Consider the following 55226-nt stretch of genomic DNA (forward strand, 5'->3'; position numbering starts at 1 on the left):
GGACGGGCCGGGGGGCGGCGGGCGGGGGCGGAACGGCGGTGATCTTCTCCGACGCTCCCGGGAGCGAGCCGCCGACGACGGCGACGGCACGGCCTGGTGCCTCCGGTGCTTCCGGTCCCTCAGGTGCCTCGGGCGCCTCCGGTTCCTCGGGCGCCTCAGGCGCTTCGGATGCCTCAGGCGTTTCGGATGCCTCAGGTGCGGGGCAGTCTGCGTCCGTCCCGCGCGCTCGGCCCGCCCCGCGTCCCCGGCCGGGCGGTGTCCCTGCCCGGGCACCCGGTGGGAGGCGGTGGGCGAAGGTGGCGCAGCGGATCGTGCCGGACGACCTCCAGCCGGACGTGCTGCGCCTGGAGCTGACGGAACTCGGGGACGCGTTCCGCGCCTACCAGCGGCGGCCCGAGCCGGATCTCGCGGTCCTCGCCGAACTCCACGACCGAAAGGCCCGCGCCTTCGCCCTGTGGGCCAACGTCACCGGCGACGCGTCCCTGCGGGAGGAGGCGGACCGGGCCGCGGCGGCCGCGCACACCACCCGTGAGATGAACGCCAACCGGCTGGGCGTCCCGTTGGACGGCGAGGGGCCGGTGATCGAGCGGCTGCTGACCCGGAGTCAGGGCGTCCATGCCCGCAACGTGCTGGCGCATCTCGGGGACGGCTCCCCGCTCCCCGAGGCCGAGGCGCGGCTCGCGGTACTCATGCTCACCCTGCGGGCCGCGCGCACCGGTATCGGGAACGTCACCGGGCAGGACCTCGGCGGCTGGCTGCAGGGCGACGCCGAGCGGGTGCTCCAGCGACTGGTCGACGTGGGCTGGCTGCGGCTGCCGGAGGACGTCACCGCGGAGGACGCGCTGATGTCCCGGCCCGAGGAGCCCACCCAGGTCACCGTGCCCACGCTGCTGCCCGGCGCGCCCCGCCCGTTCTCCTTCGGCAAGGTCACCCGTGCGCGGCTGTCGGGGTGGGCGCAGAGGGTGGTGGGCGACCGGAAGCTCCGGAAGAAGAAGGCCGGTGCCGGCGCGCGACTCCTCGCCGTGTACACCGCAGCTCACAGCCGTCCCGACGGGCGTCTGGGAGGCGCCGGCGAGGACGCCGGGCTCGCACTGGACGCGGTCGCCTCGTTCTGCGCCGTGCGGACGGAGGACGTCGCCGGGCAGGCCGGGCTGCTGGTCGCCGCGGGCTGGCTCGCGGAGGAGGCCGACACCGGCGGGGGGCGGCTGCGGGGGCGGCTCGCCGAGCGGGTGCTGCCGCTGAGCGGGCTGCTGTGACGGCTCCTCGGTGATGCGCTGCGGCCGCGCGGCCGCAGCGGCGGTGTCCGCCTGCCTCGCCGGGTGGCGGGCAGCGGCTGGGGGCGATGCCTCACCGACTGGAACGGACCCGCGTACCAAGAAACGGTGCCCGGCACCCCCGCAGGGGCACCGGGCACCGCTTACTCGGCTCGGTTCAGCTCAGCGCAGCGCTCAGTGGGCGTGGCCGTGGCCGTGGCCCGCGGCGGCCGGCTCTTCCTCCTCCTGCTTCTCGACGACCAGGGTCTCGGTCGTCAGCAGGAGGGAGGCGATGGAGGCGGCGTTCTCCAGGGCGGAGCGGGTGACCTTGACCGGGTCGATGACGCCGGCCTTGACCAGGTCGCCGTACTCGCCGGTGGCGGCGTTGAAGCCCTGGCCCTTGTCGAGCTCGGCGACCTTGGAGGTGATGACGTAACCCTCCAGGCCGGCGTTCTCGGCGATCCAGCGCAGCGGCTCGACGGCGGCGCGGCGGACGACCGCCACACCGGTGGCCTCGTCGCCGGACTTGCCGAGGTTGCCCTCGAGCACCTTGACGGCGTGGACCAGTGCGGAGCCACCACCGGAGACGATGCCCTCCTCGACCGCGGCGCGGGTCGCGGAGATGGCGTCCTCCAGACGGTGCTTGCGCTCCTTCAGCTCCACCTCGGTGGCGGCGCCGACCTTGATCACGCACACGCCGCCGGCCAGCTTCGCGAGGCGCTCCTGGAGCTTCTCGCGGTCCCAGTCGGAGTCCGTGGACTCGATCTCGGCCTTGATCTGGGCGATGCGGCCGTCGACCTCGTCGCGCTTGCCGGCACCGTCGACGATCGTGGTGTCGTCCTTGGTGACGGTGACGCGGCGGGCGGTGCCGAGCACCTCGAGACCGACCTGGTCGAGCTTGAGGCCGACCTCCTCGGAGATGACCGTGGCGCCGGTGAGGACCGCCATGTCCTGCAGCATCGCCTTGCGGCGGTCGCCGAAGCCGGGGGCCTTGACGGCCACGGCGTTGAAGGTGCCGCGGATCTTGTTGACGACGAGGGTGGAGAGCGCCTCGCCCTCCAGGTCCTCGGCGATGATCAGCAGCGGCTTGGAGGCGTTGGCCTGGATGACCTTCTCCAGCAGCGGCAGCAGGTCCGCGATGGAGGAGATCTTGCCCTGGTTGATCAGGATGTACGGGTCGTCCAGGACGGCTTCCATGCGCTCCTGGTCCGTCACGAAGTACGGCGACAGGTAGCCCTTGTCGAAGGCCATGCCCTCGGTGAAGTCCAGTTCGAGACCGAAGGTGTTGGACTCCTCGACGGTGATGACACCGTCCTTGCCGACCTTGTCCATCGCCTCGGCGATCAGCTCGCCGACCTGCTGGTCCTGGGCGGACAGCGCGGCCACGGCGGCGATGTCGGACTTCTCGTCGATCGGGCGCGCGGTGGCCAGGAGGTCCTCCGACACGGCGGCGACGGCCGCGTCGATGCCCTTCTTCAGCAGCGCCGGGGAAGCACCGGCGGCGACGTTCTTCAGGCCCTCGCGCACCAGCGCCTGGGCGAGCACGGTGGCGGTGGTGGTGCCGTCACCCGCGATGTCGTTGGTCTTGGTCGCCACCTCCTTCACCAGCTGGGCGCCGAGGTTCTCGTACGGGTCCTCGACCTCGACCTCGCGGGCGATGGTGACGCCGTCGTTGGTGATGGTCGGGGCGCCGAACTTCTTGTCGATGACGACGTTGCGGCCCTTGGGACCGATCGTCACCTTCACCGTGTCGGCGAGCTTGTTGACGCCGCGCTCGAGGGCGCGACGGGCGTCCTCGTCGAACTTCAGGATCTTCGCCATGGGAGCGTGAGCCCTCTTCCGGAAATCTTGGGGTTATACGGCAACTGCGCCCCGGGCGCCCGGCTTCTGTTGGTCGCGGGGGCCAGGGGCGCAGCTGAAAAGCAAGGTGCTTCGGGTGAACTACTTCTCGACGATCGCGAGCACGTCGCGGGCCGAGAGGACGAGGTACTCCTCGCCGTTGTACTTCACCTCGGTGCCGCCGTACTTGCTGTAGAGCACGACGTCGCCGACGCTGACGTCGAGCGGAAGACGGTTGCCGTCCTCGAAGCGGCCCGGGCCCACGGCCAGGACGACGCCCTCCTGGGGCTTCTCCTTGGCGGTGTCCGGAATGACCAGGCCCGAAGCCGTGGTCTGCTCGGCGTCGAGCGGCTGGACCACGATGCGGTCCTCGAGCGGCTTGATGGCAACCTTGGAGCTGGCGGTCGTCACGATCCGACCTCCCCCTTCGGAGATCTCACGGGGTTAACTGTCTGAGGTGGCGACCAGGTCGATCCGTCGTCGCGGGTGCCGGACCTGCCCGTCGCTTTGTTGGCACTCTCCGGTGGGGAGTGCCAGAGCCGAGACTATGACCGCGATTAGCACTCGGTCAAGCGGAGTGCCAATGCCGGCGGCGCGTCGGTGGGGTTTGGGGGTGAACGCCCGCCTGTCTCGCTACAAGTAGTCCTCGAGGTTGCCGACCCGCAGCCCCTGCTCCTCGATCGTGTCCAGCAGACGTTCCGTGCGGGACGTCAGGTTCGCGGCCGTCGGGTGGTCCGGGTCGACGGCCACGATGTCGCCGGGGCGGAGGCGGTGGTCGCCCCGGGTGTAGGTGAGGGTTCCGCCGGCGTCGAGGGCGGCGCGCCACAGGACCAGGGCCGTGATGCCGCAGTCCGCGGCGGCGCGCAGGGTCGTGGTGTCGTACGTGCCGTGCGGCGGGCGGAAGAGGTGGGCGCGGACGCCGAACCGGGTCCTGAGCTTGGTCTGCTGGCCGCAGATCTCGGCGCGCTGTCCCGCGTAGGGCAGGCCGCGCAGGACGCGGTGGTCGAGGGTGTGGTTCTGCAGGCTCGCGCCGACCGAGCGCAGCCGGGCGAAGTCGCCGTAGCCCGGCCCGGCGACGGTGTCGGTGAGGAAGAGGGTGACCGGGAGCCGCCGTTCGCGGATCAGGCGGGTGAAGGCGGGGTCGCGCTCCGCGCTGTCGTCGTAGGTGAGGAAGACGACCCGGTCGGTGGTGCGGACGTGGTCCACGACGGGCGGCAGGTTCTGGCCCCGGTCGCCGCCCTGGGCGGGTTCCCCGGCCGCCGCCGCATGCCGGGCGGTGGCGGCGGGCCGGTCGCAGCCGGCGAGCGGGAGCAGGAGCAGGAGCAGGAGGGCGGCCAGGGCGGCGGCGGGCGGCCGGAACCGCCCCCGCCTCACAGGTAGTCCTCCAGGCGGGCCACCGCGTACCCGTCGGCGGTGATCCGGTCCAGGAAGCGGCGGACCATGTCGGTCATCGTGCCGTCCCAGTCGTCCTTGCCCCGGAAGTGGGTGAGGACGATGTCGCCGGGGTGCAGGTCCTGGTCCCACTCGCGGTACTCCCAGTGGTCGACGTACACCTCCTCGCTCCAGATCGGCGCGTACTTGATGCCGCAGGACTTGGCGGCGCGCAGGGTGTCGCGGTTGTAGTTCCCGAAGGGCGGGCGGAAGAGGACGGGGCGCTTGCCGTAGTGCTTCTCCATCACGTCCTGCATGCCGCAGATCTCCCGCTTCTGCTCGTCGTACGAGAGCGCCGGGAGGTAGGGGTGGCTGAGGGTGTGGTTGTTGAGGGTGATGCCGCGGGCCTGCATCTTCTTGAAGTAGCCGTAGTCGTCCTTGATCTCCTCGTCGGTGAGGAAGACGGTGTACGGGATCTTCAGCTCGCTCATCATCTTCAGGAACGCCGGGTCCTTCTCGGCCCCGTCGTCGATGGTGAGGAAGACGACCTTCTCCTTGGTGGGGACCGTGGTGAAGACCGGCGGGAGGCCGTCCGTCTCCTGGCCGTCGACCTCGAAGCCCTCGCGCGCCTTGATCTGCGGCTTCTTCGCGGGGGGTGCGGGCGCCGTCAACGGGACCTTCTTGAGGTCCCAGCGCTTGGCGGCGGCGGTGAGGGCGGCGCGGGCCGCGCGCTGCTCGGCCGCGTAGCCGTCGCGGGCACGGGCCGGGGGCGCCTGCTGGCCGGAGGCGCCGCGCACCCCGGCGGTGTCGTCCTGCGCACAGCCGGCGGCGAGTGCGGCGACCGTGAGGACGGCGGTGGCGGTTGCCGCGCGTCTGCGGAGCGTTCTGCGACGCGCCCTGCGCAGTGCGGGACGGGAGGCCCGGGGCACGCGACGCGACGCCCGACTTTTGTCATTTTGTACGACTGCTCGCATGGTGCGGGATCCTCGCAGTCCCCGGCCGCCGAAGCTCCTCCGACACCGCGCCGGGGGCGCACCATCCACCGACTGGCCCACAATGACCCGGTGAACGACCTCGACTTCCTTCTCACTCCCGAAGGCCGCGCACTCCTCGACGAGGTGCGCGACACCGACCCCGCGCAGGAGTTGGCGGTCGCCACCCGGCTGCGGCGCACCCACCCCGCCCCTCTGGTGTCGGCGGCGCTCGGCCAGGCGCGGCTGCGGCAGCGGGCGGTGGCGAAGTTCGGGACCGAGGACGCCGGGCGGATGTTCTTCACCCCCAACGGGGTCGAGCAGTCGACGCGGGCCGCTGTGGCGGCGTACCGCGCCGGGCGGTTCGCGGAGCTGGGCGTGGCCTCCGTCGCCGACCTGTGCTGCGGAATCGGGGGCGACGCGATCGCGCTGGCCCGCGCCGGGATCCGGGTGCTCGCCGTCGACCGGGACCCGGTCACCGCGGCGGCGGCCCGAGCCAACGCCGTCGCGCTGGGGCTGGGCGACCTGATCGAGGTGCGCGAGGCGGATGTGGCGGAGGTGGACACGGGGGCGTACGACGCGGTGTTCGTGGATCCGGCACGGCGGGGCGGGCGAGGCCGCATCTTCGATCCCGAGGCGTACTCGCCTCCGCTGTCCTGGGCCGTCGGGGCGGCCCGTGCGGCCTCGCGTGCCGCCGCGCTGAAGGTCGCGCCCGGGATCCCGCACGAGGCGGTGCCCGAGGGCGCCGAGGCCGAGTGGATCTCCGACGGCGGGGACGTCAAGGAGGCCGTGCTGTGGTTCGGGGCGGGGGCCGCCGAAGGGGCGGTGCGGGCCACGCTGCTGCCCGGGCCCCGCTCCCTGCCCGGCACCGGCCTGCCCGACCCTCAGGTGCGCACGCCCGGCCGGTACCTGTACGAACCGGACGGCGCCGTCATCCGCGCCCACCTGGTCGCCGAGGTCGCCGAGCAGGTCGGCGGCGGGCTGCTCGACGCGACGATCGCGTATGTCACCGGGGACGATCTGCTGGCGACGCCGTACGCCACGGCGTACGAGATCACCGACCGGATGCCCTTCAACGTCAAGAAGCTCAAGGCGCTGCTGCGCGAGCGCGGCGTCGGGACGCTGACCGTGAAGAAGCGGGGCTCGGCGGTGGAGCCGGAGGAACTGCGCAGGAAGGTCAGACCGCAGGGGCCGAACGCGGCGACCGTGTTCCTGACCCGCGTCGCGGGGGCCCCGACGATGCTGATCGGGCACCCCGCGCGCTAACGAGTCGGCGTGATACCGGGTGAGGCGTGCTGGTCCGTTGAAGGACCGCTGGTTCAGGCTTGAGCGGTGCGGTCGGAGACGAGGCCGGCGATGGCGCGGTAGGTGTCGGCCAGGCGGTCGCGGCGACGGGTTCAGCGCCTCAGTTGCTTCCGGCGTTTGTTGGAGACCTGGCGGATGCGCGGTGGTCACGGCTGGAGCGACTGCTGCCCCGTGGGAAGAAGCCGGGGCAGCCGTCGATTTGGAACAGGCGGCAGCTGATCGGCGGCATACGGTGGCGTGCCCGCACCGGGGCGCCCTGGCGGGACGGGCCCGAGCGATACGGCTCGTGGGACCGGGTGTACGACCTGTTCCGGCGATGGCAGCGCAGCGGGGCAGGGAAGCGGATCCCGGAACAGCTCCAAACCGAGGCCGGCGCGAAGGCGCTGATCACCTGGGACGTCAGCGTGGACTCCACCGTTTGCCGCGCCCAACAGCATGCCGCGGGCGCCCGCAAAGCGGGGACCTCCGGAAAGAGCCTCCCGGCGGCATCGGCACCGAGCCGGACGAACACGGCCTCGAGCTGTCCCGCGGCGGGCTGACCACGAAGAGTCACTTCGCCAATAAACAGGGGCAAACCCCATGTCCCTGATCACCACGGCGGGACACCGGCACGACAGTCCGCAGTTCCCACCGGTGCTCAAGAAAATGTCGGTCCCCCGCGCCGGTCAGGGCCGGCCCCGCGCCGGGCCGGACAGGGTCCGCACCGACAAAGCCTACGGCTCCCACGCCAACCGCTCCTGCCTCCGCGCACGCAGGATCGGCTGCACCGTCCCCGAGAAGGCCGGCCAGGTCCGCAACCGCACCCAGCGCGGCCCCCACGGCGGACGGCCACCGAAGTTCGACGAGAGCGACTACAAAAGGCGCCATGCCGCGGAGTGCGGCATCAACCGGCTGAAACGCCACCGAGCGGTGGGTGAGGTCGACTCGGGGCGCCCTGCTGGTGTTTCCAACAGTGGGTTTCCCCGAGCCGCCTCCCGAACCCGGCGTGCCCGTCTCCGGGCACCGGGCTCTCCACAAATCCCGTTCCAGGATGTTCAGTTCCTCATGCCGTAGTGGGCCACGGAGCCGGGGCAAGGGTCGCGGACAGCGCCGCCGAGGCAGTCGCCGCGAACCCCCTGATCGTCGTCTGCCTGTGGGACGACGCCTCGGTCGGCGAGGTGCTGGCCGGCGCCGACCTGGCCGGCCTGGACCTGGTCAGCCTGACCACCAGCGCCCCTGTCCAGGCCCGCGCCCGCGCTGAGTGGGCCCGCTGAGCGCAGCGCCCGCTACCTGGACGGCGGGATCATGGCTCTCCCTCCGATATTCGGTGTCCCGTCAGCCGGCGGCTACGTCTTCTGCAACGGCTCGCGGGAGCTGTTCGAGCGGCACCAGGAGACCCTGGCCGTCCCGGTCGGCACCACCTACGTTGGCGAGGACGCGGGCTTCGCGGCCCTGCACGACGTGGCCCTGCCCAGCGCCATGTACGGGATGTTCGCCCGGGCGGCGCACGCTTTCGCCCTGATCCGCAAGGAGGACATCGACCCCGCGGCGCTTGCCCCGCTGCTCACCGACTGGCTCGTCGCGATGGCCCCGTCCGTCCACCAGAGTGCTGACCGGCTGCGCAGCGGCGACTACGCCAAGGGGGTCGGCTCCAGCCTCGGGATACAGGTGGCCGGCACACCGACCTTCCTGAGCACCGCCGAGCAGCAGGGTGTCAGCCCGGAACTGCTCAGGCCCTACTTCGAACTGATGCGCCGCCGCCTGGCCGAGGGTAGCGGCGAGGAGGATCTGCCGGGCGTGATCGACCTGCTGGTGCACTGACCAGCCACCTGCCGTCACAGCAGCGACCGTGCTGGTCACACCCCTCAACGAGACGCTGTCCAGCACTTTCACAACACGCCCCAGTTCGGGGAGACAGCCGTGGAGATCACTTCCGGACCTTCCCGCGAAAAGCCGGAACCCAGCGGAACCAGCCGCGACGCGGGATTCGCGGCAGCGGTGGTGTGTCGGCGGATAGAAGGGCCATGTGAGTGCGCACGGACATCTCGTCCATAGGGCCGGACTCGGGTTCATCGGGGTCCGCGGTGCCGGGGGCATACGGCGGACCGCTGCTTGGAGGCGGGCCAAAGGCCCCAAGGGACGGTGGCGCAGGCAGGATGGGCGGTGAGGGGGGCTGGGCATTGCCGTTGAGTACCACGGTGCTGCGGTCCGTCGGCTGTGACTCGTCGAGTGTCGCAGCATGGGGGGCGGAAAGGGACCTGGTCTCGTCATCGGTGGCGAAGAGGGACCTGGTGTCGTCATCGGTGGGGAGTGGCCAATCCTGCAGCACGGTCTGCGGCGACGACTGGCGCGCTCCATCCCACGCGAGGGCCCTGCCCTCGTGTTCCAAAGTCTGGCGTTGGATGTGTGCGGGCAGCCATTGCCCATGGGCCAGTAGACGGGAGATCCGGTCTGTCTCCGCAGCAGGCAGCGTTTTGATCAACGCGTCGATCGAGGGCCGGTGCTCCGGTTCCTTTCGCAGGCAGGGTTCGACCAGTGCCCCGATTTCCTCGGGGAGCCCCGGGAGGTCGGGGTCCTCGCGGAGGATCCGGAAGACTGTTTCGACCGCGTTCGCGCCCATGAAGGGGCTGACGCCGGTGGCGGCGAAGGCAAGCGTGCACCCCAGCGCGAAGACATCACTGGCGGGCCCCACTTCGGTGACCCCCCGGACCAATTCCGGTGACATGTAGCCTGGCGTTCCCACGGCCACGTTGGTCATGGTGAGCCGGGTGGTGTCGACGGCGGCCGAGATACCGAAGTCGATCACGCGGGGGCCGTCCGCGGCGAGCAGAACGTTCGAGGGTTTCAGGTCGCGGTGGATGACTCCCGCCGAATGGATCGTTTCCAGCGCGCCGAGCAGTCCGAGACACAGCGCCAACACCGTCTGCGTGTCGAACGGCCCAGACGCCTCGACTGCCTCGAGTACCGAGGGCCCCGGGACGTACTCGGTCGCCAGCCACAGATGCTGGTCACGGAGCCCGCTGGATCCCAGAACAGCGGCGCTGAACCTCCCGCTGATCCGCGAAGCCACGTCGAGCTCACGCACGAACCGGCTCCGGAAAAGCTGGTCCTCGGCGAGATGATCGTGCAGCACCTTGACCGCGGCCAGCTGCCCGGTCATCGAGCGGCCCAGATACACCCGGCCCATACCCCCGGAGCCGAGCCGTCCGAGCAGTCGGTAAGGGCCGATCTGTACGGGGTCCGAGGCCCGCAGGGTGTGGTCCGGTCCGGGGGCTGCGGTCATCGAGAACCTCCAGGGGCCCCGGCCCCGTAGAAGATCTCCTTCTTGAGCCGTCGGTCCGCCTTCTTACGCCAGTGCGCCAACAGGACGCGGTTCTCGGCGGTTTCGGGAGCGTTGGGGCCCAGCACGCGGTCCAGGTCCGGCAGGACGGCGTGGAACTGTCGGATCGCGTCACCCACCGCGCCTTGCACTGCCATCCAGTGGGCCAGCCGGGCTCGGCTCACAACCGTGACCCGGTCGTCGGGGCCGAGTACCCAGGCGAGATCGCTCACCAGCAGGGTGAACTGCGCTACCGCTGCCTCGGGTTCGCCCGTCTCGCCGGTCCAGTGGGCGAGGTGGCTGCGGGCGAGCAGGGTCTCACGGTCGTCGGGGCCGAGGACACGGCTCATGTCCGGCACCACGGCGTCGAACAGCTGCCGGGCCTGGTGCCGGCGGCCCGCTGCTCCTGACCACTGGGCCAGTCTCGAGCGGCCGATGAGGGTGTGCTGGTCCTCGGCCCCGAGGGCCCAGGACAGGTCAGGCACGAGGGTGGTGAGCAGCCGCACGGCGGGCTTCGCACTACCGGCTCGTCCCGTCCAGTGCGCCTCATTGAGCCGCCCGGTGAAGGTCTCGCGGTCCTCTGCACCCAGGACGCGAGACAGGTCGGGTACGAGTTCGCCGGTCAGCCGGGCCGCCGCCGCGGGGGCGCCTACCTCCCCGGTCCAACGGGCCAGCCGACCCCGGCCGATGAGAGTCTCGCGGTTGTCGGGGCCAAGGATTCGCGTGAGGTCAGGGACGACGGATGTGGTGAGTCGAAGTGCCTCGTGGTGCTCACCCGTTTCGCCGATCCAGTGGGCGAGTTGGCTCCGGCCAACGAGGGTCGCCTGATGGTATGGCCCCAGCACCCGCGTCATGTCTTTGACGGTGTCGGTGGACAGCCGCAGTGCTTCCGCGGCGTCGCCCTCCCTGCCCGTCCAATAGGCGAGGTTGATGCGACCGATGAGGGTTTCGGGATTGTCCGGGCCAAAGGTCCGGGTGAGATCGGGCACCGCCTCACTGAGCAGCCGGATGGCCTCGGCCGTCTGGCCCTCCTCACCGCGGCGACGGCCGAGGTCCCGGCGTGCCAGCAGCCCATCTCTGTTGCCCGAAGGGCCGGTCACGTTCGGCTCGACGACGGGGCTGCGCCTGCCGCGACGCCTGGGGCGGGTCAGGACCAGGAACTCGGCAGTGTCGGTGCCGCACTGCTGCGGTTCGGGCAGGCCCTTCGCCGGCAGGACACGCTTGAGGTGTCGGAACAGGGCGCCGAGGGTAACCTCGGTCGCCGAGGTGGCGGGGATGCCGTCGCGCAGGGCGAGCAGCAGTTCGCCAGTGAACGCGGTGTGCCGTTCGCCGTCCTGGAAGCGGGCGGGTTCGTTCGCGGCGGCAGATGTCAGGGTGTAGGTGCCGGTGATCTCCATCTGGTCGATGAGCGGCTCGTGCACGTGCGTGGAGGAAAGGCCGCCCCTGATGGCCCGCCCCGAGAAGCAGCAGTCGAGGATCAGCACCCGGTTGCGCGCCGGACTGGCCAGGAATGCTTCGCGGATGCCCTGGAAGGGAAAGGCTGTGAAGGAGGGGGCATCGGCTACGGACTTGGCAAGCCCGAGGTATAGCTCACGCCGCTCGGGGCCGACCATTCCGTGCCCCGCGTAGTAGACGAGGAAGACGTCCTCGGCCTGTCGGGCAGCTTCCAGTAGCGGCAGTCCGATATCCCGCGGGGTGGCCGGGTCTAACACGGCAAGGGTGGTCTCCGCCGAGAAGGCGCCGGGCCGCCCTTCAGTGAGGAGCCGTTGGAGGTCCCGGACGTTGTTGCGTACGGCGGCGACGTTCGGGAGGAGAGGATCTTCCGTGTACGCCGCTGTGCCCAGCAGCACGGCGCGTGAACGACCTGGGTTGGGTGGACGCAGCATGGTCAGCGGTCAGGTGAGGACGCCTCGCCGGAGGCGGAGGAGACGACGCCCCCGGCCGGGTCGGCGTTCGGATGCAGGGCCGCCCGCAGCAGGTCCTCGACCGCGATGAGGTCCTTGGTGTGCTCAACCGTCACTTCCGTGCGCCTGCCGTCGGGGGCAACCACCTTGACGCAGACTGTGCTGCGACGGGGCTGCTGCAGATATACGGAGAGCGCCCTCGCCAGCGCAGTAAGTGCGCCTCCGGCGCCGACCGCGATCACCACGATGTCGGTCCAGCCACCCAGTTCACCGGTGCCGGGCACGGGCGCGTGGGTCCGCACCCGCCCGCGTAGGAGCGTTTCGTCAGTCAGCCAATTGACCAGGTCCGCAAGGGAGTCGGGCCCTTCGGAGCCGTCCACCGCCAACAGGGATCGCATGGCAGACCGCCTCTCCACGTACGTCTGCTCGCATCGAGCCCGCGAGTGGGCCCTCGCACACCGTGCGTCATTGAAGTGTGCCATTTCGGGATCGGAGAGTGGCAGGAAATCGGGAGACCCGGAAACAGTGGTCGGCGCCCCAGTGTTCTCCCCCTGTCTCTGGCGCGCAGAACCAAGGCGTGGCCGAGCTGATTGACGGCCGGCCACCATTCACGGCGAGGACGGTTGCGGCGGAGACGGCGACAACCGCGGCCCGACCAGACACCGCTGGGGGGGGGTGGCGAGAATACGCGCCATGACAGAGCTGCAGCCGAACATCGCCAAGCAGTTCGACCTCGACGTGTGGACCTGCGCCACAAACGGCGCGGGCTACGCCGTCACCCGCCTCTGACGTCGGCGAAGGGGACAGGCAGGCCGCTGATGCGCGGGATACCGCCGATCCGCTCCCGCTTCGGCCCCCGACGCCGCCCCTCCGAACTCCGCGGCGCCAAGGGCTACGGCTAGGGCCACCTGCGCACCTGGCTGCGACGACGCCAGAACGTGGCCCGCATCGCGCGGCGCGGAGTCGAAGCCTCCGACCGACTGGGCAGGCACCGCTGGGTGGCCGAGCGAACGATGTCCTGGCTGAACGGATGCCGACGCCTACACCGCCGCTGCGAACGCAAGCCGGAACGCTTCCTCGCCATCGTCGGTATCGCCCGCACCCTCATCTGCTACCGCCACATCACCGAATGAGATGCCGACTAAAGAGCGTCCGCCTCCCGTGCCCGGTGCAGCAGGAGCGTGCGTTCGCGTGCGTTGCGGGTCAGGGACGCGGCGCGTTCGAACTCCGTGCGGGCCTCGGCCGCGCGGCCCAGGCGGAGCAGGAGGTCGCCGCGGACGCTGGGGAGCAGGTGGTAGCCGCGCAGGGCCGGTTCGGCGGCGAGGGCGTCGACGAGTTCCAGGGCGGGCGCCGGGCCCTCGGCCATCGACACGGCGACCGCGCGGTTGAGCTCGACGACCGGGGACGGGGCGCGCGCCGCGAGCAGGCCGTAGAGCGCGGCGATGCGCGGCCAGTCGGTCTCCTCGTACGCGGGGGCCGTCACGTGGCAGGCGGCGATCGCGGCCTGGAGGACGTACGGGCCCGGGGTGCCGGGGCCGGTGGCGGCGTGGGCGTGGTCGAGGGCGGTGATGCCGCGGGCGATGAGCAGGCGGTTCCAGCGGTGGCGGTTCTGGTCCCGGAGGAGGACGGGCTCGCCGTCGGGGCCGGTGCGGGCCGCGGTGCGGGAGGACTGGAACTCCAGCAGGGCGGTCAGGCCGTGCACCTCGGGTTCCTTCGGCATCAGGGCGGACAGGACGCGGGCCAGGCGCAGGGCGTCCTCGCACAGGGCCGGGCGGAGCCAGTCGTCGCCCGCGGTGGCCGCGTAACCCTCGTTGAAGATCAGGTAGATGACCTCCAGGACGGAGCCGAGGCGGGCCGCGCGGTCCGGTCCGTACGGCACCTCGAAGGCGACGTTCTTCCTGGCCAGGGTGCGTTTGGCGCGCACGATGCGCTGCCCGACCGTGGCTTCGGGTACGAGGCGGGCGCGGGCGATCTCGGGCGTGGTCAGGCCGCCGAGCAGGCGGAGGGTGAGGGCGATGCGGGACTCGGCGGACAGCACCGGGTGGCAGGCGGTGAAGACCAGCCGCAGCAGGTCGTCGTCGATGTCCTCCGGGTCGGCGGGCTCCTCGGGCGGGGGCGCCGCGGCGGGCAGGTCCCGGCCGATCTCCGCGAGCTTGCGGGCATAGGTCTCCCGGCGCCGGATCAGGTCGACGGCGCGGCGGCGGGCGGTGGCCATGAGCCAGGCGCCCGGGTTGTCGGGCACACCGTCCCGGGGCCACTGCTCCAGGGCTGCGACCAGGGCGTCCTGCGTGAGTTCCTCGGCGATGCCGACGTCCCGGACGAGCCGGGCGACGCCGGCGATGACGCGGGGCGACTCCAGCCGGAAGACGGTTTCCAGGGCTGCGGTGGGCTGTGGTTGCACAGCCCACCATGCAACACCCTCGGGCCGCCGGGGCACAGCGGGACTCAGGCCTCCGCCCCGGACATCTGCCACGCCGCCGCCCCGGACACCCGCCGCGCCGCCGCCCAGGACCCGCTCGGCGTGGCCGTCACCGCCGGCGTGGCCCTCGCCCGCGCTCTCCTCGCTCTCATCCCTCCATCAGTTCCCGCACCTCGCAGGTGACCGTCCAGTAGTCCTCGTGCACCTTCAGGAAGCGCTTGGTCCACTCGACGGCCTCGGCCATGTCCTTGGCCTGGAGGAGGGAGTAGCCCCCGACGACCTCCTTGGTCTCGGTGAAGGGCCCGTCGGTGACGGAGATCTGCCCGCCCTCGTAGTGGACGCGGGTGCCCTGGGCGGTCGGGGCCAGCCCGGCCGTGTCGAGCAGGACGCCGGCCTTGGTCATCTCCTCCATCAGCTTCTCCATCCGCTGCACCAGCTCTGGGCTGGGGCCGCCGGAGAGCTCGTCGGACTCCTCGATGCGGATCATGGACAGGTAGCGGGGCATGGTGGCTCCTCGGGACGGTTCGGCGGCCGGGTCGCTCCCGGCCTCTCACCCCTGCGTCGAACGGGCGGCCCGTGGATCGACACCCGGCGCGGAATTTTTTTCCGAGAAGTCTCAGCGCAGCGACTCCCACAGGTCACCGGCGTCCGGCTCGTCGGCGACCACCCGGTTCGGGTCGGCGGGCGCGGGCAGCACCGGCATGGTCAGGGTGCGTACGTCGTCCGCCGTGAGGCCACCGAGGCTGCGGCCGAGGTCGGTCAGCTCGCCCAGCGAGTCCAGGCCGGTGTCGGTGGTGAGGCTTCCGGTGGCCGCGTCGGCAACCTGGTACAGCCGCGCGGGGTCGGTCAGCAGGTCGGTGGTGGAGATCTGCTCCAGCAGGGCCTTGACGAGGGTGTGCTGGAGCTCTATCCGGGCGAGGTCGCTGCCGCCCTGGAGTCCGTAGCGCGTACGGGCCAGCCCGAGGGCCTCGGTGCCGTCGAGGTGGTGGGTCCCGGCGTCCAGGTGCAGGTGGCTCCGGTCGTCGTCGATGTCCACGTCCGTGGTGACCGTGACCCCGCCCAGCGCGTCGACCAGCTTCGCGAAACCGGTGAAGTCGATCTCGACGTAGTGGTCCATGCGGACGCCGGTGAGCGACTCGACGGTCTTCACCGCGCAGACCGGCCCGCCCAGTTCGTAGGCGGTGTTGAACATCGCGCCGCTCGCCTCCCGCGTCGTACCGCCGGACGGCAGCGGGCAGGAGGGCCGGTGGACGAGGGTGTCGCGCGGGATGCTGACGACGGTGGCGGCGGTGCGGCCCGCGTCGAGGTGGACGACCATCGCCGTGTCGGAGCGGGCGCCCCCGCTGTCGCCGCCGCCGAGCTCCTGGTTCTCCTCGCCGCTGCGCGAGTCGGAGCCGAGGACCAGGAGGTTCAGCGCGCCGGTGGGCACCGGGGACGCGGAGGGCGAGTTGGACGGTACGGCGACGGGACGGGCGGGGCGGTCGTCGCCGAGCGCGCCGTCGATGTCGACGCTCGTGATGTTGCCGTTGAGGTGCCAGTAGGCCCAGCCCGCCGCCGCGCACCCGAGCAGCAGGGCTCCGGCCAGGGCCAGACCGGCCGCTCTCAGGCCCTTGGAACGGCTGCTCCGTCCACTCCGCCCACCCCGCGCCGCCATGCGTCAGCCCCCGCCCGTACGTCTCGTCCGCGTCCCCACCCGGATGCCCCGCCAGGAAGAACATAAGTCCGATTTATTGAAACAGGGAACATGCAGGCCGGATTTCTGCGCAAATTCTCAGACTGGGGAGCAGGGACGCCGGGACCCGGGGCGGACGGGGCGGACGACCATGGCGGTCGGGCGGAACGCTCAGGCCGGACGGCCGGGGCGCCCGTGCGGAACGCTCAGGCCCGGACGATCAGGACGCCCCGCGCTCCCGTGGCGGCGCCGTGCTGCTGCGGACCTCCAGGCTGGTGGCCAGCTCCACCCGGGTCGCCGACCGGGAGGCGTCCTCCCGCCCGAGGTCCAGGACCAGCCGCGCCGCCGCCTCGGCCATCTCCATCAGCGGCTGCCGTACGGTCGTCAGCGGCGGCCCCACCCAGCGGGCCACCGGCAGGTCGTCGAAGCCGACCACGCTCAGGTCCTCCGGGATGCGCAGTCCCAGCTCGCGGGCGGCCTCGTACAGCCCGAGCGCCTGGAGGTCGTTGCCGGCGAAGACGGCGGTCGGCCGGTCGGGGCGGCGCAGCAGCTCCAGGCCCCGCCGGTAGCCGGCCTCGTGGTGGAAGTCGCCGGTCACGACCAGGCCGGGGTCGACGGGCAGGCCGGCCGTCTCCAGGGCGGCCCGGTAGCCGTCGACGCGGGCGCGGCTGCACATCATCCGGGTGGGGCCGCTGATCGCGCCGATGCGGGTGTGGCCGAGTTCGACGAGGTGCCGGGTGGCGGCGAGGCCGCCCTGCCAGTTGGTGGCGCCGATGGACGGCACGTCGGCGCCGGGGTCGCCGGCCGGGTCCATGACCACGAAGGGGATGGAACGGCTGGTGAGCAGGGCCCGCTGGGACTCGTCGAGGCCGGACAGGACCAGGATCACGCCGTGCGGACGACGGGCGGCGACCTGGTCGGCCCAGGTCCGGCCCGGCGTGAGGCGGCCGGCGCTCTCGGAGAGCACGACGCTGAGCCCGGTGTCGCGCGCCACGTTCTCCACGCCCCGGATGACCTCCATCGCCCAGGCGCTCTCCAGCTCGTGGAAGACGAGGTCGATCAGGGGCGAGCGGGTCGACTCGGCCCGCCTGCGCCGGTAGCCGTGGGCCCGCAGCAGGTCCTCCACGCGGGCCCGGGTGGACGGGGCGACGTCGGCACGCCCGTTGAGCACCTTCGAAACAGTCGGCGCCGACACACCGGCCTCACGCGCGATCTCGGCGAGGGTCGCGGTCTGCGAGGATCGCTTGTGTGTCCGGGTTTCAGCGGGCTGCGGGGATGTCATGGCGGCGATCGTAACCCCATGGGGCCGCGCGACGAAGGGGCCGGCCATGCGACCTCCGTCGGAACATTCGACGAGGATGCCGAATCATTCGCCCGACCGGTCGCCGCCACCAGCCGACGGACGGTCACCGCCGCCAACCGACGGACAGTCGCTGCCACCAGCCGACGGTCGGTCACCGCCGCCGTCGACCGACTCGAACCGCCACCGGTGCACCGCCCGCGCCGCCAGGTCCTCGGCCGGCTCCGGCAGTTCCGGCAGTTCGGCGTCGTAGGGCGCCTCCCACCAGGTGATGACGAGGACCCGGTCCTGCGGGGCCCGCAGGGTCTCCCGGCGGACCGGGGCGCCGGCGAGCGGCTGGGCGCGGGCCCAGGCCAGCAGCTCCTCGCCCCGGCCGGGCACGGCCCGCGCCTCCCACATCAGCGCGACGGTCACGAGTACAGGTTCTCCTTGCTGACCTCGTGGACGTGGTCGTGCGCATGCGAGTGACCGTGCCCCTGCCCCGGCACGTGCGGCTCGGTCACCGGCAGCGAGGAGTCCGCCGACAGGTCCCAGTCGGAGGCGGCCCGGTTGCGGGCCACCATCTCGGCGCCGAGCGCGGCCACCATCGCACCGTTGTCCGTGCACAGCTTGGGACGCGGCACCCGCAGCCGGATACCGGCCGCCTCGCACCGCTCCTGGGCCAGTGCCCGCAGCCGGGAGTTGGCGGCGACGCCGCCGCCGATCATGAGGTGGTCCACGCCCTCGTCCTTGCAGGCCCGTACCGCCTTGCGGGTCAGCACGTCCACGACCGCCTCCTGGAAGGACGCCGACACGTCGCGCACCGGCACCTCCTCCCCCGCCGCCCGCTTCGCCTCGATCCAGCGGGCCACGGCCGTCTTCAGCCCGGAGAAGGAGAAGTCGTACGCCGGGTCGCGCGGACCGGTGAGTCCGCGCGGGAAGGCGATCGCGTCCGGGTCGCCCTCGCGCGCGTAGCGGTCGATGACCGGGCCGCCGGGGAAGCCCAGGTTCAGCACGCGGGCGATCTTGTCGAAGGCCTCGCCGGCCGCGTCGTCGATGGTGGCGCCCATCGGGCGGACGTCGGAGGTGATGTCCGAGGACAGCAGCAGCGAGGAGTGGCCGCCGGAGACCAGCAGGGCCATCGTCGGCTCGGGCAGCGGCCCGTGCTCCAGCTGGTCGACGCAGATGTGGGAGGCCAGGTGGTTGACGCCGTACAGGGGCTTGCCGAGGGCGTAGGCGTACGCCTTCGCCGCCGAGACACCGACCAGCAGGGCACCGGCGAGGCCGGGACCGGCGGTGACGGAGATGCCGTCGAGGTCGCGGGCGCTGACGCCCGCCTCCTTCAGCGCGCGGTCGATGGTGGGGACCATCGCCTCCAGGTGGGCACGGCTCGCCACCTCGGGCACGACGCCGCCGAAGCGGGCGTGCTCGTCGACGCTGGACGCGACGGCGTCCGCCAGCAGGGTGGTGCCGCGCACGACACCGACGCCGGTCTCGTCGCAGGACGTCTCGATCCCCAGGACCAGAGGTTCGTCAGGCATGGTTGTCGGTTCCTCGTTCAATTCCCGGTACGGAGGGATCCGGTACGGAGGGGTCCGGTACGGAGGGGTCCGGTGCGGACGTGTCCGGTACGGGGGCGGAAGGGTCGGTCAGGCGCATCACCAGGGCGTCGACGTTGCCCGGCTGGTAGTAGCCGCGCCGGAAGCCGATGGGCTCGAAGCCGAAGCGCTCGTACAGGCGCTGCGCGCGCGTGTTGTCGACGCGGCACTCCAGCAGCACCTCGCTGCACTCGAAGGCGGTCGCCGCCCGCAGCAGCTCGGTCAGGAGCCGTGCGCCGAGGCCGGTGCCCCAGTGGTCGCGGGCGACGGCGATGGTCTGCACGTCGGCCTGTTCACCGGAGGCGACGAGCCCCGCGTAGCCGACGACGCGGCCGTCCTCCTCGGCGACCAGGTACCGCCGGGACGCCCCGGGCCCTCGCGCGTGCGCCAGCTCGGACCAGAACATGCCCCGCGACCAGGCGTCCTCCGGGAACAGCTCGCGCTCCATGCCCAGCACGGGGTCGATGTCCCACCAGCGCATCTCGCGCAGCACGGAAGAGGCTGACTCCGTCACTTGGGGGTGACCACCTTGTAGTTCTTGGGGACCTGGGCGTCGGGCCGGCGCAGGTACAGCGGCCGGGGCGCGGGCAGCTCCTCGCCCGCCGCCAGCCGCTCGGCGGCCAGCCGGGCCAGGGCCGCGGCGGACACGTGCTCGGGCTCGTGGGCCCGCGGGAAGGTGTCCGGGTAGAGCAGGGCTCCCGCGCCGACGGCCGGGAGCCCGGCCACCTGCCCGGCGATGTCGGCGGGCCGGTCGACCGCCGGGTCGGTGAGGCGGGTGCGCGAGTCGGCGTACCGGGCCCAGTAGACCTCCTTGCGGCGGGCGTCGGTCGCCACCACGAAGGGGCCCTCCAGGCCGGCCGCGAGGGCGAGGCCGTCCAGCGTGCACACGCCGTACACCGGCACGCCGAGGGCGAGTCCGAAGGTGTCCGCGGTCATCAGCCCGACGCGCAGTCCCGTGTACGGGCCCGGGCCGGTGCCGGCGACGATGCCGGTGACCGCGTCCAGGCGCAGACCGGCCTCGGCGAGCACCCGGTCGACGGCCGGCAGCAGCAGCTCGCCGTGCCGGCGTGCGTCCACCTGGCTCGACGAGGCGATGACGTCCGTGCCGTCGTGCAGCGCGACGGTCACGGCGGGCGTGGCGGTATCCAGAGCGAGCAAGAGCACGCGAACAGCCTACGGCGCCGCGGGGCCCCGGCCGGACGCCCGGTACGACTCCGGGCCGCGGACCCGCCGCCCCGCCGCCCGCCCACGTGTCGCTCACCGCATCCGTGCACTTGCGTACTGCTACGGTCGCCGAAGGTGTGATCGGAACCGCGGCACGACGTACGACGACTCGAGGTGGTCGCCAGTGGCAAGCAGCAGCGCCGGTTTCGTCGCCGGACTCACCACGGCGGCGCTCGTGACGATCGGTGCCCTCGCCTACCAGGCGTCGGCGCACGTCCCGCACGATCTCGGCCGGCCCCACGCCACCGGCTCGCCCGCCCCCGGCGCCCCGGGCGCCTCCAAGGCGCCGCGCGACCGCCGGCACCCGGAGGCACTGCCCACCGGGTCGGGCCGTGGCGAACGGGTGGTCTACTCGGTGGACGACGACCGGGTGTGGCTGGTCGGCGCGGGCAACGAGGTGCGGCGCACGTTCAAGGTGACGCCGAGCACCGTCGACCCGCTGCCGGGCACCTACGCCGTCACCTCCAGGGCCAACCTGGTCACCGGGTCCGACGGCGTTCCGGTCGAGCACGTGGTGCGCTTCGCGAGCAACCAGGGCGTGGTGGTCGGCTTCAGCGCCGCGGTGGACGGCTCGACGGCGAAGCCCGATCCGGGCGAGCGCACCGGCGGCATCCGGGAGTCACGGGCGGACGGCGACGCGATGTGGCGATTCGCGACGATCGGCCAGCAGGTCGTCGTCGTTCCCTGAGCCGCCCGACCGCGGGGCGACGCCCGAGCCGCCGCGACGTGCGGGCACCGGAGTCAGGCGGCCTCGCGGTGGTGGTGCCGCTGCTCGACGGGCCGGCACGCCGGCGGGGTCTGCGGCTCGGGCGCGCGGGGCGGCGTCGAGACGGCGGTCGCGGCGGCGCAGGCCACGAGCAGGTCACGCATCGACACCCCCGCGGGCGACGTGGGTACGGGACGGGCCTGCGGCCGGGTCTCTTCGGACATGGACGCCTCCTGAAGGTCGGGGGCGGGCGCAGTCGTACAAGCCTAGTAAGGCATGCCTAACTACGAGCTGAGTACCATGTGACCACGCGCAAGTCCCCGAACGCAATATCTTGCCGACGCCTTGTCGGAACATCCTCCGGACGAGCTCAGCTCCGAGCAGACGGCCGGGCGGAGGGGCCGGGCAGCGGGGCCGGGCAGAGAGTCCGCGCTCAGGCGCCCGGACCGCCGCCGTCCAGACCGCTCAGGTCGGCCGTGGTCCAGCGCTCGCCGAAGCCGGTCGGCGTGACCAGGCGCACCTCGTCGGTGGTGTCGCCCACGGCCCGGTCGATCCGCAGCTGCAGCCGGTCCTCGGTCAGCTCCTCGACCTTCCCCTCGCCCCACTCGACCACGATCACCGAGTCGGAGAGGGACACGTCGAGGTCGAGGTCCTCCATCTCGTCCAGGCCGCCGGACAGCCGGTAGGCGTCCACGTGGACGAGCGGCGGTCCGTCGCCGAGCGGCGGGTGCACGCGGGCGATCACGAAGGTCGGGGAGGTGACGGCGCCCCGCACACCCAGTCCCTCGCCGAGGCCGCGGGTCAGCGTCGTCTTGCCGGCGCCCAGCTCCCCGCTGAGCATCACCAGGTCACCGGCGCGCAGGAGCCCCGCGAGCCTGCGCCCCAGGTCCCGCATCTGCTCGGGGGAGGTGACGGTGATCCCGGCGCCGGGGGTGCGACCGGCGTGGCCGGCGGGCTCGGGGGATCCGGGCGACGGCGACGCGGAGGACCCGGGGGACACGGCGGTTCCGGGGGACGCGGAGGACCCGGGGGACGCGGAGGACCCGGAGGGGGACTCAGCCGGGACCGGGCCCCGCGCTGCTGCTGGTGCTTCCATAGCCGTCAACGGTAGTCGCTGCGGGCACCGCGCCCGCGCGGGCGAGCAGGTCGGCGAGCCGGTCGGTGACCAGCTCCGGGTGCTCCAGCATCACCAGGTGCCCGGCGTCCGGGACCAGCACCAGCTCCGCGTCCGGCAGCAGACCGGCGATCTCCTCGCTGTGCTCGCTCGGCGTGACCAGGTCCCGCACCCCGGCCAGGACCAGGACCGGCAGGCCGGCGAAGTGGGCGAGGGCCGCGGTCTTGTCGTGGTCGTTGAAGGCCGGGTAGTACTCGGCGACCACGTCGATCGGCGTCGACTCGATCATCCGCTCGGCGAACCGGGCCACGGCCGGGTCGACGTCCCGGGACGCGAACGAGTACCGCTTGATGATCCCGGCGAACAGGTCCGCGGTGGCCCGCCGCCCCTTCTCCACCAGCTCGGCCCGCTGCCCCAGCGCCTTCAGTACGCCCGGCAGCACGCGGCGCACCGCGTTGACGCCGGCCACCGGCAGCCCGAAGTTGACCTCGCCGAGCCGCCCGGAGGACGTGCCGACGAGGGCGACGCCGACGACCCGCTCACGGATCAGCTCGGGGAAAGCGTCCGCGAGGGCCATCACGGTCATGCCGCCCATGGAGTGTCCGACCAGCACGATCGGGCCCTCGGGCGCGGCGGCGTCGATGACGGCCTTCAGGTCGCGGCCCAGTTCCTCGATGGTGACGGGACTGCCGTCGCGCACCTGGGTCGCGCCCCGCCCGGACCGGCCGTGGCTGCGCTGGTCCCAGTGGACGGTGCGTACGACGCCCCGCAGGGCGGCCCGCTGGAAGTGCCAGGAGTCCTGGTTGAGGCAGTAGCCGTGGCTGAAGACGACGGTGACGGGGGCGGGTGCCCGGCGCCCGAAGAGCCGCCGGCGGCGCCCGGTGAGCGCGGCCCGGGCCGCCGCGTCCCCGTCGTCCACGTCGTCGACCTCGTAGTACAGCTCGGTGCCGTCGTCGGCGTACGCCTTGCCGGGGGTGCCGCGCAGTCCGCCGTAGGGGCCCGCCGAGTCCAGGGCGAGGCGGGCCCGCTGGCGCATGCCGCGGCCGACGGTGAGCCGCTCTATCGCCACGCCGGCCGCGGCGCCCGCCGCGACCACGCCTATCGCGACACCGGCGATGCCGGTGGCGCGGCGCCAGCCGCCCGCGGCGACGTCGCCCGCGACGTCCGCGGCGGCCCCCGTGGCGGAGGCGACGGCCGACGCGACGGCCTCCGCGTTGCTCTCGCTCACGTACACCGCTCCTCTTCGCCGGGCCACCGTACGGATGCCCGTTGCCGGTCACTGTCTCAGCTCGACGGTCTCAAGCCGGTCTCGAGCTCGTCGGTCTCAAGGCCGTCGGTCTCAAGGCCGTCGGTCTCAAGGCCGTCGCCTCTTCCCGGGACGCGCGCGGCCGGGGAGGAGGCGACGAGGACGCGTCACTCGTCGTCGACGTAGACGCGCGGGACGCGGCTTCCGATCCGGGTGACGATCTCGTACCCGATGGTGCCCGCCGCCTGCGCCCAGTCCTCGGCGGTGGGCTCGCCGCGGTCGCCGGGCCCGAACAGCACCGCCTCGGTGCCCGGCGCGGGCCGGTCCCCGCCCAGGTCGACGACGAACTGGTCCATCGCGATCCGCCCCGCGACCGTACGCCACTTGCCGTCGACGAGGACGGGCCCGGTGGAGGATGCGTGCCGCGGGACGCCGTCCGCGTAGCCGAGCGGTACGAGGCCGAGGGTGGTCTCGCCGGGGGTGGTGTAGTGGTGCCCGTAGCTGACGCCGTGGCCGCCGGGGACCTGCTTGACCAGGGCCAGGGAGGCGGCCAGCGTCATCACGGGGCGCAGGCCGAAGTCGGCGGAGGTGCCGGTCTCGGGGCTGGGCGAGACGCCGTACATCGCGATGCCGGGGCGTACGAGGTCGAAGTGGGCCTCGGGGAGGGTGAGGGTGGCCGGCGAGTTGGCGATGTGCCGTACGTCGGGGCGGACGCCCTGCTGCTCGGCGTAGGCCGTCATCTCCCGGAAGCGGGTGAGCTGGGCGGCGATGGAGGGGTGGCCGGGTTCGTCGGCGCAGGCGAAGTGGGACCAGAGCCCGGTGACGCGCAGCAGCCCCTCGGCCTCGGCCCGCAGCGCGGCCCCGACCAGCTCCTCCCAGTCCGCGCCGGGCTGGCAGCCGCCGCGCCCGAGCCCGGTGTCGGCCTTGAGCTGCACGAGCGCGGGAACCCTCGCCTCCCGCGCCGCCCGGGTGACCTCCTGAAGGGCCCACATGCCGCTCACGGACACGTCGAGCCGGGCCTCGACCGCCTCCCGCCAGGGCCCGCCGGGCGTCCACAGCCAGCACATGATCCGTACGTCGTCCGGCAGCCCGGCCTCCGCGCGCAGGGCGAGGGCCTCCTGCGGGGTGGCGGTGCCGAGCCAGGTCGCACCGGCCGCGACGGCCGCGCGGGCGCAGGGGATTGCGCCGTGGCCGTAACCGTCCGCCTTGACGACGGCCATGAGGGCCGCCCCGGGGGCCCGTTCGCGCAGGGCGCGTACGTTGGCCCGCAGGGCGGCCAGGTCGATCTCGGCGCGGGCGCGCAGTACCGCGTCCTGCCGAGCAGCTGTCTCACTCATCGTGCCCCCAGTCTCTCAGAGCACCCGGGCACCGTCGTTCGGCGCCGCGGAGGGCGGTGGCTGTGGTTAGGGTTCCCGGCATGAGCATCATCGGGGTCGGGATCGACGTGGCCGAGGTCGAGCGGTTCGGGGCGTCGCTGGAGCGCACGCCGGCCCTGGCGGGGCGGCTCTTCGTCGACGGCGAACTGCTGCTGCCGAGCGGTGAGCGCCGGGGCGTCGCCTCGCTCGCCGCCCGCTTCGCGGCGAAGGAGGCGCTGGCCAAGGCGCTGGGCGCACCGGCGGGCCTGCTGTGGACGGACGCCGAGGTGTACGTCGAGGACAGCGGGCGGCCGCGGCTGCGGGTGACGGGGACGGTGGCGGAGCGGGCGGCGGAGCTGGGGGTGGCGTCCTGGCACGTGTCGCTGAGCCACGACGCGGGGATCGCGTCGGCGGTGGTGATCGCGGAGGGGTAGGGGCGGCCCTCGGAAGCGGCGTTCAGTCCCCCGTCGGCCTGACCCGGATGTGCATCCGCTCACCCTGCGCGCCGTACAGGGCGATCCACTCGACGGGCTGGTCCCCGGCGTTGGCGATGCCGTGCGGGACGCGGGTGTCGAACTCCGCCGTCTGCCCGGCCGTCAGGACGAGATCGTGCTCGCCGAGAGCGAGCAGGAGCCGCCCGGAGAGGACGTACAGCCACTCGTGCCCCTCGTGCGACCCCTGCTCGGGGCGCGGTGTCCACTCGGTCCGGGCGGTGGCGGGCGCGGGCAGGATCTGTTTGTAGGCGTGCAGCCCGTCGTGGGGATTCCGGGTCAGCGGCACCCACGTCTGCCCGTGCCGCGTGAAGGGCCGCGGATGGACCCGGGGGTCGCCGGTCCGGGAGCCGACGAGTTCGTCCAGCGGCAGCCGGTGCGCCCGCGCGAGCGGCAGCAGGTGCCGCAGCGCCGGCTCGCGCCGCCCCGACTCCAGCCGGGACAGCGTGCTCACCGAGATGCCGGTGCCGGCGGCGAGCTGGGCCAGGGTGAGCCCGCGGGCCTGCCGGACGGCGCGCAGGCGGGCCCCCAGCGAGGTCATCACCTGCGCCGTCTCGTCGTCACCGCCGCTCATGGGTCAACTGTCCACCATCCCGCGTGTCCGCCTGGGGCGGGCCGTGCGTGTTCCGGGCGTACGGGGAAGACTCGACGGCATGCGGACTGCGTACAGCGTGGAGACGGTCAGGAACGCCGAACGGGAGCTGATGGCCCGGCTGCCGGAGGGGGCGCTGATGCAACGGGCCGCGGCCGGACTGGCCGCCGCCTGCGCCCAGGTACTGGGCAGGGTCGCCGGCCGGGTCTACGGCAGCCGGGTGGTGCTGCTGGTCGGCAGCGGCGACAACGGCGGCGACGCGCTGTACGCCGGCGCACGCCTGGCCCGGCGCGGCGCGGGCGTGACGGCGGTGCTGCTGGCCCCGGACCGGGTGCACGGCGGCGGCCTGGCGGCACTGCGCCGCGCGGGCGGCCGGACGGTGGACAGTGACTCGGCGCGGGCGCCGGAGGCGATCGCGCGGGCCGACCTGGTCCTCGACGGCGTCGTCGGTATCGGCGGCAGGGGCGGGCTGCGGGAGGCGGCGGTGCCGCTGGCGGACGCCGCCGCGCGCTCGCGGGCCGCGGTGGTCGCCGTGGATCTGCCGAGCGGGGTCGACGCGGACACCGGCGAGGTACGGGGCTCGGCCGTCCGGGCCGACCTGACGGTGACGTTCGGGGCGCACAAGCCGGGGCTGCTGATCGATCCGGCGCGGGAGTACGCGGGTGCGGTGCGGCTCGTGGACATCGGGTTGCCGCTGCCCGCCGAGGCGGCCGGGCTGGAGGCGTTGCAGCACGCGGACGTGGCCCGGCTGCTGCCGGTGCCGGGGGCGGAGAGCGACAAGTACCGGCGCGGGGTCGTCGGCATCGCCGCCGGGTCGGCCCGCTATCCGGGCGCGGCCGTGCTCGCCGTCGCGGGTGCGCTGCGGGGCGGGGCCGGTGCGGTGCGGTACGTCGGTCCGGCGGGGGACGCGGTGATCGCCCGCTTCCCGGAGACGCTGGTGTCGGACGAGGGTCCGAAGCGGGCGGGGCGGGTGCAGGCGTGGGTGGTCGGTCCGGGCGCCGGTGACGACGCGTCGACGGTGGCGGAGGTCCTGGCGGCGGAGGTACCCGTACTGATCGACGCGGACGGCCTGCGGCTGGCGGAGGCCGGTGCGGTCCGTTCCCGCACGGCACCGACCCTGCTGACCCCGCACGCGGGCGAGGCGGCGGCACTGCTGGGTGCGAGCCGCGACGAGGTCGAGGCAGCCCGCCTGGCCTCGGCCCGTGAACTGGCGGCTCGGTACGGGGCGACGGTGCTGCTGAAGGGCTCGACGACGGTGGTCGCGTCGCCGGAGGGGGGCCCGGCCCGCGTCAACGCCACGGGCACGTCCTGGCTGGCCACGGCCGGGAGCGGCGACGTCCTATCCGGCCTCGCGGGCTCACTCCTGGCCACGGGCCTGTCGGCCCGGGACGCGGGGAGCGCGGCGGCGTACCTGCATGGCCTGGCGGGCCGGCTGGCGGCGAAGGGGGCACCGGCGGGGGCCCACGACGTGGCGGAGGCGATCCCGGCGGCTTGGCGGGACGTACGGGCGGGAGGGTGAGGGGACGATTGGACACTTTGTCCCGCGCAGAAGCCCACGCGAGCGGCGTGTCGCCGGGACAAAGTGTCCAATCATCCCCAGTCACTCCGCCGCGGACTTCTCCTGCGGCTCGTCCTCCGGCTCCTCTGCCATCCCCTCGAACAGCTCCTCCGCCCGCTCGACCGTCCCGGCCCGGTCGAGCCAGTCGTCGAGGCGATCCAGGTCCGTGCAGTCACTGACGCGGGCGCGTGCGTCGTCGGAGACTGCGAGGCCGCGCCCCTCCAGGACGCGCAGGACGGCCTCAGCCTTGCCCGCGGCCTTCCCCTTGGCCTCCCCGTCGTAGTACGCCTCCTCGAAGACCGTCCCACGACCCGGGAAGTAAGAAATAACCACCTTCTCCAGCTCCCTCCACCTGTCTCGGGCCGGAGTGTCCTCCAGGCCCACTTCCAGCATTTCCGACCAGTACTTGGCCGTGGCCACGTCGAACGACCGCATTCCGTGGGCCAGCAGATTCAGTATGGCGTCGATTCCCCGGCTCTCGCTGTGCACGATCGCCGAGAACGTCGCCAGCGCCGGCTGGTCCGCCACCAGCGTCTCGTCGGTGATCTCCGGAACGGTGTCCGGGCCGAGTACGAACGGGCGGGTGATCTGGCTCGACCAGGGCCCGACCCGGCACTCGAAGGGACCTGCGGCCCAGCGCGCCGTGGTCCTGCTGCGGCATACGGCCACGAGCAGCACCGGCAGGTCGAACTTCGCCCGCAAGTAGGCAACGTAGTAAGCCCAGTTGACGCCCTTGTCCGGCGCCTTGCGGGTCTGGGCCTCGACGGCGAGGAGGAAGGGCGACTCCCCCTCCGACGGCTCGCCCCGGAGCGAAATTCCTGGTCATCGGGCTGGCGCCTGGCTCGGGTCGGGGCGAGGGACGCGGCGCGGATGGATGAGGACGAGCGTAATGAACACGGCGACGGACGCGAGCGCGGCGGAGACGGTGAGGACGGCCCGGGTGCCGTCGGCGACTGCCTGACTGTCTGAACCCATGCCGCCGTGAAGGGCGAAGATTGCGCCCAGTGCCGCGGTGCCGACGCCGGCGCCGAGGGAGGCGAGAGTGGAGACGGTCCCGGCGACCATGCCGACCCGCTCGGGTTCGGTGAACTGGACCGCCACGGCCATCACGGGGGCGCCGGCGATTCCTCCACCGGCCCCCCAGGCCAGCAGCGGCCCGAGCAGCGCCCACCATGGTGTGCTGGGTGTGGCCAGCAGGGCCAGGGCTGCAAAGCCGATGCCCTTGAGCAGGTATCCGGAGCCGATCACCAGGCCGGGGGCCCAGTGACTGAGCAGCTTGGAGCCGACCATGCCGGTGGCGATCTGCGCGAGGAAGATCGGCGTCATGAGCAGTCCCGCCGCGGTGGGGCTCAGGCCCAGGCCGTCCGACAGGTACAGCACCAGGTAGACCGAGCCGCCGATGGTCAGGACGCGGGAGAGGAGGACGGCCAGCATCGCGCCGCAGAACGCGGGCCGGGTGAACATCCGTAACTCCAGTGTCGGCATCGGCACGCGGAGTTGGAGGACTAGGAAGGCAGCCAGTGCCAGGCAGGCTGTGAGCAGTACGGCGGTGTCCTGGCTTGCCCATGGTGTGTCGCCGGGGCGGAGCATGAGCAGGGTCGCCGTGCCGAGGCCGAGCATGAGCAGCAGGCTTCCGGTCCAGTCCGGTCGCCCGGTTGGGGAGGGTGTGGAGGCGGTGGGTTGTAGCACGCGGGCGGCCAGTACCCAGGCCGCTGCGCCGAGCGGGAGGTTGACCGCGAAGACGGCACGCCATCCGAAGGCGTCGATCAGTACTCCGCCGAGGGTCGGGGCGAGGACTCCGGCCGCGGTCGCGAACGAGCCCCAGGCGCCGATGGCGAGGTTGCGCTCCTCGCCGGTGTAGCGGTCCGAGATGAGCGGGATGCCGTTCACCATGATCACTGCGGCTCCGCACCCCTGGAGTACCCGCGCGGCGTTCAGCCACCACAGGTCCTGCGCCAGCGTCGCGGCGAGGGAGGCCAGGGTGAACACGGCGATTCCGGCCAGGAACAGGGGCCGCCGTCCCCAGCGGTCGGAGAGGCTTCCGGCGACCTGGGTGAGGGCCCCCATCGCGACCATGTAGGTCACCACCACCGACTCCGCCGACTTCCCGCCCGCGACGTCGGCGCTGATCAGCGGGAGTCCAAGGGCCACAATCGTGAGGTCGACGACGACCAGCCCCGTGGAGGCCATCACCAGCACGAGGACCCCGCTCAGTGGAGGGAGACGACGGGGTTTCTTAGCTGCCATGCGGAAGACGACCTCCAGGTGTGAGCGGGCGGTGCCGCCAGCCTGCGGGCTCCCGACACTAAAAGTCAACGTGCGTGAAGTTTAAGCGGGGGCCCGTACGATGACGTCATGCCTGCCGCCTCCCGCCGCCGCCCCACGACCCGCAAGGGCCGCCCCGTCCTCACCCGGGAGACCATCGCCGCGAAGGCGCTGGAGATGGCCGGCGTGGAAGGGTTCCGTTCCGTCACCATGCGCGCCCTGGCCGCCGAACTCGGCGTGACCGTGCGGGCTCTGTACAACTACGTCGAGGACCGCCAGGACGTCGTCGACCTCGCCCTGGGGCTCATGCTCGACTCCTGGAACCCCCCTCCCCTGCACCCTGCGGCCTGGGAAGATTCCGTCGCCGGTTACGCGCACTGCCTGCGCGAGCTGTACCGGCGCTGGCCGCGCACCCTGCTGGTCTCCCTCGACGAGGACGCACCGCCCGCCTCCGTCCACCCCAACCGTCTGCTCAACCTCGACCGCTTCCTCCAACTCCTGCACGGCATCGGCGTCGGCCTTCCGGTCGCCCTGGATGTGCACCGTCACCTCTCCCTGCTCGTATTCTCCTTCGCGCTCGTGGTCGACCGCCCCGCCGCGCACGCCACGACGGACCGCGGCACGCTCGTCCCCGACACCTGGCTGGCTGCCCACGCCGATCTCGACATCCCTGCCCTGCGCCAAGCCGCCGCGCTCCCCGTCCCTACCGCGGACACGCAGTTCGACCAGCTCGTGTCTGTCGTCATCGCACAGATCCGCAGTCATCTCGACGCCTCGACACAGGGGCCTACCAGCCCTGAGGCCGGGAAATCCGGAGACAGGACGCCCTCGCCCCGCATGCGGTCCTGATCACGGGGTGTCGCACCGGTGCTGCGTCTGCTCGCCGCGCGGGGTCCGTCCTCCACCGCCGCGCGCATCTCCTTGAGCGTACGCATCGAGTTCCCTGCGGAACAGCGGCAGGACACTGGGCTCACAGTCGCGCGGCCGGACCGCAGTGAAGAACTGATCGACGTGGGCAGGAGCGTCGCCACTGGCCGTCGACAGGAAGCACACCTCAGGTCGCGAGGCGCGCGCATGAGAGAGCGCCCACTCGTCCAGAAGGCGTCGGTGTCGGTGGAGAAGCCTTCTCCGATGAGTAGAAGTCGATGCGCGAGGGCGACTCGCCGTCCACCACCGCCCCCATCCGGGGCAGCCGTATCCGGCCGTCAATCAGATCTCGATGAATCAAAGGAGCTTTATGCACCCCCGCATGCTCTTGAACCAAGGTCACGCAGTCGAGCCGTGGCCTGAGCTAGTGCAGTCAACTGACCAGTCGCGCGACTTCATCCACGGACTGACGAAGGAGCGGTGAGGCGCGCATGGAGACCCCCGGCAACTGGCGGAAGTCGTCCTACTCGGGTCCCGGCGACGGCAATTCCTGCGTGGAGATAGCCCAGTCCCCCACGCACACCTTCGTCCGCGATTCCAAGACCCCGGCGACGGCGACCCTCACCTTCCCGCCCGCCGCCTTCACCACCTTCCTCGACGCCCTGCAGCCCGCTCACTCCACCGTCACCGACTTCGCCAGGTTGCGGGGCTGATCGACCTCGTTGCCCCGGGCCGTCGCCAGTTCGCAGGCGAAGACCTGGAGGGGCACCGTGGCCACCAGGGGCTGGAGCAGGGTCGGGGTGGCCGGGACGCGGACGAGGTGGTCGGCGTACGGGGTGACCGCCTCGTCGCCCTCCTCGGCGATGACGACGGTGCGGGCGCCCCGGGCGCGGATCTCCTGGATGTTGGACACGATCTTGTCGTGCAGGACGGAGCGGCCGCGCGGGGACGGGACCACGACCACGACCGGCAGGTCCTCCTCGATGAGTGCGATCGGCCCGTGCTTCAGCTCGCCCGCCGCGAAGCCCTCGGCGTGCATGTACGCCAACTCCTTGAGCTTGAGGGCGCCTTCGAGGGCGACGGGGTGGCCGACGTGCCGACCGAGGAAGAGCACCGTGTCCTTGTGGGCGAGGGAACGGGCCAGTTCCCGTACCGGCTCCATGGTCCCGAGGACCTGCTCGACGGCGCCGGAGATGCCGGACAGGTCGCGGACGACGTCGCGGATCTCGTCGCCGTACTTGGTGCCCCGCACCTGGCCGAGGTAGAGGGCGACCAGGTAGCAGGCCACCAGTTGGGTGAGGAAGGCCTTGGTGGAGGCGACGGCGACCTCGGGACCCGCGTGGGTGTAGAGCACGGCGTCGGACTCGCGGGGGATCGTCGAGCCGTTGGTGTTGCAGATGGCGAGGACCCTGGCGCCCTGCTCGCGGGCGTGGCGCAGGGCCATGAGGGTGTCCATGGTCTCGCCGGACTGAGAGATCGCGACGACCAGGGTCTGCTGGTCGAGGATCGGGTCGCGGTAGCGGAACTCGCTGGCCAGCTCCACCTCGCAGGGGACCCGCGTCCAGTGCTCGATGGCGTACTTGGCGATCAGCCCGGCGTGGTAGGCGGTGCCGCACGCGACGACGACGACCTTGGCGACCTCGCGGAGGACCCCGGCGGGGATGCGCACCTCGTCCAGGCTCAGGGCGCCGGAGGCGTCGATGCGGCCGAGGAGGGTGTCCGCGACGGCCTTCGGCTGTTCGGCGATCTCCTTGAGCATGAAGGAGGCGTAGCCGGCCTTCTCGGCGGCCGAGGCGTCCCAGTCGACGTGGTAGGAGCGCACGTCGGCCGGGGTGCCGTCGAAGCCGGTGACGGTCACGCCCTCCCGGTTCAGCTCCACGACCTGGTCCTGGCCCAGCTCGAGGGCGTCCCGGGTGTGGGCGATGAAGGCCGCCACGTCGGAGGCGAGGAAGTACTCCCCCTCCCCCACGCCCACCACCAGCGGCGAGTTGCGGCGCGCGCCCACCACCACGTCCGGCGCGTCCGCGTGCACGGCGACCAGCGTGAACGCGCCCTCGAGGCGCCGGCACACCAGCCGCATCGCCTCGGCGAGGTCGGCGCAGCCGGAGAACTCCTCGGCGAGCAGGTGGGCCACGACCTCGGTGTCGGTCTCGGAGGCGAGACCGTGGCCGCGTTCCGCCAGCTCGGCCCGCAGCGGGGCGAAGTTCTCGATGATGCCGTTGTGGACGACGGCCACCCGGCCCGCGTTGTCGAGGTGGGGGTGGGCGTTGGCGTCGGTGGGCCCGCCGTGCGTGGCCCAGCGGGTGTGGCCGATGCCGGTCGCGGCGGCCGGCAGCGGGTGTTCGGACAGTTCCTTGTCGAGGTTGACGAGCTTGCCGGCGCGCTTGGCGGTGGCGAGGCCGCCGTCCGCCGGCACGGCGACACCCGCCGAGTCGTAGCCCCGGTATTCGAGCCGCTTCAGTCCGGCCATCACGACATCGAGCGCCGACTGAGACCCTACGTATCCCACGATTCCGCACATAGGCGGCAGCCTACGAGCAAGATCGGGCGGAAAGCGGGCATGAAGCGGAGCTTTCCTGCCCGAAATCGGAAATTACCACCGGGGTACGAACTCCGGACACCCTGTCCGCGCATCCGCACACCCTGCCCGCGGACGGGCCCCGGCGGTCAGCCGAGCTTGGCGACCTGGGCGTCGATGACGTCCGAGGGCACGTCGAAGTCCTCGCCGGTCATCACGGAGGAGAGGTTGACGATGCCGAAGGAGGCGAGGGTGGAGCCCTTGCGGACCACGACGAGCTTCATGAGGCCGTTGGCGTCCTTGCCGGTGGCCACGCCGACGCTGGCCGCGAAGCCCTCGTCGCCGCCCTCGGGAGCGGCCGTCTTGGTGACCTCGGCGACCCGCATCTTGTCGCTGCCCACACCGGCGTCGAAGCCGCCCGCGCACTTCTCGGCGGCCGCGTTCAGCTTCTTCAGCGCCTGCTCGGCGCCGTCACCCTCGTAGGAGGCGACGTTCAGCATGACCTGGTTCACGTCGATCGTGGTCATGTCCTGCCCGTGCGGGCCCTTGCTCTCGGAGGGCGCCTCCGTCTGCCCCTGCCAGGAACGCTTCACGTCCGCCGCCGGCTCGCCCTGGGCCACCGCGCCCTGGACGTGCACGAGCGGCCTGCACGCCTCGTCGCTCGTCGAGATCTGGTCCTTCGCGACGTCCTCCTCCGCCGGGATCTTGGTGGCGACCTCGCCGCTCTTGACGTCGGCCTGGGCGAGGGCGATCTTCTCCAGCTCGGCGGCGCTCAGCGCCTTGCCCGCGGACGCGGACCCGGACCGGCCGGACTCGCCCGTGGACGCCGACTGAGCCGCCGAAGGTTTGTCGTCACCGGCCTTGGTCTCGTCGTCGGACGACCCGCCGCAGGCGGTGGCGAGCAGGGCCAGGGCGGCGGCGGAGGCCGCGATGGCGGTACGGCGGACAGCGGTCGAGCTCACGTGGGCACTCTTTCGTCGGGATTGATCGAGGTTGATCGAGGTTGATTGATCGAGGTTCAGTTGATCGAGGTTTATGCGGTTCGTCGAGATGCGTCGGGCCCGGGAGCGGGCTCCGCGCGATCTTGTGCACCGTACACATCGGAATCACACAGACGATCGACAACCGGCCGTCCGGTACCCGGCCGTGACATCTCCGTGACCACCTCGGCCCCTCGCTCCGGCAGGCGTGACACACCCCACCTGCCGCCCCGTTCGAACTCCGTTAACAATGGACTGTGATCTCTCCGGTCCCCTCGATGCCCCGGAGCGCCCACCGGCAACGGCCGGAGGCGACTCCCTACGTCGACCTCACCCGCCCCGAGTGGAGCGCGCTGCGCGACAAGACGCCGCTGCCGCTGAGCGCCGAGGAGGTCGAGAAGCTGCGCGGCCTCGGCGACGTCATCGACCTCGACGAGGTGCGGGACATCTACCTCCCGCTCTCCCGGCTCCTCAACCTCTACGTCGGCGCCACCGACGGCCTGCGCGGCGCCCTGAACACCTTCCTCGGCGAACAGGGCTCCCAGTCCGGCACCCCCTTCGTCATAGGGGTCGCCGGCTCGGTCGCGGTCGGCAAGTCCACCGTCGCCCGCCTGCTCCAGGCGCTGCTCTCCCGCTGGCCCGAGCACCCGCGCGTGGAGCTGGTCACGACCGACGGCTTCCTGCTGCCGACGAAGGAGCTGGAGGCGCGCGGTCTGATGTCGCGGAAAGGATTCCCCGAGTCGTACGACCGCCGGGCCCTGACCCGCTTCGTCGCCGACATCAAGGCGGGCAAGGCGGAGGTGACCGCGCCGGTCTACTCCCACCTCATCTACGACATCGTCCCGGACGAGCGGCTCGTCGTGCGCCGCCCCGACATCCTGATCGTCGAGGGCCTCAACGTGCTCCAGCCCGCACTGCCCGGCAAGGACGGCCGCACCAGGGTCGGTCTCGCCGACTACTTCGACTTCAGCGTGTACGTCGACGCGCGCACCGAGGACATCGAGAGCTGGTACCTGAGCCGCTTCCGCAAGCTGCGCGCGACCGCCTTCCAGAACCCGTCCTCGTACTTCCGCAAGTACACCCAGGTGTCCGAGGAGGAGGCCCTCGACTACGCCCGCACCACCTGGCGGACCATCAACAGGCCCAACCTGGTGGAGAACGTGGCGCCCACCCGGGGCCGGGCCACCCTGGTGCTGCGCAAGGGCCCGGACCACAAGGTGCAGCGGCTCAGCCTGCGCAAGCTGTGACGAGAGCCGCCGACGACGGTAGAAATACCGGATGCTGCAACTGCGCGTGATCGCCCCGGCCGACCGCACCGACGAGGTGGTCCACCTGATCGGCCGCACGGTCGGCACCACCCACCTCGTCGTCCTGCCGGGCGCCGCCCGCGATCCCGAGGGCGACGTCGTCATGTGCGACGTGGCCCGCGAGGCCGGTGACGAACTCATCAACGGCCTGCGCCGGCTGGGCCTCGACAGCTGCGGGGCCATCACCGCCGAGAACATCGACCTGTCCCTGTCCGAGCGCGCCGACCAGGCGGAACGGGACGCGCCGGGCGAGGCCGCCGACGCGGTGCTGTGGGAGCAGTTGGAGGAGGCGACGCACGAGGAGTCGACGCTCTCCGTCACCTACGTCGCCTTCATCACGCTGGCCACGATGATCGCGGCGTGCGGTGTGGTCCTCGACAACGCGGTCCTGATCGTGGGCGCGATGGCGGTCGGCCCGGAGTTCGGCCCGCTGGCCGGGATCTGCACGGCGATCGTCCAGCGGGCCCCGCGCCTCGCCCTGCGCTCCCTGACCGCCCTGCTGGCCGGGTTCGCGGTGGCGATGGCGGTGACGGTCGGCTTCAGCTGGGTGATGGCCGAGTTCGGCCAGTTCAGCGAGGCCAAGCTGGAGGGCGAGCGGCCCAACACCGGCTTCGTCTACGCGCCGGACGCCTTCTCGTTCGTGGTGGCGGTCCTCGCCGGCATCGCGGGCACGCTCTCGCTGACCTCGGCGAAGTCCGGCGCCCTGGTGGGCGTCGCGATCTCGGTGACCACGGTCCCGGCCGCCGCGAACGCGGCCGTGGCGCTGAGCTTCGGCGACACGAAGCAGACGGTGGGCTCCAGCGAACAGCTCCTGCTGAACCTGGCGGGCATCGTCCTGGCCGGCACCCTGACCCTGCTGGCCCAGAAGGGCCTGTGGGCGACGCAGCGCGGCCGGATGAGCAAACCCGGCCGGCCCGGCTAGGGGCGCGGGGCCCTGTCCGTACCCCCGGCCCCGCCGCGACAGACCACGACGAGCCACGACAAGCCACGACAAGCCCCCGCGGCCCGCGACACACAGCACCCCCGCCCGAACCCGGCGCGCGGCGCGGGAACCTACCCCAGCGCCGACTTCACCGCATCGGCCAGCCGCCCCGCCACCGACCGGGCCTGCTCGATGTCCGCCGCCTCCACCATCACCCGCACCAGCGGCTCCGTCCCCGAGGGCCGCAGCAGCACCCGCCCGGTGCTGCCCAGCTCACGCTCGGACTCGGACACCGCGGCAGCCAGCTCGGCGGAGGTGGTGACCCGCGACTTGTCCACGTCCGGCACATTGATCAGCACCTGCGGCAGCCGCTCCATGACGGACGCGAGGTCACGCAGCGTACGGCCGCTCTGCGCGACCCGTGCCGCCAGCATCAGACCGGTCAGCGTGCCGTCGCCGGTGGTGGCGTGGTCGAGGATGATGACGTGGCCGGACTGCTCGCCGCCGAGGGCGAAGCCCTTGTCCTTCATCTCCTCCAGGACGTACCGGTCGCCGACCGCGGTCTGCACGAACCGGATGCCCTCGCGCTCCATGGCGAGCTTGAAGCCCAGGTTGGACATGACGGTCGCCACGACGGTGTCCTCGCGCAGCGCCTCCCGCTCCCGCATCGCGAGGGCGAGTACGGCGAGGATCTGGTCGCCGTCGACCTCCGCGCCGGTGTGGTCGACCGCCAGGCAGCGGTCGGCGTCGCCGTCGTGGGCGATGCCGAGGTCGGCGCCGTGCTCGACGACGGCGGCCTTGAGCAGGTCGAGGTGGGTGGAGCCGCAGCCCTCGTTGATGTTGAGGCCGTCGGGCACCGCGCCGATGGTCACCAGCTCGGCGCCGGCCCGGGCGAACGCCTCCGGCGAGACGCGGGAGGCCGCGCCGTGCGCCTCGTCGAGCACGATCTTCAGCCCGTCGAGACGGTTCGGGAGGACTCCGACGAGGTGGGCGACGTACTGGTCGAGCCCCGGGTCGTAGTCGCGGACCCGGCCGACGCCGGCGCCGGTCGGGCGGTCCCAGGGGGCGCCGGTGCGGTGTTCGGCGTAGACGGACTCGATGCGGTCCTCCAGCTCGTCGGCGAGCTTGTGGCCGCCGCGGGCGAAGAACTTGATGCCGTTGTCGGGCATGGCGTTGTGGCTGGCGGACAGCATCACGCCGAGGTCCGCGCCGAGCGCACCGGTGAGGTGGGCCACGGCGGGCGTCGGCAGGACGCCGACGCGCAGCACGTCCACGCCGGCGCTGGCCAGGCCCGCGACCACGGCGGCCTCCAGGAACTCCCCGGAGGCGCGCGGATCCCGGCCCACCACCGCGGTCGCCCGGTGACCGGCGAAGGTGCCCGCCTCGGCCAGTACGTGCGCCGCGGCGACGGAGAGGCCGAGTGCCAGCTCCGCCGTCAGGTCCGCGTTGGCGACGCCGCGCACGCCGTCCGTGCCGAAGAGTCGTCCCACTTGTCCTCCTGAGGAAACGTCAATTCCGGAAGCGGCTGCCGGTGCGGCCCGCGCAGTCGGCTCCGAGGTCACGGCCTCGCGTCGTAACCCACCCGCCCGGTCATCCGATCACACAAGCCTTTGAGCTTATTGACACCAAAACATCCCAACGTCTCAGCTTCTCAACATCTCGACGTCTGAGCACCTCAGCATCTGAGCCCCTCAACGTCTCAACACCTCAACGTCTGAACGTCTTGTGCCGTTATACGCCCCATGGTGGGGATAAACGAACGCCCCGGCAGCACAGTGGCGTGCCGCCGGGGCGTTCGGAGTACAGCGGGCGCGACTTAGCGCTTGCTGTACTGCGGAGCCTTGCGGGCCTTCTTCAGACCGGCCTTCTTCCGCTCGACCGCGCGGTCGTCGCGGGTCAGGAAGCCGGCCTTCTTGAGCGGGCCGCGGTTGTTGTCGACGTCGGCCTCGTTCAGGGCGCGGGCGACACCGAGACGGAGCGCGCCGGCCTGGCCGGAGACACCGCCACCGGCGATGCGGGCGACGACGTCGTAACGGTCGTCCAGCTCGAGCACCTTGAAGGGCTCGTTGACTTCCTGCTGGTGCACCTTGTTCGGGAAGTAGTCCTCGAGGGTGCGGCCGTTGATCTTCCACTTGCCGGTGCCCGGAACGATCCGGACACGGGCGATGGCGTTCTTGCGGCGGCCCAGGCCGGCGGCCGGCTGGGGCTCGCCAAACGCGGAGGCCAGCGACTCCGAGGTGTACTCGCCCTCGACGGGCACCTCGGACTCGGTGGTGTAGCTGTCGATGTCGATCTCTTCGAGCGGCTGCTCGGCAGTGGTCTCGGCCACGATGCTCCTCAGATTCTCTTCAGTCTTAGGGGGTGGCCGGACTTACTGCGCGACCTGGGTGATCTCGAACGGCTGCGGCTGCTGCGCGCCGTGCGGGTGCTGGTCACCCTTGTAGACCTTCAGCTTCGAGAGCATCTGACGGCCCAGGGAGTTCTTGGGGAGCATGCCCTTGACGGCCTTCTCCACTGCCTTCTCCGGGTTCTTGTCCAGCAGCTCGTCGTAGCGGACGGAGCGCAGACCACCGGGGTAGCCGGAGTGGCGGTACGCCATCTTCTGGGTGCGCTTGTTGCCGGAGAGGTGCACCTTGTCGGCGTTGATGATGATGACGAAGTCACCAGCGTCGACGTGCGGGGCGTAGATCGGCTTGTGCTTGCCGCGCAGCAGGGTGGCGGCGGTGGTGGCGAGACGACCCAGGACGACGTCCTGAGCGTCGATGACGTGCCACTGGCGCGTCACATCGCCGGGCTTGGGGCTGTACGTACGCACGGTTCGTAGCCTTCGCTTCTTCAGTGAGTGGTCCTGACATGGTCACCGAAGACGATCACGACAGCCCTGACCGCACCGCGGTGACGCATACCGCGTGCAGGTCGCTGGTCATCGGTCCCGGTGGACCGGTGTAAGGGCCCCTCACGTGAGAATGAGCAAGCCAATACACATACAGCTGTGCAGAATACCCGGGCCCCGGTGGCCCGGTCAAAACGGGGTCGCGGGGGCCCGCTCGGGCTCCGGGGCCCGTCCCGGCGGCACCCGGTCACCGGGCTCCGCGCCCGTGGACAGGGCCTGCCGGGCCACCGCAACCGCCAGCACGCACAGTGTGAACGCGTCCCGGAAGGCCCGCCGCCGCTCCGACTCCAGCCAGGGCCAGCCCGCCCCCGGCACCTGGGGCACCAGGGCGATCCAGAACCACGCCCCGCGGGCGACCGACCCGGCGTACGGCAGCCCGGCGAGCAGCAGCGGCAGGGCGACCAGCAGGTAGTGGTCGTAGGACGGCCGGGAGACCAGGAACGCCGAGAGCATCAGGCCCGCGCCGGTCTCCGCGAGCCGCAGCGGCCCGGGATCCGCGCGGCGCCAGCGCCGGTACGCGCAGCACACCCCGGCGCAGGCCGCGGCCACCGCAAGCCCCTGCGCGAGCGGCGCCGGCACGCCGAGCCGGGGCAGTACGGCGGCCGGCGACGCCTCGTAGAGCCGTACGAAGCCGTCGTCGCCGTGGAGCAGGAAGGGCAGGGTGCGGGTGAAGAACCCGGCCGGGTCGGGCATCGCGAGCGCCGCCGCCCCGGAGGCCAGCGCGGGCACCAGGACGGCCGCCCCCAGGGCCCGCCACCGCCCGGCGAAGAGGAAGAGCAGGACGACCGGCGCCAGCAGCGGCTTGAGTGCCACGGCCGCGCCGATCACCACGCCCGCCGCCGTCCAGCGCCCCCGGCTCGCCAGCAGCAGGCACAGCGGGAGCGCCACCGCGGCCGTCACCGTCCAGTTGCCGAGGCGCACCAGGTGCCCGAAGGGTGCGAAGCCCAGCGCCGGCCCGGTCAGCCCGAGCACCGCGAGCCGGCTGCCGAGCGGCACGCGGTGCAGGCGCAGCGCGCAGACCCAGGCGAGCGCGAGCAGGACCGTCACCGCGCACGGCACGAGCACCCGCAGCACCGGGGCGGGCAGCAGCGCCTGCGGCACGGCGGCCAGGACCGCGCTCGGGAGGTAGAGGAAGTGCGGGTCGTCGTACGGGGAGCCGCCGTCCAGCCAGGTACGGGCGGCCCGCACGACGATCGCGTTGTCCATCCCGCCGTCCGGGGCCGCCCGTGCCGCATGCCCGGCACAGGCCGCGAGGACCACCGCGAGCACCGCCCACAGGTGCCCGCCGGCCGGTCGCACCAACCACCCCGAGATGTCGCTTTTGCCCGTCCGCATGCCCGGCACGCTAGGCCCTCCGAGCCCCCAACTGGCGCACCAGCACGCCACTCGGCCCGTCTAAGATGCGCCCCATGAGCTTTGGGCAGGGGGGACCTCAGTCGCAGTGGGATCCCTGGAAACCGCAATCGCAGCAACCACAGCCGCAGCAGCAGCCGCAGCCCTGGAACAGTGGTGAGAGCGGCAGCACCCCGGACTGGGCGGCCCTCGCCGAGGCCTCCGAGGCCCGCACCAAGCGACGCCGGCTGCTGTTCGTCGGCGGCGGAGCGCTGGCCACCGTGGCGATAGCCGGCGCCGTGGCCGTGGCCGTCGTCTCGGCGGGCGGCTCCGACCAGGCGTCCGACGGCCCCTCCTCGCAGCTTCCCTCGGCGGCGGACATACCCAGCGCGTCGGCGACGAACCCGTCCTTCGCCCCGACCAGCGCGCCGCCGCCGCTGGACCCGAAGGACTTCGTCTCCAGCGCCAAGAAGGACAAGGCCCCCCTCGGCCCCGACCAGCTCTTCCCCGGCACGCAGCTGACGATGGGCGAGACGGTCTACAAGAAGGGCCCGACGGCCGACACCCGCACCTGCGGCTCCGCCGCCCAGGGCACCCTGCCGAAGGTCCTGGACACCAACGAGTGCACGCGTCTGATCCGCGTCACGTACACCCAGGGCGACACCGCGGTGACGGTCGGCGTCGCCGTCTTCGACGAAGAGGCGCAGGCCGCGAAGGCGAAGAAGGACGCCGACAAGAAGAGCATCGTGCGCTCCCTGTCCGGCGGCGGCGTCAAGTCCTTCTGCACCGGCGCCGTGTGCCGCTCCACCACCAACTCCTACGGCCGCTACGCCTACTTCACCGTCGCGGGCTTCCCGGGCGGCAAGGACGTCACGGAGAAGTCCACGGAGGTCTTCCGGGCCGGCGACGACCTCGCCGAGTTCTCCTTCCAGCAGATCCGCCGGCGCGGCGAGGCCCAGGCATCGGCGGCCGCGCAGGGCTGAGCCCCGCCGCCGCCGACCCCGGTGGTCAGAGCCGCTTGGCGCTGCGCAGCGTCTTGGCGTAGTACCCGTTGCCGTCCAGCCGGGAGACACCGCCCACATCGCCGATGGTCGGGCCGTTGACCTCCTCCCGGCTGGAGATGAAGATCAGGTGGCCCTCGGTGTCGTAGCCGAGCACCATGCCCACGTGGTCCAGCCGGTCCTGGGTGCGGGTGTCGAGCTTGAAGAAGACGAGGTCGCCGGGCTGGAGCTGGTCGATGCCGGACGGCCGGTCGTCCGGCGTGATGCCGGTCAGCGGGAGCACGTCCGCGCCCTCCTTGGAGCGGGCCATGCCGTTGGCGGTCCGCGGCAGGCCGTCGCCGGACTTGTCGGTGGACATCAGCGGGTAGCGGGCGCGGTAGCCGAGCACCATGCGCATGAAGCCGGAGCAGTCCAGGGACTTGGCGCGCATCGCCTCGGGGGTGCCCGTGGCGCCGTCGCGGAACGGGTACGGGGTGCCGAGGTAGTCGTAGAAGTCGGACTGCTCCAGGCGCAGGTCGCCGCCCTCGGCGCCGGTGGTGTTCAGCGGGCCGAAGTTCGCGTCACCGGCGTAGACGAGACCCTGCTCGTCCTTCTTCTGCGGGGCGCCCGCCACGTACTGGAAGGCGAAGGCGAACAGGTCGTCCTCCTTGCTGTCCTCGTACTCGGCGTACCACTCCTTGAACCACTTCTCCTTCTCGGCGCCCTTCTTCCAGGGCTCGGGCATCAGCCGGACCCAGTCGGTGGTGGAGACCTTGGAGGAGGTCGAGGCCGGCTCCTCGAAGGTGCGGGCCGGTCCGGTCAGCGTCGCGGTGCGCGCCCCGTCGGTGAGCACGGCCTTGATCCGGCCGTCCGCGTCGCGCAGCACCGAGCGCGCCGGGTTCTCCAGCCGGGACCACTTCTCCTCGCCCTTGGTCTCCGCCTTGTCGCCGCCGGAGCCGCGGGACCCGTCCAGGACACCGACGTTGCGGACCTCCGTGACCCCCGTGTCCTCCTGCTTGCGCAGTTCCAGGGTGAGGTATCCGGAGGTTCCGACGAGCGCCAGCACCACCAGGCCCGAGACGACCGGGCGGGACTTCTTCTTGGCTTTCGCTGCCATGGTTTGCTCCTCCTCGTTCTCGTTCTCAGACGGTGGGCATGATGCCGAGCAGCAGCCCGGCCGCGACGACGATGTAGGCCATGAGCGAGACCGTGCCGGTGGCCAGCAGGGTGGCGCCCTTGGGCTGGCGCACCATCTGGTAGGCGACCAGGCCGGGCACGATGAACCCGAGGGTCTGGTTGCCGTACAGCAGCGGGAACTCGATCGAGAGCACGATCATCACCGTGGCCTGGAGCAGCACGCCGAGGAGCACCACCGCGGCGAAGAGCCGCTTGCCGTAGAGGATCACCAGCCGCTGCATGATCTTGGTGCCCGCGTAGGTCAACGCCGTGACGCCCACCATCATGGCCGCGCGCTGGAGGTCCTCGATGAGGGTCAGCGCGATCCAGCCCGGGGTGATCATGCCGCCGGGCGAGAGGTTGGTGGTGAGGTAGCACAGCAGTGAGAAGAACAGGCCTATGGCGATGCCGAGGGCGGCCATCTCGGGTGTGAGTGCGGCGGTGGTCAACGGGGTCTCCGGGCGGGTGGGCGGGAGGTCCCGCCGTGGGGATCGTCGTGCGCTGCGTCACGCGCTTCGTCGTGCGCTGCGTCATGCGTCGCGTCGTGCGGCGGCCAGGCCTGCCGGTCGGGGGTGGCGTACGGCCCGTACCGCGGCTGGGCGCGGTGGTGCCGGTCGTCGTACGACTGCTGCTCGTACTGCTCGTCGTACTGCTCCTCGCGCGGCTGCTCCTCGTACTGCTCCTCGTACGGCTGCTCGTCGTACTGCTGCTGCCGGTACGGCTGTTCCTCGTACTCGTCGTACTGCTCGTCGTACTGCGCGTCGTACCGCGCGTCGTGCCGCTGCCCGTACGGCTGCTCGTCGTACCGCTCGCCGTACCGCGGGCCCGCTCCGTACGGTCCCGTCGGCTGGGCCGGGACGCGGAGGACCGGGATCTCCTGGGTCTGCGAGGCCTGGTAGCGCTCCTCGTACGCGGTCGGGTACGAGGCGTACGGGTCCAGGCGCGGTGCCTGGACCGGGGCCGCGGCGGCCGGGCTCGGCGCGGCGGCACCGGTGTCGCCGTCGCCGTCGTCCGCCGGGAGCTCGGCCAGGTACTCCAGGAGTTCCTCGCCCTGGCCGTGGATGTTGCCGATGGCGACGAGGGAGGACCCGTCGGACATCCGGCCGAGCAGCGCCGGCATGAACTCGTCCGCCGAGCGTCGCTCACCGCCCAGGTCCACCGCCCGCTCGCGCCACGGGTCGGGGATCGCGTCGATGGCGCTCTTGGCGGGGTGCCCGATGACGAAGACGTTGTCCGGCCGCAGGTCGGGGATGATCTCGCCCATCTGCCCGTTGCGCTCGACGCGGTCCGGCCGGCAGTTGATCACGACGTTGAGCGGGCGGCGGACGGCGCCGAGGTCGAGCAGCTGGTTGATGTTCATCAGCGTCGACTCGGGGTCGTTGGCCGCGAAGACGTTGGCGAAGGCGAGCCGCTTGTCGTCGGGCGCCACGTAGCGCTCCACGGAGAGCACGCCCGGGTCCGGCGGGGCGTCGTACATGCCCTGGAGGGCGACCTGCCGCTCCACGCCCAGCAGTTCCGCGACGACCAGGGCGATCGCGACGTTCTCCTTGAAGGTGAACCAGCTGAAGCCGCGCAGCTCGTCGTCGGTGACCATCTCCGGGTCGGCGTAGACCAGCTTGCAGTTACGGGCGTCCGCCTCCTCCTGGAGGATGTGGAAGCGCTCCTGCTCGGCCGTGACGCAGATGCCGTTCTCCGGCATCGAACGGCACAGCGAGCGGGCCACGTCGTCCAGGGTGGGTCCCATCTCGGCGAGGTGGTCCTCGCGGACGTTGCACAGCACGCCGATCGTGGAGCGGATCAGCTTGCTCTGGTTGACCTCCTGGAGGGCGGGCATGACCGCCATGCACTCGATGACCAGCGCGTCGGGGCGGTAGGTGGCGGCCCGGCGCACGATGCCGATCTGCTCGACGACGTTGGCGATGCCGAACTTGCGGTAGACCGGCTCCTCGGTGGCGTCGGGATGGATGAAGCGCGCGGCCGTGCCGGTCGTCTTGGCCACCGTGACCAGGTCTCCGCCGCGCAGCGCGCCGGCGCACAGCCGGGTGATCGAGGACTTGCCGCGGATGCCGTTGACGAGCACGCGGGAGGGGATGGAGTGCAGTGCCGCGTAGTGGCGGCGCTGTTCCAGGATGCCGGCGGCGAGCAGGAACAGGCTGCCTGCCAGCAGGACGAAGTACAGGTAGAGCACGGGTCACCTTCCTCCGGCGCCGGGCCGGGACTCGGCGGGCCGGCGTGTCTGGTGCCGGCCGCGGGCCTGCAACTGCTGGCGGAGCAGTTCGAGGCTGCGGACGACGGCCCCGACCTCGTCCTGGTAGCGGGGGTAGTGCACGGTCTTGAGGTCGCCGCCGGCGAGCTTCTCGGCGCTGGTCGCCAGGGCCCGCAGCGGCCGTGCGACGACCAGGTGGATCCAGCCCAGGCAGACGACGATCGCGGCGAGGCCGAGCATCCCGGCGAGGACGCCGCGGTCCTCGCGCTCGTAGGCGGCGATCTCGAAGTGGTCGGCGTTCTGGCTGCTGACGACGGTCCAGCCGAGGTCGGAGGCGATGCCGCCGCCGGAGAAGGGCGCCGCCGCGGCCACCTCGACGTTGCCGCCCTCGCGGATCAGCAGGCCGTTCTCGACCGGTCCGGCGCCCACCCGTACGTTGCCGGCGCGGACCAGGTCGGTCAGCGTGCCGGACAGCTTCTCGAAGGCCAGGAAGCCGTCGCTGGCGGCGACGGTCCGTGCGTCGGCGTTCACGACCTTGACCTCGCCGAGGCCGGGCCGCTTCAGCAGCGAGTTGAGGAACTCCACCCGCACCTCGCCGACCAGGGTGGTGCCCTTGTGCTCCGGCACGGGCGCACCGGCCTGGATCACCGGCTTCTTGTCACCTCTGCCCGAGACGCGGACCAGCGGCAGGTCCCCGTCGTCGCTCCACTCGTGCGGGTCTCCCCCGGCGCGGGCGACGACCTCTCCGTCGGAGCCCACGACGTACAGGGCCTGGTAGCGGGTGTGCTCCTTCAGGGTGTCCGCCAGCAGGGTTCCGGCCGTGTCCGGGTCGTCGGCGTCGATCAGCCCGGAGGTGGAGACGAGGTCCGCCTGGGCCTCGTTGAGCGCGCGCCGGACCCGGTCGGCGATCAGGTCGGTGCGGTCGCGCTGGTCGTTGACGATGGTGGCGGGCACGCTGACCGAGCCGTCGGTGCGGTTCAGCAGCAGGCCGACCGGCACACACCACAGCAGCAGCAGGACGGCGGTCAGGGCGAGCGGCACGCGCACGCCGAGGCGGACCCCGCGGCCCTTGGTGCCCGGTCCCTGGCCCTCCGCGTCCCCGGTGCCGTCGAGTTGCGCCCGCAGGCGTTCCAGTGCGGCGCCGATCCGGGCGGCCTCGCCCCAGCGGGGCACCGCGACGGGGCGGGTCAGGTCGCCGCGGGCGAGCCGGCGGGACTCCAGGAACAGCCGGAGCAGGGGGCGCTGCACGGCCGCCCACAGCACCGCCGCGGCCAGCAGACCGAGCACGACCAGCGCCCCGGCCGCGACGAGACCGCCCAGTTCCCGGCCCGTCTCGGCCGCGCCCTGCTGCTGGACCACGGGCAGCATGGCCACCACCGTGAGCCCGAGGCCGGCGGCGACGCTGTCCTTCTCCTCCGGGTCGGAGGAGGCGAGGGAGGCGTAACCGGCCGTGGTGATCCGCCCGTTGTAGTCGTCGCCCAGCAGTGTCCCGCTGACGCCGGGATAGCCCCGGGAGCCCGGCTCCCGGGCGGTGACGGGATGGACCTCGGTGCGTTCGGCGGCCTGGTCGGACAGACGGGAGATCTGCTTCTGGAGGAAGGCCAGTTCCTTGCGCTGGGTGTCCGAGTTGAGCGCCTCGGACTCCTCGAACCCGGCCGTGGCCAGGACTTCTCCGTCGCGGGCCGCGACCGCCATGGTGCGGAAGGGGCCCATGGTGATGGCGGGCACGGACAGACTGTTGGAGGCGACCAGCAGGTGCTGCGGCCCGTCCTCCCAGTCGAGGACCGCCATCGTCATCAGCCGGACGTCACCGGTCTCCAGCCGGACCATACGAGGGGTCAGCGCGTGCTCTCCGGTGAGGACGTCCTTGTCGAGCCAGGCGAGAGGAATCCTTTCGCCACGTGCGGCGAGGACGTCACCGCTCTCGAGGTCGAGGACCGTGGTGCCGGTCCACTTCTGGTAGGTCTTCCCGAGGTCGGACAGGATCCGCTCGGGCTCGACGCGCGGCCCCTCGTTCAGGGCGGCGGCGGTGCGCTGCAGGTCCGTGACCCGTTCGTCGATCGAGGCGCGCAGCGCGATGGCGCCGTCCTCCGCGAAGTGCTGCTGCGAGGAGAGCACCGCCTTGGGCACCACGGCGTCCTCGCCGGGGCCCAGCACCTTCGCCGTGAGACCGGCGAGAGCGACGATCAGCAGACACAGCACCGCGATCGGGGGACGGATGCCGCCCAGGAGCGGCATGTCCGCACGTCTGCGGCTGCGCCGACGCCCTTTCCGGCCGGGCTGCGCGGCACGACTCGATGTCACCGGTCTTCTTCCTTGGTCGCAACAGGGATGTCCAGCGCGCGCTGGACGTACCGCCGCAGCGGTCGTGCGACGCCGTCATACAAAAGACTGATAATTAAAGAAAAGGTTGTACTCGCGCTCAGAAGCGGAAACCGAGCGGCAATCTCGCCGCTCGCTCTTCCCGCAGAGAGCCCAGAGAGCCCAGAGAGCCCAGAGAGCCCAGAGAGCCCAGAGAGCCCCGAGAGCCCCGAGAGCCCCGGGGAGGCTCGTCACTCCCCCAGGGAGAGCGGCTCCAGTCCGTCGCCTCCCGGCGCACCCCGGTTGTAGAGGAAGCCGCGAGTGCGGTCGGCCGCGAGCCGGTAGCGGGCGAGCCCGTCCTCGGAGAGGTCGCCGGGCTCGTCCAGCACCGACTGCACGTCCCTCACCCGGTGGTCCCCGACGACGCCGTCGGGGAGTTCCTCGCCGGGCTGGACCTCGGGCGGGATGTCCACCAGCGTGGTCCGGTAGCGCGCGGTGACGTCCCAGCCGTCCGCCGTCTCCCGGAACTCGAACCAGCCGATGGCCCCCTCCTCGGTGATCCCGCTCGGGGTGGAGTGCCGGGCGACCTGGTTGCCGAGGCTGTAGGCGACCCAGGTGCCGTTGACCTTCTGGATCGGCTGGACCACGTGGGCGTGGTGGCCGATGACCAGGTCGATCCCGGTCTCCTCGCTGATCCACTGCGCCAGCCGGATCTGGGAGGTGCTCGGTTCGTTGTAGTACTCGGCGCCCCAGTGGACGGACAGGACGACCACCTCGGCCCCCTGCTTCCGGGCCCTGGTCTCGGCCTTCTTGATCGCCGACCAGTCGGTGCTGTTGAGCACCCAGTCCTTGTCCTTGGGCGTCGGGTGGACGAAGGACTCCCAGGAGTACGACAGGTGCGCGACCTTGACTCCGTTGACGTCCCGGATGTTGGTCTTCTTGGCCTCCTCGGGCGTACGCGCCGAGCCGGTGTGTCCGAGGCCGGCCTCGTCCATGGCGTCGAGCGTGTTCCGTACGCCCGTCATGCCGTGGTCGAAGGTATGGTTGGAGGCGGTGGAGCAGGTGTCGTAGCCGACGTCCTTGAGCGCCGTCAGGACCTGCGGCGGCACCAGGAACTCCGGGTACCCCTGGAAGGGCCCCTTGGGCTTTCCGACGGGCGTCTCCATGTGACAGATCGCCAGGTCGGCCTTGCCGACGACCGGCTTCACCCCGGCGAGCAGCGGCCCGAAGTCGAGCCCCTCCACGCCCTTGCCGGTCTCCTCGGCGTCCTTGGCCGCCTGTTCCACCAGCTCGGGGTGGATGAGGATGTCCCCCGCGGCCGCCACGGTGAACGCGCGGCCGCCCGGCTTCGCCTGCGGCTCCACGGACTCGGCACCGCACGCCGTCGCCAGCGAGGCGGTGACGACCAGGGTCGCCAGGGGGCAACCGATACGGAGAGACTTACGGAATGTCACCGACACATGTTCACATGAACATCACAACTAGTTCTGCCTCTTCGATCACAAGACAGTCACACTTTGTGTGCGTTATCGGCCTAATCGGTGCCATTCTTGTTCTGGCCGGGTGCCAGGCATCGGTGGATCCCGCCACCGAGGACACCCAGCCGACGGCCCGGGAGCTGGTCGACCTGCGCAGCCGCGTGCTGTCCTACACGGAGGATCTGGACCCCGACGGCCCGTACGCACCTCCCTCGGACGAACAACTCACGCAGCTGGCCAAGGGCGTCGGCAGCCTGCTGGAGGGGGACGCCCGGGAGGCGGAGCACCTGCTCGCACCGGTCGGACTCGGCGTCACCCGGCTCACCGACATGGAGTCCGGCCGCCGTTACGACGAGGTCGCGGCCAACGGCCGGGGCAAGAGCGCCCGTTGGGGCCGGCTGTACCTGACCGCGGACTCCGGCGTCCGCTGGAGCGCCCAGGTGCCGCATCCCGTGTCCGACCAGTACACGGAGGACCTCGGCGTACGCCTGCTGGAGAAGACCCCGGGCGGCGCCCTGGTGGTGGCCGGCGCGCACCGGCGGGCCGGGAGCGGGGGCGCGGCCGACGTCGCCCACCGCGAGGACAGCGCCTTCCACGGCATCGTCCTGGAGCTGCAGAAACGCGGGGTGCCCGGCATCCAGCTGCACGGCTTCGCCGAGTCCACCACGGACCGCTACGACGCCGTCCTGTCCACCGGCGCGGCCGAGAGCGCCCCCGGCGAGGTCTCCGCCCTGGCCGACCGGATGGAGTCGGAGGGGCTGCGGGTCTGCCGGGGCTGGTCGGCGCGCTGCCCGCTGGAGGGCACCACGAACGTCCAGGGCCGGGCGGCCCAGCGGCAGCACGCGACCTTCGTCCACCTGGAGCTGTCCCCCGACGCCCGAGGCGACGGCCGCGACGCCGACGAGGCCGCGACCGCCGTGACGGACCTGCTCACCACCTGGTCGGACGACTGACCCCGCGTGTGCGGCAGCCGCTCAGCAGCAGCCCGCACCCGGCAGCGACCGCTTGTTGCGGGCCTCCTTGTTACGGGCGGCCAGCTGTGCGTCGGCCGGGTAGCCGACCTCCTCCAGGGTCAGCCCGTGCGGCCGTACGACGTGCACGGCGGAGTCCCGTACGCCCGCCGCGAGCACCTTCGCCGGCCAGTGAGGGGCGCGGTGGCCGTCGCCGACGAACAGCAGCGCCCCGATCAGGGAGCGCACCATGTTGTGGCAGAAGGCGTCCGCCCGCACGGTGGCCGTGACGATCCCGTCGTCCGCACCCCGCACCAGGCTCAGCTCCTGCAGCGTGCGGATGGTGGTGGCGCCCTCCCGCTTCTTGCAGTACGCGGCGAAGTCGTGCTCCCCGAGCAGCCCGCGGGCGGCCTCGTTCATGGCGTCCACGTCGAGCGGCCAGTCGTGCCACAGCACATGCCCGCGCAGCAGCGGGTCGACACCGCCCGGGTTGTCGGTGACGCGGTAGGCGTAGCGCCGCCAGACGGCGGAGAACCGGGCGTTGAACCCGGCCGGCGCCTCCCTGAGCGCCCAGACCCTTACGTCCCTGGGCAGCCGTCCGGCGAGCCGCTTGAGCAGCTTCACGTGGTGCTCGGCCCACACCTCGCGCGGCAGATCGACGTGGGCGACCTGCCCCCGGGCATGGACCCCGGCGTCGGTGCGTCCCGCCACGGTCAGCTCGTACGTCCGGCCCGACCGGGTCACCGTCCGCAGCGCGTCCTCGATCTCCCCCTGCACGGTCCGCCGGCCGCCGGCCTGCTTGGCCCAGCCGGAGAACTCGGTCCCGTCGTAGGAGAGGTCCAGACGCACCCGCACGAACCCGGGCTCCACTTCATCACTCACCCAGAGATCCTCTCAGCCCAAACGAAAGCGGGCCCGCCCCCCGAAAGGAACGGACCCGCAGCCGGAGCGCTTACGCGTCCTTCGACTCCTCGGCCGCAGCCTCGTCGTCGGCCTTGGTCGTGTCGACCTTGGCCTCGGAGACCTCGGCGGAGCCCTCCGCGTCCTTGGCGGCACGCTTCGTCGCGGCCTCGGCCTCACCGGTGGCCTCCTGGGCCACGGTCAGCGCCTCGACCAGCTCGATGACGGCCATGGGCGCGTTGTCGCCACGGCGGTTCCCGATCTTGGTGATGCGGGTGTAGCCACCGGGACGGTTCTCGTAGCGCGGGCCGATCTCGGTGAAGAGCGTGTGGACGACGCTCTTGTCCGTGATCACCTGGAGCACCTGACGGCGGTTGTGAAGGTCGCCCTTCTTCGCCTTGGTGACCAGACGCTCGGCGTACGGACGCAGCCTGCGCGCCTTCGCCTCGGTGGTGGTGATGCGGCCGTGCTCGAAGAGGCTCTTCGCCAGGTTCGCGAGGAGCAGCTTCTCGTGCGCGGCGCTGCCGCCCAGACGGGCACCCTTGGTGGGCTTCGGCATGGTGTTTCTCCTAGGGGTCTGCCCCGGCCGTATCAGGTACCGGAGTCAGTATCCGAGCAGGCGGTCGCCTGTCGGAGATCCGAGCACAGGTTCCGAAGGGACCGTGCTCGGAAGGGGCGCGGGGCGATGTCGATGTGCGACTCCGTCGCGTGCGCGCGAGAAGCCACAGCGCACCCGCGCCCGAGAACGGACCAGCCGGCCCGAGCTCTCAGTACTGCTCGGTCTCCACGAACCCGGCGTCCGCGTCGTCGTCCGCGCCGAACGCGTCCGCCGCGGCGGTCGGGTCGAAGCCGGGGGGCGAGTCCTTCAGCGCCAGCCCCATACCCGCGAGCTTCGCCTTGACCTCGTCGATCGACTTCGCACCAAAGTTGCGGATGTCGAGCAGGTCCGCCTCCGAGCGGGCAACGAGCTCACCCACGGAGTGGATGCCCTCGCGCTTGAGGCAGTTGTACGACCGAACGGTGAGCTCCAGCTCCTCGATCGGCAGCGCCAGATCGGCGGCGAGCGCGGCGTCCGTCGGGGACGGACCCATGTCGATGCCCTCGGCGTCGATGTTCAGCTCGCGGGCGAGACCGAACAGCTCGACGAGGGTCTTGCCCGCGGAGGCCATGGCGTCACGCGGACGCATCGCCTGCTTGGTCTCGACGTCGACGATCAGCTTGTCGAAGTCGGTGCGCTGCTCGACACGCGTGGCCTCGACCTTGTACGTGACCTTGAGAACCGGCGAGTAGATCGAGTCGACCGGGATGCGCCCGATCTCCTGACCGACCTGCTTGTTCTGCACGGCGGAGACGTAGCCGCGGCCGCGCTCGACGGTCAGCTCCATCTCCAGCTTGCCCTTGCCGTTGAGCGTGGCGAGGACGAGGTCGGGGTTGTGCACCTCGACACCGGCCGGGGGCGCGATGTCGGCGGCGGTGACCAGACCCGGGCCCTGCTTGCGCAGGTACATCACGACGGGCTCGTCGTGCTCCGAGGAGACGACCAGCTGCTTGATGTTGAGGATCAGGTCGGTGACGTCCTCCTTGACGCCCGGCACGGTGGTGAACTCGTGCAGGACACCGTCGATCCGGATCGACGTGACCGCCGCACCCGGGATCGAGGACAGGAGGGTCCGGCGCAGGGAGTTGCCGAGGGTGTAGCCGAAGCCCGGCTCCAGCGGCTCGATGACGAACCGGGAGCGGAACTCGTCGACGACCTCTTCGGTCAACGAGGGACGCTGAGCGATCAGCATGTGGTGTTCCTTCAGTCAGGGGCGCCCGCTATTTGACGCCCGACTCGTACTGCAAGGGTACGGGCGATACGACCCGAAAGAGCCGTACCGCCCGGAAGACCCTGGTGAAGCAGCCGGTGCGTCAGACGCGGCGGCGCTTCGGCGGACGGCAGCCGTTGTGCGGGGTCGGCGTGACGTCCTGGATGGAGCCGACCTCGAGGCCGGTCGCCTGCAGGGAGCGGATGGCGGTCTCACGACCGGAACCCGGGCCCTTCACGAAGACGTCGACCTTGCGCATGCCGTGCTCCTGCGCGCGGCGGGCAGCCGACTCGGCGGCCATCTGCGCGGCGAACGGCGTGGACTTCCGGGAGCCCTTGAAGCCGACGTGGCCGGCGGAGGCCCAGGAGATCACGTTGCCGGTCGGGTCCGTGATGGACACGATCGTGTTGTTGAACGTGCTCTTGATGTGCGCGTGGCCGTGAGCGACGTTCTTCTTTTCCTTGCGGCGCACCTTCTTGGTCGCGCCCTGACGTCCCTTGGGGGGCATGTCGTTCTCCTACGGGAGGTGGTCGGTCCTACAGCGAAGACCGCTGGACGGCGAGTCCGCTGCGGACTACTTCTTGCCCGGCTTCTTCTTGCCGGCGATGGCGCGACGCGGGCCCTTGCGGGTACGGGCGTTCGTGCTGGTGCGCTGACCTCGGACGGGCAGACCGCGACGGTGACGGAGACCCTGGTAGGTACCGATCTCCACCTTGCGGCGGATGTCGGCCTGAATCTCACGACGGAGGTCACCCTCGGTCCTGATGTTGTTGTCGACGTACTCGCGGATCGCGACGAGCTGCTCCTCGGAGAGGTCCCGGACACGGGTGTTCGGGTCCACGCCGACGGCGGCGAGCGTCTGCTGCGAGAGGGTCCGGCCGATGCCGAACACGTAGGTGAGGGCGATCTCCACGCGCTTTTCGCGCGGGATGTCAACACCGGAAACGCGTGCCATTCAATGGCTCCAGTTTGTTGTCGGAGGTCTTCCACAGAACCGGATCCCGGCCGCCGGCACCTTCACGCTGTTCGGAAAAGACAGCCGAAGACTTGGTACGGCTCGGGTCCCCGGCCTCCGAGCCGGGGGTGTCGGACGATCGCTCGCCCGGGTCCTGCGTATGAACATGTTCAGCTCGCGTCGCGCGAAGTACTGCGAAGCGCGGGGGGAACGGTCAGGCGTCAGCCCTGGCGCTGCTTGTGGCGCGGGTTGTCGCAGATGACCATGACCCGGCCGTGACGGCGGATCACCCTGCACTTGTCGCAGATCTTCTTGACGCTCGGCTTGACCTTCATGGGTGTGAGGTTCTCCGGGTCAGTTGCCGGCGGACCCGCGTGGAGCACACACGGGACGTGGGCAAGATCTACTTGTACCGGTAGACGATCCGGCCACGCGTCAGGTCGTACGGAGACAGCTCCACCACGACCCGGTCGTCAGGGAGGATGCGGATGTAGTGCATGCGCATCTTGCCGCTGATGTGTGCCAGGACCTGGTGGCCGTTCTGGAGCTCCACCTTGAACATCGCGTTCGGAAGAGACTCGACGACAGTGCCTTCGATCTCGATGGCACCTTGCTTCTTGGCCACGCTTTGCCCTTCGAATCGACTACCTTGATCGACTCGCACGGCAATCCATGGAGACATGGGGATGCACGGGAGCCGACGAGTCAGTCTACGTCAGTACCCCCGGAAAGACGAAACCGGGAAGTCTGCCCCGGATGCGAGATCGTTATGCGGGGCCTGCGCCGTCGGCACCGGTCCCTCACGCCAGTGGATCGGGCGCCGCGGTGACACCCAGCTCCGCCAGCTTCGCCCGGCCCCCGTCGGGCGCCGTCAGGACCAGCGGGCCCTCATCCGTCAGCGCCACCGAGTGCTCCCAGTGCGAGGACCAGGTGCCGTCGGTCGTGACGACCGTCCACTCGTCCTCCAGGACCTGCGTGCGCGGGGTGCCGAGGGACACCATCGGCTCGATGGCCAGGCAGAAACCGGGGATCAGCTTGGGTCCCTTGCCGCGCTTGCGGTCGACGTAGTTCAGCAGGTGGGGGTCCATGTGCATCTCGGTGCCGATGCCGTGGCCGCCGTAGTCCGCGACGATGCCGTACTTGCCGCCGCCGGGCCTGGGCTGGCGGCGGATGTAGGTCTCGATGGCCCGGGAGACGTCCACCAGGCGGTTGCCCTGCTTCATGGCCGCGATGCCAGCCCACATCGACTCCTCGGTCACCCGGGAGAGCTCGACCAGCTCCGGGGAGTGACCGGAGCCGACGAAGGCCGTGTAGGCGGCGTCGCCGTGCCAGCCGTCGATGATCGCGCCGCAGTCGACCGAGATGACGTCGCCGTCCTTCAGGACCACCTCGTCGGACGGGATGCCGTGGACGACGACCTCGTTCACCGAGGTGCAGATGGTGGCCGGGAAGCCGCCGTAGCCGAGGAAGTTCGGCTTCGCGTCGTGCTCCGCGAGGACCTTGCGGGCGACCTGGTCCAGGTCCCTGGTCGTCGCACCGGGCACGGCGGCCTCACGGGTGGCCGCGTGGATGGCGGCTACGACCAGCCCCGCCTCGCGCATCTTGGCGATCTGCTCGGGGTTCTTGATCTGCACCATGGGGGCTGCGGCCTTTCTGGACTGAACCGGTGGGGACGGGACGAGGACTGTTCGACAACGAGGGCTGATTCAACAATGAGGAGTACTTCAACCATACGGGCGGGGCCGCCCCGCCCACAGCACAGCCGCGGCCCCGGGCGAGGGACCGCGGCTGCAGCCGGGCGGAGCACTACTGGTCGCGCTTGAGCGCCTCCAGCGCACGGCGCGTGACCTCGTCCACGGGACCGGTCGCCGCGATGGTGGCGACCAGGCCCTGCGACTTGTAGTAGTCGATGATCGGCTCGGTCTGCGTGTGGTAGACCTCCAGCCGCTTGCGGACCGTCTCCTCGGAGTCGTCGTCCCGCTGGTACAGCTCGCCGCCGCAGACGTCGCAGACGCCTTCCTTCTTCGGCGGGGTGTACGACACGTGGAAGACGTGGGCCGAGTCGTTGCGGCAGACGCGCCGGCCGGCGATCCGCTTGACGACCTCGTCCTCCGGGGCCTCCAGGTCCAGCACCGCGTCGAGCTTCATGTCCTCGGTCTCGAGCAGCTCGTCCAGCGCCTCGGCCTGGGAGAC

General features: G+C 71.7%; 55 protein-coding genes and 2 pseudogenes (1 of these 57 running past the window's edge). 15 read left to right on the top strand and 42 right to left on the bottom strand.

Annotation, left to right across the window (positions count from 1 at the left end):
- The first annotated feature begins 296 nt into the window (after positions 1 to 296).
- The gene (locus HZS56_RS06690) at positions 297 to 1256 is read left to right on the top strand and encodes a hypothetical protein (RefSeq protein ID WP_253913840.1); all 960 of its coding nucleotides are present in this window, start codon (positions 297 to 299) and stop codon (positions 1254 to 1256) included.
- Positions 1257 to 1448: 192 nt separating this feature from the next.
- Here HZS56_RS06690 and groL read toward each other — a convergent pair whose 3' ends face one another.
- The 4 genes from groL to HZS56_RS06710 all read right to left on the bottom strand — a co-directional run bounded on the left by groL (position 1449) and on the right by HZS56_RS06710 (position 5437).
- On the bottom strand, positions 1449 to 3074 hold the full coding sequence (gene groL / locus HZS56_RS06695; protein ID WP_216719778.1) for a chaperonin GroEL: 1626 nt from the start codon (positions 3072 to 3074) through the stop codon (positions 1449 to 1451).
- Positions 3075 to 3194: 120 nt separating this feature from the next.
- Positions 3195 to 3503, bottom strand: coding sequence for a co-chaperone GroES (gene groES, locus HZS56_RS06700; RefSeq protein ID WP_019329594.1), 309 nt, complete (start codon positions 3501 to 3503; stop codon positions 3195 to 3197).
- Positions 3504 to 3725: 222 nt separating this feature from the next.
- Positions 3726 to 4466: a polysaccharide deacetylase family protein gene (locus tag HZS56_RS06705; RefSeq protein WP_216719779.1), complete on the bottom strand. Its 741-nt coding sequence runs from the start codon at positions 4464 to 4466 to the stop codon at positions 3726 to 3728.
- The gene (locus tag HZS56_RS06710) at positions 4463 to 5437 is read right to left on the bottom strand and encodes a polysaccharide deacetylase family protein (RefSeq protein WP_253913841.1); all 975 of its coding nucleotides are present in this window, start codon (positions 5435 to 5437) and stop codon (positions 4463 to 4465) included. Before HZS56_RS06710 ends, HZS56_RS06705 begins: the two co-directional genes overlap by 4 nt.
- Before the next feature lie 90 nt (positions 5438 to 5527).
- Between HZS56_RS06710 and HZS56_RS06715 the strand changes: the two genes are divergently transcribed.
- The 4 genes and pseudogenes from HZS56_RS06715 to HZS56_RS06730 form a co-directional block, all read left to right on the top strand.
- Complete coding sequence (locus HZS56_RS06715) at positions 5528 to 6700, top strand: class I SAM-dependent methyltransferase (protein WP_216719780.1); 1173 nt, start codon at positions 5528 to 5530, stop codon at positions 6698 to 6700.
- A 143-nt stretch (positions 6701 to 6843) separates the two neighbouring features.
- Entirely contained in the window at positions 6844 to 7278 is a 435-nt protein-coding gene (locus tag HZS56_RS06720) for a transposase (protein WP_253913849.1), read from the top strand.
- Positions 7279 to 7318: 40 nt separating this feature from the next.
- The gene (locus HZS56_RS06725) at positions 7319 to 7792 is read left to right on the top strand and encodes a transposase (RefSeq protein WP_216719782.1); all 474 of its coding nucleotides are present in this window, start codon (positions 7319 to 7321) and stop codon (positions 7790 to 7792) included.
- A gap of 14 nt (positions 7793 to 7806) precedes the next feature.
- A pseudogene (locus HZS56_RS06730) lies at positions 7807 to 8539 on the top strand (imine reductase family protein); the annotation flags it as partial.
- Positions 8540 to 8645: 106 nt separating this feature from the next.
- Here the strand turns inward: HZS56_RS06730 and HZS56_RS06735 are convergent.
- From HZS56_RS06735 to HZS56_RS06745, 3 genes are read right to left on the bottom strand one after another with little or no spacing between them, the layout of a single operon-like run.
- Positions 8646 to 10001, bottom strand: a complete 1356-nt coding sequence (locus tag HZS56_RS06735) for a serine/threonine-protein kinase (RefSeq protein ID WP_216719783.1) — start codon at positions 9999 to 10001, stop codon at positions 8646 to 8648.
- Positions 9998 to 11887, bottom strand: coding sequence for a caspase, EACC1-associated type (locus HZS56_RS06740; protein ID WP_216719784.1), 1890 nt, complete (start codon positions 11885 to 11887; stop codon positions 9998 to 10000). Before HZS56_RS06740 ends, HZS56_RS06735 begins: the two co-directional genes overlap by 4 nt.
- Positions 11888 to 11925: 38 nt before the next feature.
- The gene (locus HZS56_RS06745; RefSeq protein ID WP_216719785.1) at positions 11926 to 12339 is read right to left on the bottom strand and encodes an effector-associated constant component EACC1; all 414 of its coding nucleotides are present in this window, start codon (positions 12337 to 12339) and stop codon (positions 11926 to 11928) included.
- 414 nt (positions 12340 to 12753) lie between these two features.
- Between HZS56_RS06745 and HZS56_RS38025 the strand changes: the two are divergent.
- Positions 12754 to 13074, top strand: a pseudogene (locus HZS56_RS38025) (transposase); the annotation flags it as partial.
- Positions 13075 to 13082: 8 nt separating this feature from the next.
- Here HZS56_RS38025 and HZS56_RS06750 read toward each other — a convergent pair.
- From HZS56_RS06750 to tsaB, 8 genes are all read right to left on the bottom strand, one after another.
- Entirely contained in the window at positions 13083 to 14342 is a 1260-nt protein-coding gene (locus tag HZS56_RS06750; RefSeq protein WP_216719786.1) for an RNA polymerase sigma factor, read from the bottom strand.
- Positions 14343 to 14508: 166 nt separating this feature from the next.
- Positions 14509 to 14865, bottom strand: a complete 357-nt coding sequence (locus HZS56_RS06755) for a YciI family protein (RefSeq protein ID WP_216719787.1) — start codon at positions 14863 to 14865, stop codon at positions 14509 to 14511.
- A 111-nt stretch (positions 14866 to 14976) separates the two neighbouring features.
- Positions 14977 to 16014: an LCP family protein gene (locus HZS56_RS06760; RefSeq protein WP_216719788.1), complete on the bottom strand. Its 1038-nt coding sequence runs from the start codon at positions 16012 to 16014 to the stop codon at positions 14977 to 14979.
- Positions 16015 to 16252: 238 nt separating this feature from the next.
- Positions 16253 to 17314 (bottom strand): LacI family DNA-binding transcriptional regulator, encoded by a 1062-nt coding sequence (locus tag HZS56_RS06765; RefSeq protein WP_216719789.1) that lies wholly within the window; start codon positions 17312 to 17314, stop codon positions 16253 to 16255.
- Positions 17315 to 17398: 84 nt separating this feature from the next.
- Positions 17399 to 17746 (bottom strand): hypothetical protein, encoded by a 348-nt coding sequence (locus HZS56_RS06770; protein WP_374201094.1) that lies wholly within the window; start codon positions 17744 to 17746, stop codon positions 17399 to 17401.
- Positions 17743 to 18852 (bottom strand): tRNA (adenosine(37)-N6)-threonylcarbamoyltransferase complex transferase subunit TsaD, encoded by a 1110-nt coding sequence (tsaD, locus tag HZS56_RS06775; RefSeq protein WP_216719790.1) that lies wholly within the window; start codon positions 18850 to 18852, stop codon positions 17743 to 17745. Before tsaD ends, HZS56_RS06770 begins: the two co-directional genes overlap by 4 nt.
- Entirely contained in the window at positions 18845 to 19390 is a 546-nt protein-coding gene (rimI, locus tag HZS56_RS06780; RefSeq protein ID WP_216719856.1) for a ribosomal protein S18-alanine N-acetyltransferase, read from the bottom strand. The genes tsaD and rimI overlap by 8 nt, the downstream gene beginning before the upstream one ends.
- A 29-nt stretch (positions 19391 to 19419) precedes the next feature.
- The gene (gene tsaB, locus HZS56_RS06785) at positions 19420 to 20073 is read right to left on the bottom strand and encodes a tRNA (adenosine(37)-N6)-threonylcarbamoyltransferase complex dimerization subunit type 1 TsaB (protein WP_216719791.1); all 654 of its coding nucleotides are present in this window, start codon (positions 20071 to 20073) and stop codon (positions 19420 to 19422) included.
- Between the two features lie 184 nt (positions 20074 to 20257).
- Here tsaB and HZS56_RS06790 point away from each other — a divergent pair, with 184 nt between their 5' ends.
- Complete coding sequence (locus tag HZS56_RS06790; RefSeq protein WP_216719792.1) at positions 20258 to 20821, top strand: hypothetical protein; 564 nt, start codon at positions 20258 to 20260, stop codon at positions 20819 to 20821.
- Positions 20822 to 20874: 53 nt separating this feature from the next.
- On the opposite strand, the gene HZS56_RS06795 is transcribed toward HZS56_RS06790, so the two are convergent.
- The 4 genes from HZS56_RS06795 to alr all read right to left on the bottom strand — a co-directional run bounded on the left by HZS56_RS06795 (position 20875) and on the right by alr (position 24536).
- Entirely contained in the window at positions 20875 to 21063 is a 189-nt protein-coding gene (locus HZS56_RS06795) for a hypothetical protein (protein WP_216719793.1), read from the bottom strand.
- A 209-nt stretch (positions 21064 to 21272) separates the two neighbouring features.
- Positions 21273 to 21839 (bottom strand): tRNA (adenosine(37)-N6)-threonylcarbamoyltransferase complex ATPase subunit type 1 TsaE, encoded by a 567-nt coding sequence (gene tsaE / locus HZS56_RS06800; RefSeq protein WP_308408012.1) that lies wholly within the window; start codon positions 21837 to 21839, stop codon positions 21273 to 21275.
- A 55-nt stretch (positions 21840 to 21894) separates the two neighbouring features.
- Positions 21895 to 23181: an alpha/beta fold hydrolase gene (locus tag HZS56_RS06805; RefSeq protein ID WP_216719794.1), complete on the bottom strand. Its 1287-nt coding sequence runs from the start codon at positions 23179 to 23181 to the stop codon at positions 21895 to 21897.
- A 185-nt stretch (positions 23182 to 23366) separates the two neighbouring features.
- Positions 23367 to 24536, bottom strand: a complete 1170-nt coding sequence (gene alr / locus HZS56_RS06810; protein ID WP_216719795.1) for an alanine racemase — start codon at positions 24534 to 24536, stop codon at positions 23367 to 23369.
- Positions 24537 to 24616: 80 nt separating this feature from the next.
- On the opposite strand from alr, the gene HZS56_RS06815 reads away from it, so the two are divergent.
- A complete protein-coding gene (locus tag HZS56_RS06815; RefSeq protein ID WP_216719796.1) occupies positions 24617 to 24988 on the top strand; it encodes a holo-ACP synthase in 372 nt (123 codons plus the stop codon).
- Positions 24989 to 25010: 22 nt separating this feature from the next.
- On the opposite strand, the gene HZS56_RS06820 is transcribed toward HZS56_RS06815, so the two are convergent.
- On the bottom strand, positions 25011 to 25619 hold the full coding sequence (locus HZS56_RS06820; RefSeq protein ID WP_216719797.1) for a helix-turn-helix domain-containing protein: 609 nt from the start codon (positions 25617 to 25619) through the stop codon (positions 25011 to 25013).
- Positions 25620 to 25698: 79 nt separating this feature from the next.
- On the opposite strand from HZS56_RS06820, the gene HZS56_RS06825 reads away from it, so the two are divergent.
- On the top strand, positions 25699 to 27156 hold the full coding sequence (locus tag HZS56_RS06825) for an NAD(P)H-hydrate dehydratase (RefSeq protein ID WP_216719798.1): 1458 nt from the start codon (positions 25699 to 25701) through the stop codon (positions 27154 to 27156).
- A gap of 81 nt (positions 27157 to 27237) precedes the next feature.
- Here HZS56_RS06825 and HZS56_RS06830 read toward each other — a convergent pair whose 3' ends face one another.
- Both HZS56_RS06830 and HZS56_RS06835 read right to left on the bottom strand, forming a co-directional pair.
- Complete coding sequence (locus HZS56_RS06830; RefSeq protein ID WP_216719865.1) at positions 27238 to 27897, bottom strand: hypothetical protein; 660 nt, start codon at positions 27895 to 27897, stop codon at positions 27238 to 27240.
- A gap of 120 nt (positions 27898 to 28017) precedes the next feature.
- Positions 28018 to 29442, bottom strand: a complete 1425-nt coding sequence (locus HZS56_RS06835) for an MFS transporter (protein ID WP_216719799.1) — start codon at positions 29440 to 29442, stop codon at positions 28018 to 28020.
- Between the two features lie 108 nt (positions 29443 to 29550).
- On the opposite strand from HZS56_RS06835, the gene HZS56_RS06840 reads away from it, so the two are divergent.
- Together HZS56_RS06840 and HZS56_RS06845 are read left to right on the top strand one after the other, a co-directional pair.
- Positions 29551 to 30309, top strand: coding sequence for a TetR/AcrR family transcriptional regulator (locus tag HZS56_RS06840; protein WP_216719800.1), 759 nt, complete (start codon positions 29551 to 29553; stop codon positions 30307 to 30309).
- A gap of 509 nt (positions 30310 to 30818) precedes the next feature.
- Positions 30819 to 31040 carry a DUF397 domain-containing protein gene (locus HZS56_RS06845; RefSeq protein ID WP_216719801.1) on the top strand — a complete coding sequence of 74 codons (222 nt, stop codon included), beginning with the start codon at positions 30819 to 30821 and terminating at the stop codon, positions 31038 to 31040.
- Here HZS56_RS06845 and glmS read toward each other — a convergent pair.
- Together glmS and HZS56_RS06855 are read right to left on the bottom strand one after the other, a co-directional pair.
- Complete coding sequence (glmS, locus tag HZS56_RS06850) at positions 31001 to 32848, bottom strand: glutamine--fructose-6-phosphate transaminase (isomerizing) (protein WP_216719802.1); 1848 nt, start codon at positions 32846 to 32848, stop codon at positions 31001 to 31003. The genes HZS56_RS06845 and glmS overlap by 40 nt on opposite strands.
- Positions 32849 to 32994: 146 nt before the next feature.
- Entirely contained in the window at positions 32995 to 33807 is an 813-nt protein-coding gene (locus HZS56_RS06855; protein WP_216719803.1) for a hypothetical protein, read from the bottom strand.
- Between the two features lie 296 nt (positions 33808 to 34103).
- Here HZS56_RS06855 and coaA point away from each other — a divergent pair, with 296 nt between their 5' ends.
- On the top strand, positions 34104 to 35072 hold the full coding sequence (coaA, locus tag HZS56_RS06860) for a type I pantothenate kinase (RefSeq protein ID WP_216719804.1): 969 nt from the start codon (positions 34104 to 34106) through the stop codon (positions 35070 to 35072).
- Positions 35073 to 35103: 31 nt separating this feature from the next.
- Positions 35104 to 36054 (top strand): DUF389 domain-containing protein, encoded by a 951-nt coding sequence (locus tag HZS56_RS06865; protein ID WP_216719805.1) that lies wholly within the window; start codon positions 35104 to 35106, stop codon positions 36052 to 36054.
- A 131-nt stretch (positions 36055 to 36185) separates the two neighbouring features.
- Here HZS56_RS06865 and glmM read toward each other — a convergent pair whose 3' ends face one another.
- The 4 genes from glmM to HZS56_RS06885 all read right to left on the bottom strand — a co-directional run bounded on the left by glmM (position 36186) and on the right by HZS56_RS06885 (position 40282).
- Positions 36186 to 37544 (bottom strand): phosphoglucosamine mutase, encoded by a 1359-nt coding sequence (gene glmM / locus HZS56_RS06870; protein ID WP_216719806.1) that lies wholly within the window; start codon positions 37542 to 37544, stop codon positions 36186 to 36188.
- 326 nt (positions 37545 to 37870) lie between these two features.
- Positions 37871 to 38383: a 30S ribosomal protein S9 gene (gene rpsI, locus HZS56_RS06875; protein WP_216719807.1), complete on the bottom strand. Its 513-nt coding sequence runs from the start codon at positions 38381 to 38383 to the stop codon at positions 37871 to 37873.
- Positions 38384 to 38425: 42 nt separating this feature from the next.
- Positions 38426 to 38869 carry a 50S ribosomal protein L13 gene (rplM, locus tag HZS56_RS06880; protein WP_031034795.1) on the bottom strand — a complete coding sequence of 148 codons (444 nt, stop codon included), beginning with the start codon at positions 38867 to 38869 and terminating at the stop codon, positions 38426 to 38428.
- 207 nt (positions 38870 to 39076) lie between these two features.
- Positions 39077 to 40282, bottom strand: coding sequence for a glycosyltransferase family 87 protein (locus HZS56_RS06885; protein ID WP_216719808.1), 1206 nt, complete (start codon positions 40280 to 40282; stop codon positions 39077 to 39079).
- A 74-nt stretch (positions 40283 to 40356) separates the two neighbouring features.
- Between HZS56_RS06885 and HZS56_RS06890 the strand changes: the two genes are divergently transcribed.
- A complete protein-coding gene (locus HZS56_RS06890; protein WP_216719809.1) occupies positions 40357 to 41262 on the top strand; it encodes a hypothetical protein in 906 nt (301 codons plus the stop codon).
- Positions 41263 to 41287: 25 nt separating this feature from the next.
- On the opposite strand, the gene HZS56_RS06895 is transcribed toward HZS56_RS06890, so the two are convergent.
- From HZS56_RS06895 to HZS56_RS06915, 5 genes are all read right to left on the bottom strand, one after another.
- Complete coding sequence (locus HZS56_RS06895; RefSeq protein WP_216719810.1) at positions 41288 to 42376, bottom strand: C40 family peptidase; 1089 nt, start codon at positions 42374 to 42376, stop codon at positions 41288 to 41290.
- 25 nt (positions 42377 to 42401) lie between these two features.
- Positions 42402 to 42884, bottom strand: a complete 483-nt coding sequence (locus tag HZS56_RS06900) for a poly-gamma-glutamate biosynthesis protein PgsC/CapC (RefSeq protein WP_216719811.1) — start codon at positions 42882 to 42884, stop codon at positions 42402 to 42404.
- Positions 42881 to 44623 (bottom strand): poly-gamma-glutamate synthase PgsB, encoded by a 1743-nt coding sequence (gene pgsB / locus HZS56_RS06905; RefSeq protein WP_308408013.1) that lies wholly within the window; start codon positions 44621 to 44623, stop codon positions 42881 to 42883. The genes HZS56_RS06900 and pgsB overlap by 4 nt, the downstream gene beginning before the upstream one ends.
- A gap of 3 nt (positions 44624 to 44626) precedes the next feature.
- The gene (locus HZS56_RS06910) at positions 44627 to 46879 is read right to left on the bottom strand and encodes a HAMP domain-containing protein (protein ID WP_216719858.1); all 2253 of its coding nucleotides are present in this window, start codon (positions 46877 to 46879) and stop codon (positions 44627 to 44629) included.
- A 314-nt stretch (positions 46880 to 47193) separates the two neighbouring features.
- Entirely contained in the window at positions 47194 to 48351 is a 1158-nt protein-coding gene (locus tag HZS56_RS06915) for a CapA family protein (protein ID WP_374201097.1), read from the bottom strand.
- 38 nt (positions 48352 to 48389) lie between these two features.
- On the opposite strand from HZS56_RS06915, the gene HZS56_RS06920 reads away from it, so the two are divergent.
- Positions 48390 to 49373 carry a hypothetical protein gene (locus HZS56_RS06920; RefSeq protein WP_253913843.1) on the top strand — a complete coding sequence of 328 codons (984 nt, stop codon included), beginning with the start codon at positions 48390 to 48392 and terminating at the stop codon, positions 49371 to 49373.
- A 21-nt stretch (positions 49374 to 49394) separates the two neighbouring features.
- On the opposite strand, the gene truA is transcribed toward HZS56_RS06920, so the two are convergent.
- From truA to HZS56_RS06965, 9 genes are all read right to left on the bottom strand, one after another.
- Entirely contained in the window at positions 49395 to 50252 is an 858-nt protein-coding gene (truA, locus tag HZS56_RS06925) for a tRNA pseudouridine(38-40) synthase TruA (protein WP_216719812.1), read from the bottom strand.
- A 70-nt stretch (positions 50253 to 50322) separates the two neighbouring features.
- Positions 50323 to 50829, bottom strand: a complete 507-nt coding sequence (gene rplQ, locus HZS56_RS06930; protein ID WP_216719813.1) for a 50S ribosomal protein L17 — start codon at positions 50827 to 50829, stop codon at positions 50323 to 50325.
- Between the two features lie 208 nt (positions 50830 to 51037).
- Positions 51038 to 52060, bottom strand: a complete 1023-nt coding sequence (locus HZS56_RS06935; protein ID WP_003966937.1) for a DNA-directed RNA polymerase subunit alpha — start codon at positions 52058 to 52060, stop codon at positions 51038 to 51040.
- 121 nt (positions 52061 to 52181) lie between these two features.
- Positions 52182 to 52586, bottom strand: coding sequence for a 30S ribosomal protein S11 (gene rpsK, locus HZS56_RS06940; protein ID WP_007443997.1), 405 nt, complete (start codon positions 52584 to 52586; stop codon positions 52182 to 52184).
- A 66-nt stretch (positions 52587 to 52652) separates the two neighbouring features.
- Positions 52653 to 53033, bottom strand: coding sequence for a 30S ribosomal protein S13 (rpsM, locus tag HZS56_RS06945; RefSeq protein WP_216719814.1), 381 nt, complete (start codon positions 53031 to 53033; stop codon positions 52653 to 52655).
- 221 nt (positions 53034 to 53254) lie between these two features.
- A complete protein-coding gene (gene rpmJ, locus HZS56_RS06950; protein ID WP_003974245.1) occupies positions 53255 to 53368 on the bottom strand; it encodes a 50S ribosomal protein L36 in 114 nt (37 codons plus the stop codon).
- A 68-nt stretch (positions 53369 to 53436) separates the two neighbouring features.
- Positions 53437 to 53658, bottom strand: coding sequence for a translation initiation factor IF-1 (infA, locus tag HZS56_RS06955; RefSeq protein ID WP_003948620.1), 222 nt, complete (start codon positions 53656 to 53658; stop codon positions 53437 to 53439).
- A gap of 175 nt (positions 53659 to 53833) precedes the next feature.
- Positions 53834 to 54670, bottom strand: a complete 837-nt coding sequence (gene map, locus HZS56_RS06960; protein ID WP_216719815.1) for a type I methionyl aminopeptidase — start codon at positions 54668 to 54670, stop codon at positions 53834 to 53836.
- A gap of 169 nt (positions 54671 to 54839) precedes the next feature.
- Positions 54840 to 55226 carry the 3' portion of an adenylate kinase gene (locus HZS56_RS06965; RefSeq protein WP_216719816.1) on the bottom strand. It continues 267 nt past the right edge of the window, so 387 of the gene's 654 nt are visible here — the last part of the coding sequence; its start codon lies off the right edge, out of view; the stop codon is at positions 54840 to 54842.

It is taken from the genome of Streptomyces mayonensis (assembly GCF_018982965.1).
GTDB lineage: Bacteria > Actinomycetota > Actinomycetes > Streptomycetales > Streptomycetaceae > Streptomyces > Streptomyces mayonensis.

Bases quoted from the DNA above. Each gene is read 5' to 3' on its own strand.
- HZS56_RS06885 (WP_216719808.1), bottom strand. From the start codon at position 40,282: ATGCGGACGGGCAAAAGCGACATCTCGGGGTGGTTGGTGCGACCGGCC.
- rpsK (WP_007443997.1), bottom strand. From the start codon at position 52,586: ATGCCCCCCAAGGGACGTCAGGGCGCGACCAAGAAGGTGCGCCGCAAG.
- HZS56_RS06890 (WP_216719809.1), top strand. From the start codon at position 40,357: ATGAGCTTTGGGCAGGGGGGACCTCAGTCGCAGTGGGATCCCTGGAAA.
- groL (WP_216719778.1), bottom strand. From the start codon at position 3,074: ATGGCGAAGATCCTGAAGTTCGACGAGGACGCCCGTCGCGCCCTCGAG.
- HZS56_RS06765 (WP_216719789.1), bottom strand. From the start codon at position 17,314: ATGACATCCCCGCAGCCCGCTGAAACCCGGACACACAAGCGATCCTCG.
- glmS (WP_216719802.1), bottom strand. From the start codon at position 32,848: ATGTGCGGAATCGTGGGATACGTAGGGTCTCAGTCGGCGCTCGATGTC.
- HZS56_RS06815 (WP_216719796.1), top strand. From the start codon at position 24,617: ATGAGCATCATCGGGGTCGGGATCGACGTGGCCGAGGTCGAGCGGTTC.
- HZS56_RS06795 (WP_216719793.1), bottom strand. From the start codon at position 21,063: ATGTCCGAAGAGACCCGGCCGCAGGCCCGTCCCGTACCCACGTCGCCC.
- HZS56_RS06755 (WP_216719787.1), bottom strand. From the start codon at position 14,865: ATGCCCCGCTACCTGTCCATGATCCGCATCGAGGAGTCCGACGAGCTC.
- HZS56_RS06710 (WP_253913841.1), bottom strand. From the start codon at position 5,437: ATGCGAGCAGTCGTACAAAATGACAAAAGTCGGGCGTCGCGTCGCGTG.
- tsaD (WP_216719790.1), bottom strand. From the start codon at position 18,852: ATGCCTGACGAACCTCTGGTCCTGGGGATCGAGACGTCCTGCGACGAG.
- HZS56_RS06820 (WP_216719797.1), bottom strand. From the start codon at position 25,619: ATGAGCGGCGGTGACGACGAGACGGCGCAGGTGATGACCTCGCTGGGG.
- HZS56_RS06735 (WP_216719783.1), bottom strand. From the start codon at position 10,001: ATGACCGCAGCCCCCGGACCGGACCACACCCTGCGGGCCTCGGACCCC.
- rimI (WP_216719856.1), bottom strand. From the start codon at position 19,390: ATGCGCTGGTGGGACATCGACCCCGTGCTGGGCATGGAGCGCGAGCTG.
- HZS56_RS06725 (WP_216719782.1), top strand. From the start codon at position 7,319: ATGTCCCTGATCACCACGGCGGGACACCGGCACGACAGTCCGCAGTTC.
- HZS56_RS06935 (WP_003966937.1), bottom strand. From the start codon at position 52,060: ATGCTGATCGCTCAGCGTCCCTCGTTGACCGAAGAGGTCGTCGACGAG.
- HZS56_RS06920 (WP_253913843.1), top strand. From the start codon at position 48,390: ATGTCACCGACACATGTTCACATGAACATCACAACTAGTTCTGCCTCT.
- alr (WP_216719795.1), bottom strand. From the start codon at position 24,536: ATGAGTGAGACAGCTGCTCGGCAGGACGCGGTACTGCGCGCCCGCGCC.
- map (WP_216719815.1), bottom strand. From the start codon at position 54,670: ATGGTGCAGATCAAGAACCCCGAGCAGATCGCCAAGATGCGCGAGGCG.
- HZS56_RS06825 (WP_216719798.1), top strand. From the start codon at position 25,699: ATGCGGACTGCGTACAGCGTGGAGACGGTCAGGAACGCCGAACGGGAG.
- HZS56_RS06910 (WP_216719858.1), bottom strand. From the start codon at position 46,879: ATGCCGCTCCTGGGCGGCATCCGTCCCCCGATCGCGGTGCTGTGTCTG.
- HZS56_RS06895 (WP_216719810.1), bottom strand. From the start codon at position 42,376: ATGGCAGCGAAAGCCAAGAAGAAGTCCCGCCCGGTCGTCTCGGGCCTG.
- coaA (WP_216719804.1), top strand. From the start codon at position 34,104: ATGCCCCGGAGCGCCCACCGGCAACGGCCGGAGGCGACTCCCTACGTC.
- HZS56_RS06745 (WP_216719785.1), bottom strand. From the start codon at position 12,339: ATGCGATCCCTGTTGGCGGTGGACGGCTCCGAAGGGCCCGACTCCCTT.
- HZS56_RS06760 (WP_216719788.1), bottom strand. From the start codon at position 16,014: ATGGCGGCGCGGGGTGGGCGGAGTGGACGGAGCAGCCGTTCCAAGGGC.
- HZS56_RS06865 (WP_216719805.1), top strand. From the start codon at position 35,104: ATGCTGCAACTGCGCGTGATCGCCCCGGCCGACCGCACCGACGAGGTG.
- rpmJ (WP_003974245.1), bottom strand. From the start codon at position 53,368: ATGAAGGTCAAGCCGAGCGTCAAGAAGATCTGCGACAAGTGCAGGGTG.
- HZS56_RS06840 (WP_216719800.1), top strand. From the start codon at position 29,551: ATGCCTGCCGCCTCCCGCCGCCGCCCCACGACCCGCAAGGGCCGCCCC.
- rplQ (WP_216719813.1), bottom strand. From the start codon at position 50,829: ATGCCGAAGCCCACCAAGGGTGCCCGTCTGGGCGGCAGCGCCGCGCAC.
- HZS56_RS06835 (WP_216719799.1), bottom strand. From the start codon at position 29,442: ATGGCAGCTAAGAAACCCCGTCGTCTCCCTCCACTGAGCGGGGTCCTC.
- rpsM (WP_216719814.1), bottom strand. From the start codon at position 53,033: ATGGCACGCGTTTCCGGTGTTGACATCCCGCGCGAAAAGCGCGTGGAG.
- HZS56_RS06845 (WP_216719801.1), top strand. From the start codon at position 30,819: ATGGAGACCCCCGGCAACTGGCGGAAGTCGTCCTACTCGGGTCCCGGC.